Raw genomic sequence first — 57,671 nt, 5'->3', positions numbered from 1 at the left:
CGTCCTATTTTCCAATCTAATTCAGTCAACCAATTCACCTTTATATCAGGATTTCAGCATTAATTCATCTCCTTTTTTATATGTAAACCTATTTAAGAACATCATTTAAAGGGAAAATCATGAGATTTTAATGAGGATTTCTACTTTTGTAGAAAAGTGAAAATATGAACATTATCCCTTCGCTGTCGATTGATTGCGTGATCTTTGGTTTCCACGAGAAGAAATTGAAAGTGTTATTGCTGGAATATGACAAGGAACAACTTGATGCACCAGTCAAGAATCCTGATGCCTTTGCACCATATACCGAAACAGAGCCTGACGGAAAGTTCCCTTACGAAAAACCAATCGGTTTGCCTGGCGGCCATGTTCCGGTTGATCGTTCCATTAACGATTATGCCAGAGACATACTGGAAACAGCAACAGGGATAAAAGATATCTATTTGAAACAGTTGGGTGCGTTTGGTGAAACCGAGCGTGTTTCCTTTCTCCGGGTTGTGTCGGTTGTTTATTACGCTTTGATTAATCCCGAACATTATAGCATTCGCGGTTCCAGCCTGCTGAAATCGCTGGAATGGTACGATATCGACAAAGTTCCTGAATTGATTTTCGACCACAATGCCATGATTGAAAAAGCACTCAAGCGCCTGCGCGAGGAAGTGCAAATCAGGCCGGTTGGATTCCATTTGCTTCCTGAAATGTTTACACTGACGCAACTCCAGCAGTTGTACGAAACTGTTTTGGGAATCGAACTTGACACCAGGAACTTTCGTAAAAAAATTCAAAAAATGCATCTGGTCGTCGATACCGGGAAAATGCAAACAGGTGTAGCGCATCGTGCAGCCCGGCTTTTCAGGTTCGATAAGAAGGTTTATGAGATGCTGGCAGAACAAAGTTTCTCATTCCGGGTATAACAATCGGTTAAACCTTTACCTTTATTCACAGTCTCATTCTTTGATTGAACAAGAAGGGAATTCTGCATCTGCATGCACATCGACGAAAAAGAATTAATAAACGACCTGAAGGACGAAACCAGGCGAGCCATGGCCTTTCACATTCTGGTAAAATCATATCAGGAGCGATTATATTGGCATATCCGCAAGATTGTGGTGAATCATGATGATACTGATGATGTATTGCAGAATGTCTTCTTGAAAGTCTGGAAAAGTGTTGAGAATTTTCGGGCCGATTCCAGTCTTTTTACCTGGTTGTACCGCATAGCCACCAACGAAGCGTTAAGTTTTATCAACGAGCGCAAACGAAAATCCCACCATTTACTGGATGAAGGAAGTGAATTTCTTTTGTCGACACTGGAAGCCGACGAATATTTTGAAGGCGACCAGGCACAACTGAAATTACAGAAAGCCATCCTCACGTTACCCGATAAACAGCGGTTGGTTTTCAATATGAAATACTTTGATGAAATGAAATATCATGAGATGTCTGAAATTCTGGAAACATCGGTCGGAGCACTGAAAGCTTCCTACCATCATGCCGTAAAAAAGATTGAGGCATATATTGAAGACAATTAACTTTAGTGGATTAAACCTTTGATAGCGAATCTTGTCTAAATTTTTGAAAGTTAAAAAATCCAATGAAGGAGAAAAAAGAACATAAAGAGTCACCACTCTCCCATATTAAAAAGGAGAATCCGTTTGGTACCCCGGAGGCTTATTTTGATACCTTCTCCGAACGGTTGAACAGTCGCATTAAGGCAGAAGAACAACCTGCCCATAGGCTACAGTGGCTAAATATTCTCAAACCTGTTCTGGGACTGGCAGCCAGTTTTGCGTTGGTTTTTTTCCTGTTGTATGTTCCATTGGAAAATTTCCTTCCGGGAATATGGAATAATTACCTGGCTAAACATCCGGGTAATACGGTTCAGACAGATGCACCGGGAGACAATTATTTTGAAACATTAATGAACTACCAACTTTTTTCCAGCTCTGACGATCTTCAGATTTTGAGTACACTGAACGATGTAGACAACACAATGGCTACCGATACCTTGACGTCACAGCAAATAGAAGATTATATTGTTATGAATTACTCTGATTGGGAAATCCTTCGAAATTACAATCAATAAAATACCGGAATAATGAAAAAGCTGATACTTATCGCCATATTGTTCCTCTCCGGACCGTCGCTCTTTGCTCAACACCACTCAAAAAAAGATTTTCCCGGATGGGATGCCATCAAAAACCAGAAAATTGCCTTCCTGACAGAACAACTGTCGTTGACTCCGGAAGAAGCACAAAACTTCTGGCCAGTATATAACATGCTGGAAAGCGAACGTGCAAAGATATGGCACGAGAAAAAGGATCTGGAAGATGCGTTTCACAAAGATTCAACCAATATGACCGATGCCCAATTTCGTCAAATGGCAGAAAAATATGCCGACATTCATCTCCGTGAAGGGCAAATGATGAAAGAATACAACGAGAAATTGCTCAAAGTGCTTCCGGCCAACAAGGTTGTGACACTCTATTTTGCTGAACGAAAATTTATGGGTTACCTAATGAAAGAGTATCGAAGAAAACACGATAAAGACTAAAAGAAAAGCCGGAGCAATTTACTCCGGCTTTTTTTATTTTATCAGGCAAATCTGCCTTTGTCCAAAAAGTCGATGGTTTGGTTGATACCTTCGTACATCAAGGTATCTTCTTCTACAAAATCAACACGAGTTCGGTATTGCTTCAGGAAATCCTCCAGGTAAGGTGAGGTCTTCATCGGCCGGCGGAACTCCAGTGCTTGTGATGCATTATAAAGCTCAATAGAAAGAATCTTCAACGTATTGTCTGCGACCTTCAGCACCTTGGTTGCCGCATTGCCACCCATACTCACATGGTCCTCTTGTTCATTCGACGATGGAATGGAATCGACTGATGCCGGTGTACACAATTGTTTACTTTGACTCACAATCGAAGCGGCCGCGTATTGCGGAATCATAAAACCGGAATTCAATCCCGGATTAGCTACAAGAAATTCGGGCAAATCGCGTTCACCGGAAATCAACCGGTAGGTACGTCTTTCAGAGATGCTACCAAGCTCCGATATGGCGATAGACAAAAAGTCCAACGAAAGCGCCAACGGCTCACCGTGGAAATTACCTCCCGAAACAATCATGTCGTCTTCCGGAAAAATGGTTGGATTATCGGTGACCGAGTTCATCTCCACTTCAATAACATTAGCCACATAATCAATCGCATCCTTCACGGCACCATGAACCTGCGGAATACAACGAAATGAATAAGGATCCTGCACATGCTTTTTCGGTCGTTCTATCAGCTCACTTCCGGACAAAATGGAGCGAAAGTTACGTGCCGTTTCAATTTGACCGTGATGCGGACGAATTCGCTGAATACGCTCCTCGAATGGTCCGATAAGTCCATTGAAAGCGTCGAGCGACAATGCTCCGATGATATCGGCGTATTTAGCAATCCGGAAAGCCTTCAGCAGCGTGAAGATACCGTGAGCCAGCATAAATTGTGTACCATTCAGCAAGGCCAATCCTTCTTTCGCCTCCAGACGAATCGGTTCCCAACCTAATGATTCAAGCACATAGGAAGCTTCCATGCGTTCGCCGCGATAGTAAACCTCTCCTCTCCCCAAAAGAGGCAGGAATAACATAGCCAACGGAGCCAAGTCACCAGATGCGCCAAGCGAGCCTTGTTCACATACCACTGGTATAACATCGTGGTTAAACATGTCGATAATACGCTGTACGGTTTTTACTTGCACACCCGATTTTCCGTAAGATAAGGCATGTGCTTTCAAAAACAGCATCAGTTTTATTACCGCGTGGGGAAGCTCTGGACCAATATTACAGGCATGCGATAAAACAAGGTTTTCCTGAAGTTTGCTCAAATCGTCTTTCGATATTTCCCGATCACACAGCGCTCCGAATCCGGTATTGATACCATAAATCGGTTCTTCGCTGCCAGCCAGCTTCTTATCAAGCCAGTTTTTACAATCGCTTATCAGCTTTTCTGATTCCTCCGAAAGGGCGAGGGTCTTATGTTTTTCCAGCAAATCCTCAACATCTTCAAATGTTAGTTTTGCCGGAGAGATGTAGTGAATATTTTCAGACATAAAAATTCCGGATAAATAGTTAAACATAAATCTTACGTATTCCATTAACCGGAATACGGTATTCTGCTAACATTTCATCCGGATTCACGGGAAGCGAATATCGCCTCCTGCCAGCTTGACCATTCGATATGATTTATTTTCCCGGCTCCTTTTCATGGTGCCGGAAAAATAAGAACCTTATCGGTAATAAAAAATCTATTTTGTCAGGGTTTCCAATAACTGACGGGAATCAAATTGTTGCTGCCCGCCGGTTTCCATATTTTTTAACGTAAATAAGCCATCGGCAATTTCATTTTCACCGGCCATAGCCACAAACGCAATTCCCTTCTTATTCGCGTAATTCATCTGCTTCTTCATTTTGGCAGCCTCCGGAAATATCTCGGCATTTACGCCGGCAGCACGCAACTTCGCCAACATCGGCAAGCAGTATTTTTCTTCTTCCGGACCAAAATTGACAAACATGAGACGCGTAGTAGTTACCTTATCTTTTGGGAAAAGATCGAGCTGTGTCATGACATCATAAATACGGTCGGCACCAAACGAAATACCCACACCGGATACATCAGGCAAACCGAAAATGCCGGTCAAATCATCGTAGCGGCCACCACCCGTAATGGAACCAATCTCCACATCTTTCGCTTTTACCTCGAATATTGCCCCCGTGTAGTAATTCAACCCACGAGCCAATGTCAAGTCCAATTCCACTTCGGTCCCCAAATCGAGTTGCTTCAGGTAATTGAAAATGGTACGAACTTCGTCAATACCTTTGCGTCCGGTTTCCGAACCACCGATTACCTGTTCAATCTGATCCAGCTTTTCCTCATTGGTTCCGCTCAATTTCAGAATAGGTTGCAGCTTCGCAATAGCATCAGTCGAAACACCTTTCTCTCCGAGCTCTGCATTTACTTTTTCCAATCCAATCTTATCGAGCTTATCAATCGCCACCGTGATATCGACAATCCGATCGATTTCACCAATTGTTTCTGCTATTCCCGAAAGAATTTTCCGGTTATTCAGCTTTAATACCACATTGATGTTCAGTCTCCTGAAGACCTCATCCACAATCTGAATCAATTCCACTTCATTCAGCAATGAATCGGAACCAATCACATCTACATCACACTGGAAGAATTCGCGATAACGGCCTTTCTGCGGGCGATCGGCACGCCAAACCGGCTGAATCTGGAAACGTTTAAACGGAAAAGTAATTTCGTTTCGGTGTTGCACCACGTAACGGGCAAAAGGCACTGTCAAGTCATAACGCAGTCCTTTTTCCGAAATCTGGTTGGTCAGTTTTATCGAGTCTTTCCCGGCCAGTTCGCTGTCGTTAACTTTCGACAGGAAATCGCCGGAATTCAGAATCTTAAAAAGAAGTTTATCCCCTTCTTCACCATATTTACCCATCAAAGTAGAAAGGTTCTCCATGGCCGGAGTTTCGATGGATTGAAAACCATACAAACGAAACACCTGTTTGATGGTATCGAATATGTAATTCCGTTTCACCATTTCTTCTGGTGAAAAATCGCGCGTTCCTTTGGGGATAGACGGTTTCTGTGCCATGAGTCGTATATGATTTTCTTTACGTTGCGTTATCGTTTATCTGAGAAACTGCAAAATTAAAGAAAATATTGAAACCGCTATGTTTCACGGTGGTTTACCATTTATTTATAAGGCAATATCCCCCACCAGTCTCCTTCCGTGAAATTCACCGGATGGCACCAGGCTTTTTACCTGCTCAAAATTCTCATTGGTTACTTTTCCGGCCACAATGATGTGCATATTTTTACCGGCAATTTCCATCATACGTTTCAGCATAACAGCACCTTCCATGGCTGTTGGTTTGCCTCCGGAAGAGAGTATCCGGTTTACTCCAAGTTCTTTTAACTGCCGGGTTGCTTCCGGAATATCAGTCGCTTCATCAATAGCTTTGTGAAATGTAATCTGCATTGGCCTGGCCAACTCAATCAATTCACGCGTTCGCGGAATATCGATTTGTCCTGATGTAGTCAGTAGTCCGAAAACAACTCCCGGGGCTTGCAACTCCTTACAAATCCTGATATCCTCCTTCATCAAGTCAAATTCATCATCAGTGTAAACAAAATCACCGCCTCTCGGTCGTATCATAACCATAAAGGGAACCGGCAAAGTCTCTTTGCTCTTTTTTATTGTCCCATACGATGGCGTAGTTCCTCCCACTGCCAAGTTTTCACACAGTTCAATTCGGCTAGCACCTGCATGAACTGCATTCAGTGCTTCGGCCAGACTTTCCACACATACTTCCTTCAGCACACTCATGATAAATAAACCTATTGAATAAAACGAATAGTAATCGGATACCGGAAGCTTCGACCTTCCGAATTCTTCACGGCAGCAACAATCACTACAGTAATCCAGAAAATAAGCAAGGCCGGTAAAATAATGATACCGATAATGACAAAAATCAATGGGATACAAATCAACAGGTAGATGGTCATCGTGATTTGGAAATTCAGCGACTCTTTTCCCTGCTCTTCCACAAACCGGTAAATATCCTTCTTCATCAGATAAACCAAAAGTGGTCCGAGGATATTCCCCAGCGGTACAACAAAACCAAGGAATGAGGCAAAATGGCACATCATACCCCAGGTTTTTTCGTCGTGATCAGTTACAATGAGTTCCATGGCAAAATGTTTTTATAAAAATACAGCAAAAAAACGGCACCCCAAATGCTTTTTGAATGCATTATAGTTAAGTACAAGTTAACCGTTTTTCGCCAAAATGAAGAAAGGATTAACTTCCTGTTTTTACATCCAGATGGCGGTTTTAAAATGAGACTCCCCCTGAAATAATTTCTACCTTTGGGCAAAATCACGATACATGGCACAAGAAACTGAACGGAAATTTCTCGTTACCAACGACGACTGGCGGATTATGGCACCGCCCGTACATTATATTCAAGGATACTTAACCACCGATCCGGAAAGAACGATAAGAATCCGGATCGCCGGAAATCGTGGTTACCTGACACTCAAAGGAAAGGTGGAGAGTTTTACTCGTCCTGAGTTTGAATATGAAATCCCCGTTAGTGATGCCCGGGAGCTGATGAATTTAAGTGTAACCCAAGCGGTTGAAAAGTTCAGAAGCAAAATTCCCTATGAAGGGAAAATATGGGAAGTTGATGAGTTTATTGGAGCCAACGAAGGACTGATTATAGCGGAAATTGAGCTTGAGTCGGAAGATGAGAATTTTGAACTTCCTCCGTGGATTGGAGAAGAAGTAACCGGTAATACGCATTATTTTAATTCCTATCTTGCCAGAAATCCATTTTCGAAATGGTAAAAGCATGTGAGTTTACCTGAATTTAATTGATTACTTTCGACACATATTCTGATGTATACCAAACGTTTTGCAATTTTTCTCCTCGGATTATTAAGTCCCATTCTGCTGCATGCACAGTCGCACGCTAACGGAAAAACCTATCGACCGAAACTGGTGGTGGGGATTGTGGTGGAAGATATTCGTCCCGATTACATCGATCGTTACTGGGATAAATTCCGGACTGACGGTTTCCGCCGATTGGTTAACCAGGGATTTGTTTGCCGAAACAATCATATCGACAACCTGATTCAACGTCCTTCAGTTGGAATGGCAACACTCTTTACCGGTGCTGCTCCTTCGTTCAACGGTATAGTGAATGATCAATGGATTGATCGCCTCAGGAAGAAAGTAATCGATTGCACTCACGACGATTATTATACAACAGTTGGTTCAAACAGCACGGAAGGTGACCGTTCGGCCATGAAACTGATGACACCAACCATTGGTGATGCACTAAAGATAATGACCAATGGAAAAGCAAAGGTATACAGCGTTGCACTAAATGCACCTGCAGCAGTTTTTTCTGCAGGCCACGCGGGGGATGGAGCATACTGGTTCGATCCGGAAAGTGGTAACATGATTTCCAGTTCCTATTATGTGGAAACCTTCCCCGATTGGGCTTTCAATTTCAACAACCAAAAACTTGCTGACGATTATATTCACCGCAAATGGGAAACACTATATCCCATTTCAAGTTACACCGAAAGTATTGCAGACGATTACATTCTCGAACCCGGCTATTACGATAAGTGGAATACTTTCCCGTACGAACTATCGAAGTTACAGAAGCGAACCGAAGACTACCGTGTACTGAAAACCACCCCGTACGGGAATCTAATGGTTTCGGACTTTGCCACATCGCTAATTGCCAATGAGGGGCTTGGCCAGGACAGCATTCCAGATATGTTGACCGTTACCTTCTCATCGATGGATTACGAACGGAATTCTTTTGGTCCGGCATCTGTTGAGATGGAAGATACTTACCTTCGGATGGACCAGAATATTGCTCATTTGCTGAATTACCTCGATCGTACCATCGGAAAAGACAATGTCGTTGTTTTTCTGACAGGCACTTCCAGCGAATCTTATCCTTCGTCCTATTTGAAGGAAGAATTTCACATGCAAGCTGGCACCTTCAATCCCGAAGGAGCCGTTGCGTTGCTGAAGGCGTACCTCAACATTAAATTCGGGCAAGGAAACTATGTGGAGAGCTACATGAACCAGCAAGTTTATTTTGACCGTGACCTCATTAGCGAACGAAAAATTGATTTGGCAACCATACAAAAAGAGGCTGCCAGTTTCTTAAACCAATTTGAGGGAGTTGCCAGTTGCCGCGCAGCATCCGAACTCGAGTCAGTCAATTTGCTGGGAAGCTCTTTTGCTCCTTTCCAGAATAGCTACAATCCCAAGCGCTCGGGAGACATCTTACTTCGATTTGAGGAAGGCTGGCAACCCAAAGAGAAATATCGACGCATTGATTACACCGAAAATAGCCAGGTTCCTTTAATTTTTTGGGGTGGACACGTAAAGCATGGCACTCTCAACCAGCGCACAAATATTATGGATGTGGTTCCCACACTGGCCGATTTTCTGGGAATTATGCCGCCCAATGCTGCTAAAGGAAGTATTATTAATGTAAGAAAGTAACATCTTACTTATAATAAATATGTTAAGCCGGAACATACAAGCCGGCTTATTTTTTACCCTATTCATTCTACATTCGTCTCATCGAACGTTAAGCATCTGTTAATCAAGACGCGGCCTCTTGACTCATATCCTAATATTCATTAAATTAGAAGGTTGTAAGCGTGGTAAAAGAGAAAACGAAAAAGGAATATTATCCATTGCCTGCAATCAGCAAACCAACAGCCAAACTTGTATCCTGTATTTTATTGCTTAATTCCTTGATTTATTAGGGATTTATGTGTGCAAAAACCTGTTTCAGGTAACCGTTACACATCCTGAAATGGAAACATTGTGGAATTGCTTTGCTGTCTACATTGGTGCCGAAATTGCTTATTTACGACTACTGGGAAATCCAATTATTAACTTAAAATTTTTACTTATGTCACATGCCGGAACCATATCGATACCGGATATCGATTTTGACTACAAAATCTGGAAAAACCGGATTGCCTTTTTACGGAATAGAATCCGCTTGTACCAAGCCCGGATTAAGGAGTTGAAAGCTGCATCACCTGAGTGGAAACACGAACAAAACTTGTTGGAATTGGAACTGGCGTTTCACAGTCTTCGCAACGATTTAATTGATGTACAAACAGAAATCAGAGTTCAGGAGGAACAAATACCGTCCCATGCCCCGGATTATCCAATTACTGAAACTCACCAGGATTTTGATTCTCACGAAACCATTAACCTGATGATGAAAGATGCTTCGATGAAGATGGATGAACTGGAAAGAGCTTTTCTTCCTTATCGTTTATGAGACAGATTTTCTCTTTATTAACAGATTTTCAGTCTCATTAACCAGAGAAACATGTATTTTTACAGCAATATTCTTAGAGATATTTAAAACGATTAGGGCTGTAAAAAAAGAGGATGATCAAATGATCATCCTCTTTTTTATTTATTCTCCGCTTTCCAGCGAATATTCCTTTAAATAGCTTTTGGGCGTTTTGCCGTAAGCTTTCTTAAATGCTTTGATAAACTGGCTGATATTGGAATAGCCAAGTGAATAACCCACTTCTTTCACCGAATATTCACGCGAAATCAATTGCAGGCGGGCAACTTCCATTCGTGCTTCCAACCGGTATTGATACACCGATTTTCCGAATACCTGCTTAAACGTTTTGTGCAATTTGCTTTCGCTCATTACGGCTATCGAAGCCAATTCCGGTATACCGGGATGGGCATTCAAATCCGACAAAATCTGTTCGCGTACTTGCAGTATCCGGGTAATATCGTCGGGCTTGGCCGTGAACTCGAACTTTCCCTGGTACTTCTCTTCCAGGGCGTCCAGCAACATACTGATAAATTCCAGAGACTTTCCGTGAAGAAATATTCCCCTTACGGAAGAATTCACGGAAGGAGAAATCAGCTTAGCCGTTATTTTCTGTAAGTCAGGTGTAATTGGATGTTGCATCAGGAACGGGCGTCCGGAATAGAAAACTCCTTCGAGGTATTCATTATCAATATCCGGAAAGAACTCCCGCACCGACGGAGAAGAGAACAGCAACGTAACTACCGAAGTGGTTTTACCAACCTCAAAGCCCAGCAAACGACTTTGCTCAGCCGAGCCGAAGAAAACACCATTGGCAGACACCAGATTGGGACCGAGACGATGATCGTTGTAAAACAGTGTTGACTGATCCTTTTGATTAAAGAGATGAATCTGAAAGTAACCTTCCATGAAAGATGGAACCTTCAATAAAATGGAAGGGACAGGTTCTTTTAGCTTCAACTCTGTGATGGCGGCATAGAACGATGGAGTAAATTCCACCAGTTCAAAAGAGCCTTCACCCATCGATTGAGGGATAATAACCTTGTTTCCTTTTATTTCACCACCGGTCTGCTTGGCAAAATCGCTTAGCCAGTCACTAAGTTTTGTCGATTGAATACGGAAGTTCATTATTCATCCATTTTTGATAGAAAACACTCATGAAACCTAAAAGGTTTATGACTTATGCAATATACTGTATATAATTAGAATAATATCTGCATATGTTTAATAACAAATCATCCTTGTTTTTCAATTTAGTGATTAATAGTGATTTCTGGTAATAATCTCATCAGCATTTTTTCGAAGCTTCTTTCGCACCAGTTTGTCTGTGTATCCTATCGTTATAATTAAAGGTATACGTTTACTATCCGGAACTCCCAGTGTATTACGGACTTTTGCCTCATTGAACCAGCCAATCATACAACTTCCCAATCCTTCGGCAGCAGCAGCTAAACAAATATGTTCTGCAACAATTCCGATATCCATCAATGGGAAATGCTTCTTTTTAATCCAGCCACCGGCCTTTGAGGTGAAGTTCGGCTTCTCCTCCACAATGACGATTTGAACAGGCGCTTCCCATGAAAAATGGTTCATCCCAAGTGCACGACTTGATGCTGCCTCCGCAATTTTGTGTCGCTTATCCTCGTCATCCACCACTATCAGGTGCCAGGGTTGAGCGTTGCAAGCCGACGGAGCCAACCGGGCACACTCCAGAATCCGTTCCAGTTTTTCCGGTTCAAGTGCCCTGTCGGTATAAGAACGGTCGCTTTGACGAATGGTAACTAGTTCAAGAAAATCCATAGTTAAATCATTCTGGTACAAACAAGAAAAGCAGCACCGAAATAACCGGTAACTGCTTTTCCATCAATTGTAAGATATATTACTTCAGTAAATCAAGCTTAACTAAGTCCTGTACATCAAGCATTCCAACCGGTTTGCCTTCCTTCACAACCACAAGGTTATCAACCTGACTTTCCTCAATCAAAGCTGCTGCTTCTTTCAGCATGGCTTTTGAATCGATGGAAAGTGGATTTGCCGTCATATGTTTTTCAATCTGCTCGTGCAGAATATCCTGTCCGTTATTACGCAGCTGACGTCGTAAATCACCGTCAGTAAAAATACCTTCCAGCTTACCGTCGCCATCAACAACTGATACCGCGCCCAGCCCCGATTCACTCATTTTAATCAAGGCGTCCATCACAATTGCTGATTTTTCAATCACCGGATTGTGATCGGAAATCACCTCTTTCACCTGCATGGTAATCATTCGTGTATCGGCAACAAACTGGTCAGTTCCCACTTTCGTGAAATTGTTATCAGCCAGTTTCTTCATTACCTTCCAGGGGATGGTAATGTTATGTGCTCCCAGCAACATCGCATTACGGATATGCTCGGCATGGCGCACTGATGAAAACATCAGTTTCGAATCATAACCATAATGATTAATGGTATCGACGATATCGCTAGCCAACTCCAACGCGTTGTGCCCCTGGTCCTGCATCCGGCCAACCAATACACAAACGTAGTTGGCACCGGCAGTAAGTGCCAGCAATGCCTGCTGTATATTGTAAACGAGGTGGATGTTCACCATGATATCTTCGTCGCGCAACATTTTACAGGCGCGAATTCCTTCCATCGATACCGGAATCTTGAAAACAGTTTTCTTTTTATCGAGCCCCAGGGCCAATTGCCTGTGAGCCTCCGCAACAATGTCCTCTGCTTTTTCACCAAGCGCTTCGATCATCAATACAGGAACCATTTTCGACAATTTCACAATGGCACCGTCAACATCGGTCAGGCCATTCAGGTGCATAAAAGTCGGGGTGGTCGTAACACCGTCGATGAATCCAAGCTTAAGCGCTTCTTCAATTTCTTCGAAGTTGGCTGAGTCAAGGAAAAATTCCATTCTTTGTGAGTTTATTTGTTTAATTAATCACGATATTTTACTTCCAGGTCATGAAATTCGATGAGTGGTTTCAAAAATGACTCCACATCATCGATGCACATTTGGCTGGCTGCATCACATAATGCCCTTGAAGGATCGGGATGAGTTTCCAGGAACAATCCATCGATACCTGCCGCCACTCCTGCCCGCGCCAATGTGGGAATAAATTCCCGTGAACCGCCGGCTGGATCCGCGCTCGGAATTCCATACTTCCGAATGGAGTGCGTTACATCAAAGATTACCGGGTAACCAGTTTGTCTTAAATGATAAAAACTCCGGGGATCGACAACCAAATCGTTGTACCCAAAAGTATATCCGCGTTCCGTTAGCAAAATCTGATCATTTCCCGCACTAATTGCTTTTTCAACCGGTTTGATCATATTCTCAGGAGCCAAAAATTGCCCATGTTTAATATTGATAACCTTCCCGGTTTTGGCTGCATCGACAACCAGCGTGCTTTGCATACACAGATAAGCCGGAATCTGAATGATATCGACTACATCGGCTGCCATTTTAATCTGATCAGGGTAATGAACATCAGTTATGATGGGAACCTGAAACTGTTCCTTAATCTTACGCAAAATCTCCAGGCCACGCTCCATCCCCGGCCCCGAATAATATTCGAGAGAACTCCGGTTATCCTTTTGGAAGGATGATTTGAAAATGAGCGGAATATTCAGTTTCTGAGAAAGATCGACCAAAAACTCGGCCGTGACCATCATGGTCTTCACGTCTTCTACCACACATGGACCCGCAATTAAGAATAACTTATCAGAGCCACAGGCAATATCACCAACGTTTACAATTTTCTTATCCATGATTCAAAATTACATTTTCATGTATAAATCCCTGAGCTTTTCACGGGTAATTACACTTTCCCACTCAGGTCCTGCCACATGTGCCCACATGAATGTCAATGTCAGAGCCACATCCACCATTTTTTCGATATCGTCGGAAGAATAATCTTTCAGAACACCTTTTGGCAAATCGACTTTATTAATCTCCATCATTTTGCGGAACTCTTTCACTTCGTCCGGATAAAACTCATCGAGCTGATTAAATACAATGCAGTTTCCAATACCATGATGAATTCCGGTTACGGTAGCCAAACCATATGAAATAGCGTGGCAAGCACCCACTTCAGAATAGGTCAGAGAGAGTCCGCCAAGATAAGACGCAACCATCAGCTTTTCATCGTTCTCAGGCGTCCGGCTATTTCCCGAAAGGAAAATCTCCTGGCACAAATGCAACGATTCGCGACCGAGTGAAGCTCCCATAACCGTTCTACGGTTTCCATTCAATGCCTCAACATTGTGAATGTAACAGTCCATTGCCGTATAGAAGTGTTGCGGATCGGGAACCGACTTGATTAAATCGGGATCAAGTACAACCTGATCAGCCGGAGTGTAATCTCCTTTGATTCCCAGTTTTTTCTCAGGACCGGTTAAAACGGTTGTCATCGAAACTTCGGCACCGGTTCCTGAAATGGTCGGTACAACCGTACAATGAACTCCCTTGTTCTTAATCAGATCTAATCCCTGGTAACGGGATGATGATCCGGGGTTGGTAAACATGAGTCGGACAGCCTTGGCATAGTCCATGACACTACCACCGCCAATTCCGACAACCGAAACCGGAGGCTTACCCATTTCACTCATTACTTCTTCCACCAGAGCATCAACTACTTTGGTTTTGGGCTCGTCAGTCACATCCATAAACCGGATCATATCCGCATCTTTCATCGGAATTCTGTCCACCAGTTCATTCCCTTCAAAATATTCATCCAAAAGAAAAAGAACATAGGAACCGGCGTCGACACGAAGCGGCTCGAAAATGTCATCTAACTGAGCCAATGCATTACGGCCGTAAAGTACACGGCCGACAGCTTTATAATTCCTAAACATCTATTATTTATTTAGTGCGCTTTTAAGTGCAGTTCTTACTTTCGATTGCAACTCTTTCAGTTTCTCATCACTCCAGTTTACCATAACCTGAATCATCACCAGTCGTTGCATAATCGCATCAGTAACAGGTAATGAAAGATTCTCGTAATCCGGAACATTGTCGACGGCAGTCAGCGGTAGCGGATAAATCGATCTCAGTTTTTTCAGATGTTCCCACTGCCGATGGAAGTGGAAGTTATTCTGATACCAATAAGCTGAACCAATACCCTGTTCCTGCAATGCATCAAACACTGCCTTTGCTTTTGTGGCTTCCGGCAGGAAGAAGCTCAGGAAAGTAGCTGAATCACCTTCCGGGTCCGGAACCTCCCTGAGTTGAATTTCGTCAAACTCACTGAGTACTTCTTTCAACGCAGCCTGATTTTTCCTTTGCTGCTCAATAATATGAGGCAATTTACGCAACTGTGCCAATGCAACTGCCGCATGCAACTCCGAACCACGGAAATTAAATCCGAGTATCGGGTGTTGCTCTGCTCCCCGGTTATTCCCAATGTGATCGTGTCCATGATCGGCATACATATGAGCCTTTTCATAAAGCTCATCGCTATTCATGGCAACAGCTCCACCTTCGCCGGCTGTGATGATCTTGTAGAAGTCAAATGAAAACGCAGAAACATCACCAAATGTTCCAAGCATTTTGCCTTTATAGCTTCCGCCTAACGCAGGAGCGGCATCTTCAATCAGTTTCAGGTTATTTTTTCGACACACCTCAACAATTTCGTCCATCCGTCCCATTGAGCCGAACACCTGTATCAGCAAAACAGCTTTGGTTCTCGGTGTAATAGCTTTCTCAATGGCTTCAGGACTCAAACACAAAGTTTCGTCGATATCAGCGAACACGGGTACACCGCCAGCCATCAGCACTGCTTCAATCGGTGCGATAAATGTATAGGGTGGAACAATTACTTCGTCTCCTACGCCAATACCGCTAACGGCAAGAGAAATGGCATCAGCCGCTGTTCCGCTGGAACAAAAATGGGCATGTTTACTACCAAGATATTGGGCAAACTCCTGTTCAAATGTTTTTGCTTTCCAGATATTTTCCCGTTGGTCATCGTGATTATAGCGAAAAAGAATGCCTGTCTCCAGCACATCCATTACCTCTTTTTTCTCTTCCGCACCGAAAAGTTCCGTTCCGGCCATAATAATTATGTTTTTTAGATTATTTTATTAAAAACTACTCTGAAAAATCAACAATAAAACAAAGCGAACGCCTTGTCTGTGAAGCAGAAATGAATGTAAATAATTGCATCATTAAATGTGGAATTTGGTCACGCTAAAATTAACTAACATATTCCTGATAGGAAAGTGGGCTTAATTTTTTTTTCTATCAGTACAAAAACGGCGGTTTTATTGCATAAGAAGGGAAATACCTGCTCGATATCTCCCTTTAATTTTGCTCAAAAGAATTACTGAAGAGGGTCAAAAACTCCATTTTAAACGGGCAAACCATGCTTTTCCGTAGTCACCAAACTCTGTTCCCGGATTCCCTTCAAACAGTTGCCCCATGAGGAAAAAATCCAGATTGTCGGTTATCGAGAGGGTTGCTCCAGGGCCAAGATAGAATGAACCGTCACCCGGATTAACTATCGAAGAAAAATCAACATTGATGAGCGGGGTGACCGGATAACTTACCTGCCCGAACAACGACCACTTAGCCAGCGACAGCATTTTAGCCGACAGGTTCGAATTCATCAGGTAATCCATCCCTCCCGCCAGGCCGTTAGTTCCATGGCTGTTATAGAGAACACTGCTGTGAATATACAGGCTGTTAGTAAAGGTATAGTCGGCCGAGACGGAAGCCACCGTCGATGCAAAAGAGACGTCTTTCTTATCGGGTAAAGGCTCAAAATGGGTGATCTCGCCGCGAAAACCAGCTCCTTGAATATCTCCCGACCATCCGGTTCCAACAACCCAGTCTGTCCCGACCCAGCCACCGATGACCTGAAAATCATAATTATTTACGTTAAAACGGTAACGCCCCGCCAGTGCCATTTGATCGCTGTTGCGACCTCCTTTGTAAACCAATTCTGCCGACGACATCACGCCGGTGTATCGGGTAATTTTCACCGCATCAGTTCCCGGACGTTCTTCGTAATCAAAATCAAAATAATCGAAGGCATTAAACACATCGTTGGGATTCCAAACCAGATTGATTCCCCAGTTGATACGTTGGCGGCCAACCCGAACATTCCATTTATTGAAATTCATATCGAAATAAACCCGGTCAATCGTGGTATTCACAAACCAGCCTTTTCCGGTTGCCCAGTTCCATGACAAATCCATCCATCCATTGTCCTTTTCAATCATACTGGCATATTCCGGAAAGTCGTTGATGAACTTACCGGAAAACAACCGGTTTCGAAATTCAAAAGTTGTGGTTAGCCACGAATTGGTGTACCATTTAAAATTCAACCTGTTGTGCAGCAAGTTGTAACTGATATTGTCGAATGTTTGACCGGGTCCAAGAACTATCGGTGTTTTCAGATTATAAAAAGTCTGCATGTCCTTCACATAACCATTGAAGGCAAGCTTACTTCCCTGAGCCGATACCGTCCAGGTTATCCCAATCATAGCCAATAAAACCAAGTATTTTTTGATCCTGCTTATCAACATCATACAAGCATTTTACGAATGTTCCTATTTACTCATTCGGGCCGTTCACTACTTCTTTCTTCCGGACCTCATCGGAAATCACCTTGCCATCTTCGAGAACAATCACACGATGTGCCTTTTTCACCACGCGGGCATCGTGAGTAGAAAATACGAAAGTGATGTTCTCCTTCCTGTTCAACTCCTCCATAATGTCCAGCAGATTCTCTGTAGAATGCGAATCGAGGTTGGCAGTTGGCTCATCAGCCAAAACGTAGCGGGGCTTCGACGCAAGTGCCCGGGCTACAGCCACACGTTGCTGCTGTCCGCCAGAAAGTTGTCCGGGACGACTGTTCAGGCGGTCGCCGAGCCCTACAGCTTCGAGCAGTTCTTTGGCTCGTGCATATCTTTCGGCACTCGGAATTCCCTGCAAGTGCATGATGAATTCCACGTTCTCCAGAGCCGTTAACACCGGAATCAGGTTATACGACTGGAATACAAAACCGATGTGGTGGAGCCGGAAATCAATCAACTCGGAATCTTTCAGTTGACTCAAATCAGTTCCGTTGATCATCACCTGGCCGGAAGTTGGTCGGTCGAGGCCACCAAGCATATTCATCAGGGTTGTTTTTCCTGAACCGGAAGGTCCAACCAAAGCAGAGAATTCGCCTTCTTCAATATTCAGGGTAACGCCATTTACAGCATGAACCTCAACCTGGGTTCCATCGTAAACTTTATGCAGATCTTTTATTGTTATAATTGACATGGCTTGACTTATTATATTGTGTTTTCGATATTATTCAGTTCGCAAGGCTTCCGCCGGATTCAGTTTCAACGCTTTGAGCGCCGGGTAAACAGCAGCCACAATTCCGGTCACAAAAACCAATACCATTACATTAATCGTAATGCCCCAGTCGATTATGGGATGGACAGTTGTTCCGTATCCAAGGGCTTCAAAACCGGTTTTGTAGCTATCGAAGCTAATACCGGTATGATTCGTCCAAATAGTGACCAACAGGCCGATGCCTACCCCGAGCGTGCCGCCGATAATGCTCATCATCACCGATTCCCACATAATCATCCGGAATATCCGGCCCTTTTTCATGCCAATTGCCATCAACATTCCCAACTCTTTCACCCGTTCCAGAACGGCCATCAAAATGGTGTTGACAATACCGAAGCCAAGCGCCAGCAAAATGATGATAATGAAAACATACAGGTAGTAATCATACACATCGTTGATGTAACCAAACTCCGGATTCAGCTTTTTCCATGTCAGCACTTCCAAATTAGGATACATGTCGCTCAATTTGTTTTTTACCTGGTTCAGATATTTCTGACTGGAAAGATGGACGGCAATTTCCTGGGCAGCTCCCTGAGGCAATGCAGCCAGTTGATCCAGGTCGTCGAAGCGAACATAAACGTGTGTTTCATCAAAGCTGGTATTTACGGTTTGATAAATCCCGGCGATCCTAAAGGCGCCGCTTGTTATGTTTCCCTCATCATCCTGGAAAGTGAGGACTATTTTTGAGCGGACATGTACACTCAGCTTGTCGGCCAGCTTCTGTCCGATAACCACCGGATTCCGTGAAATTCCTTCGAACCATTTCCCTTTTTTGATATAGGTATACAGGTTCGAAACCGTTTTTTCCCTGTCGGGATCGGTTCCAATCAATTTCACGCCGGAACCGGTTTCGGCGGAAGCAACCATGGCTTGAATGACAATTCGCGGACTCACGCCGTTCACACCTTCAATCTGTTCAATGTCCTTAATTTTCTGAAAGACATCCTTAATCTGATACTTCAGTTCATCGGCTTCGCGGAATTTGGGATGATGAATCTGAATGTGGCTCACCTCCGTTTCGATACCGCGATTGAGGCGTTCCTTCATCATTCCTTTAGCAAAACTGACCATGAAGATGCCGGCAAACATCCCAACCACCATCGCCAGAATAACGACCAGACTTCGTGTTGGATTCCGCCAGATATTTCTCCATGCTACATGTATAATCATGACAGTAATTTTTTCGGTTAATCAATCAGGCCCGTAAGGCTTTATTTTCCTTCAACATTAAAGCACTGGCAAATGGGTAAATCGAAATCACCATGATGATGATGAAAATGATTAACACCTGGAACGTGAACACTTTGGGGGCCAGCGAGAAATACATATAGGGTTCGAATCCCATATCGACCATCATCTGGCCGGCTTGTCCACCTAATTTAATCGGGTGGAAATACTGGTAATACAAAATAGGTAAAGCAGCCAGCGAACCGCTAAGAATTCCCAACAACCCGATGATAAATGTTTCGTAAATCAACATCCAGGCCAGGCGTATTTTCTGCATTCCCACCGATACCATGACACCAAACTCACGCCGCCGCTCGGCTACCATCATGATAATGGTTCCCAGTATACCGAATCCGATGACGAGAAACAGAATGACTTTCATGATGGCTCCACTATCACGGTCTCCGTTAATTTGCTGCACCAGTTCCGGCTGCATCTCATCCCAGCTCATAATGCGATATGGACTGTGAATCTTTGCTTTCAACTCGTTCACGATATACGGAACCTCGTCTGCTTCATTCACCAACATCGCCAGCGAAGTTAGCAGATGATCGGCTGAATAGAAATCCTGTGCCGTAGCTAAATCCATGTATATCAGCTGTCGGTCAAGAGTCGGCGAAGGATGTTTGAATATTCCCCTGATGGGGAAAAGTCCGGCTGCATTGATTCCGTGGTAACCTTGTCCAAGCAAAACCAGCGTATCACCCACATCAACCTGAAGATATTTGGCCAGCGTTTCGCCCATTAGAATTCCGTCGCTGCCTTTTTTCAGGTATTTGCCCCGAACCATCTTCTTGCTGATTTCCGTCAGATGATCTTCTTTTTCAGGATCAACGCCAAGAACCATCGCTCCCTTGGTTAGTTGCTTACTGGAAGCCAGAGCAAATGACTCCAGCCGGGGAACCACCAGTTGAATACCGGAAACCGAAGCAATTTTAGCTTTCATCGAATCGGTTTCTACGAAAGTATTATTGATGGTTTTGTTCTCCCAGAAATCCTCATTCTGCACCTGAATATGGCCGGAATAGAACCGAACGGCGTTCTCCACCATTTTTGCGTACGAGCCTTCCTGCATCGAGGTCATGTAAGTGGAGAGAATCACCCCAAAAAAAATCGATGCGATGGTGATGATGGTCCTCCGCTTATTGCGCCACAGATTGCGCCAGGCCAGTTTTAAATCTGTTTTCATGCGTTGGTATTTTTTACCTGATTAAGTAATTCCCCATGGTCTTCCTTAGTGAACTCGTTTCATATTCTGGATACTGAAAAAACTATCCTTGATGGGCATATCAAATTTCACATTGTTGAATTCCATCGTTGTTTTATGTCCCTTCTTGTCAACCGGAACCATCTCGAAATAAGTAGGCAAGGTACGGTCGCCCATCTTTTTAATTTTTGATAGTGTTTCCTCGTTGATCAGGTAGCCATCTTCGTCATAATATTCATTTTTCAACGTATAGTAGTGCTCTTTGCTAATCCATGTAATAATTTTTCCCCACACAACCGCAGCATCTTCCTTGGGGATCATCTCAATTTTGTAGCAATTGTATCCGTTAATTTTCTCCTCCCCGATAATTTTATGGTTGTAGTCTTCAACAATCGATGACTCCTTCACCAAGTCGTCATTTGTCAGGTCTGAGCCCATCCACGACTGCATCATCATGCTCGGCGGAATTTTGATCATTCGCTCAATGGAAGGCACCCAATTCCAAATTTCCTTCCCCCTTTTCAGGAAAACCTGCCCTTTTTCTTTTGCCGGAGCCAATACATAAATGAGGGAATACTCCGTTCCTTTCGACCAACTTTTAAACTGTAATGTACGCTCCCATTTGGGGCGAATAATCTTCATGGTCATCACCGATTCACTCGACTGTCCGCGAAGAAGATCGTTGGCTTTGTTCACAATTTCTTTAGCATCCTGTGCTTTGGCAGTTAAACTCCCAAATGCCATAACCAGAAGAAATACAAGTACCTGTTGTGTTTTCATGATTCAGTTTTTTTATTCTGACGGTGTATTCTGTTAAATACCTTACCGGGAAAAATACTTCACTGTTTGCAATCAGATTTTATGATCAACAGTAGTATTTTTTGCATATAGCTTTACAATTCGGTCCCGAACCGGGCTGATATCGAAATCTAACGGACTGAATAACAATTGAAGTGTAGCTCCTTTCAATGTCGATGAAAGGAAAAACAGCTCTCCGGCTGGATCTTCGAACCCTTCCTCTTTCAAATAATTCATTAGTATCTGAACGACAGGCACGAAACTCTCTCGCAACTGGGTCCCAACAAAATCAACCACATTGGGTTGCATCAGGATATGTGTATAAAAGAGCCAGAATTTTTTATTCTTATTGATGATCTCGATAAGCCGATCGATGAAGTAAACGAACTCCTCCTCAGTAAGAACACCATCGTGATTGATGTCCAGGTTCTCATAAACTTCCTGAAATCCGACTTGAGCAATCTCTTTCAGCAAATCATCCTTACTTTCGAAATAGTTGTACAGCAGACCTTTTGAGATATCGGCCTTCTCTGCAATTTTGGCAACCGATGTGGCGTGATACCCCTTGCTGGCAAACAACTCAAGGGCCACATCCATTATCTTGCGCCGCTTCTCCTGACGCATCTGTTCATATTGTTCGGGCGTACGTGGCATAGCTTTATTTTTTATGACTGAACGCACAGTCATTTTTTGACTAAACGATTGGTCAAAGTTAAAGACAAAAAAATATATTTGTCAAGTTTTTGGCAATAAAAGATTGAAAATTAGGAATGAAAACAGCGAAAAGGCCTAAAAAACCGAGTCGTCAGAGAGGAAAAAATTCCGCGAAAAAAAATTTGAATGAATCTAACGAATGAAGAAAACAGCGATACCACCAACGGTAACGAACGCCCCCAACACTTCACGCCAGGTAAGTTTTTCACCGAAAAAGAGAACGGATGGTAAAAGGATAAACACAGGAACGGTAGCCATCAGAGTAGAGGCAATTCCGGCTGAAGTATGTTGAAGGGCAACCATGCTCAAACCGACACCAATAAAAGGACCGAAAAAAGCTCCGATTAAAATCGGTTTCATGGCTTTAATATCCTTAACTGTTGAGAAAACACCTTTCCATTTGCGAGTTAAGGTAAAAATGAGCGAGAATCCTAATACACCGGCAATTACCCTGATTTGTGATGCAGAGAAAGCGTCGTAGCTTCCCATTCCAAATTTTGACAAAACAGCTCCTGAGCCTTGTCCAACTGCTCCCCCAAAAGCCAGCAATATTCCTTTTAAAGGATATTTGAATCGGCGATTACTTTCTGTTTTATCGCCGCGATTGAGAATCACCATCGCAATTCCCGACAACACCAGAAGTAATCCAACAGTATTTAACAGGGTAAAACGTTCGCCCAAAATAATGTATCCGAGTAAAGCAGCTACCGGAGGGGCTAACGACATCATCAACATGGAAATTCGTGCGCTGACAAAAGCATAGGATTGAAACAGAAAAAAATCTCCAAGTACAAAGCCGATAAGACCTGATATGCCCAGCCATTTCCATGCCTCAGGAGATGCATCGGTAGGCAGCCAGATACCGCGACTCATGCGCATGTACAGCATATAAAAAACAAACGCTAATACGAGGCGTATAATATTGACATTTAATGAGCCAACTCTACGTGTAGCCACCTGAAATGACATGGATGTTACCGTCCAAAACACAGCAGTAGCAATACCAGCTATTTCTCCGATATATTGCATTTATTTCCTCAATCCAATCAATAATACAATGCAAGCCATTTCCCTTACCTGCAAACTCATCTCAACGGTGTAAAAATGAAGGCCCGAAAATAAAAACAATCCGGTTATTTGTGGAGATCCTTCGCTCCTAAAATGGCATTGACCAACGACACCAGCAAACTGAAAATAATGGCCCAAAATAATCCAGAGACATAAAATCCGTCAACCAAAGCGCCGGCCAGCATCACGATTAATCCATTCAGTATCAACAGAAATATGCCTAACGTGACAATCGTGAGCGGAAGCGTTAAAATTATCAATACTGGTTTAACAAGCAGGTTCAGAAGAGCAAGAACAACTGCCACAACCAGGGCATCGAAAAAACTGCTGATTTCAATTCCCGGAAGGATATAACTTACCACAAGTACAGCTATGGTATTGATTACAATTTTCGCCAGTACATTCATAGCATATATTTTTCGGTTAATTTAATGCTTTCTGGTAAAACTCTTTATAAAAATCTTGTTTCTTCGGGTTTTGCAAATTTAATTAGCGTTTTTCCAATAATTGCACCTAATTTTGTTACCTGATTCAAGAAAAAATCTGTTATGAGACTAATCATTCAACCTGCACCTGATGATGTGGCACACTGGGCAGCCAATTACATTGTACGCAAGATCAATTTGGCTAATCCCACAAATGAAAAACCTTTTGTTCTGGGATTACCTACAGGAAGCACTCCACTGAATACGTATCGCGAACTGATACAATTACATCAGGAAGGAAAGGTTTCATTTAAGCATGTCATCACATTTAATATGGATGAATATGTCGGTCTGCCGGAAGAACATCCCGAAAGTTATCACTCCTTTATGTGGAATAACTTCTTCAATCACATTGACATACAAGAGAAAAATGTCAACATATTGAATGGGAATGCCGAGGATATAAAAGCCGAATGTGCACGCTACGAAGAAAAAATCAAATCGGTTGGCGGAATTGATTTGTTTATGGGAGGTGTTGGTGCTGACGGACATGTCGCATTTAACGAACCCGGTTCCAGTTTAGCTTCGCGAACCCGTGACAAGGAACTAAATTACGATACACTGGTCGCCAATTCCCGTTTTTTCGATAACAATATCGATAAAGTGCCCAAATCAGCATTGACAGTAGGTGTTGGGACCGTGATGGACTCAAAAGAAGTTTTAGTTTTGGTTACCGGACACAATAAGGCCCGCGCTCTGCACCAGGCAATTGAAGGAGGTGTTAATCACATGTGGACCATTACTGCATTGCAACTTCATCCGCGTGGCATCATTATTTGCGATGAAGATGCTACTGTTGAACTAAAGGTAGGGACCTACAAACACTTCAAAGACATTGAGAAAAACAATCTTTCTCCCGATGCAATCTGGGAAAAAGATGGCAACCTGGGGTGGTAAAAACACGGCATATCTGCTCGACAAGGAATGATTGTCCAACAAATTACCACTCCCAAAACTAAGCCATACAAATTGATAATGTGACAATTAAGTCAACAACGAATAATATTTTAGTTGAAAATCACGATAATTTTTCATTCAGTCGATGCATTGAACATCATAATTTCATATATTTATAGCAAGAAACAGGACATATAAAAAAAGAGAAAGGAAGAATTTTCGTTTGAAACAAATTCCTTAACTTTATGTTCTGTTAGTAAAAGTGACCTGTAATTATCCCTCCTCATATCTGTCTTGGTCTTTTATGAACAGTTGCCTGTCAATCCCCGACGGGCAACTTTCTTTTTTTATGGCTACTCAGTGATGTTTTAAAACACAGCAGAATGCCGAATTCGCATTTAAGCCGTTCAAGATTTATTGGTTACCTTTGATCCCCGGACAACAGAAAATATTAACTTCCAGATTTTGAATGAATTTATCAGTATGCAGATTATATTATTAATGAATAAATAAGTATCTGCTCCCCGAACTGATGTGAATTTCATTCAAACCAAGAACATAGTTTTGTGTTTAGATATATTTATCATTGAAAATAAAGATTAGTTTTGCAACAAATTCATCATAGTTAATTCGAATTAATATTCAACACTTTATGGCTAAGAATGTATACAAATTCGGTAATGGCCAGGCGGAGGGTCGTGCCGATATGCGTAATCTGTTAGGAGGTAAAGGAGCCAATCTGGCAGAAATGAACCTGATTGGAGTACCGGTTCCTCCGGGCTTCACCATTACCACTGATGTATGTACCGTTTACACCAAAGAAGGTCGTGATGCAGCACTCAAACTCATCAGTGATGAAGTAAAAGATGCTGTTGCTCATATTGAAGAACTGACCGGAACGAAATTCGGGGATAAAAATAATCCGTGTCTGGTTTCTGTCCGTTCAGGTGCCAGGGCCTCCATGCCAGGTATGATGGATACCATCCTCAACCTTGGTTTGAATGATATGGCAGTGGAAGGAATGTCGAAAAAAACCGGCAACAATCGTTTTGGATGGGATTCATACCGTCGTTTTATCCAGATGTATGGTGACGTGGTCATGGACCTGAAACCGAAAAACAAAGAAGATATCGATCCTTTCGAAGAAATCATCGAAGCGATGAAAGAAGAGAAAGGAATCGAACAGGATACCGAGTTTACCATTGACGATCTGAAAGTTCTGGTTCTTCGTTTTAAAGAAGCGATTAAAAAAGAGACCGGTAAAGAATTTCCAACGGATCCATGGGAGCAGCTTTGGGGAGCCATCACAGCTGTATTTGACAGCTGGATGAACGACCGTGCAATCTTGTATCGTCGCCTGAACAACATTCCTGAAGAATGGGGAACTGCCGTTAATGTTCAAGCCATGGTATTCGGTAACATGGGTGATAATTCAGCTACTGGTGTAGCCTTCACCCGCGATGCTGCTACCGGCGAAAACCTGTTTAACGGTGAGTATCTCATCAACGCGCAGGGTGAAGATGTTGTTGCCGGTACCCGTACTCCGCAGCAAATTACCAAAGAGGGTTCTCTCCGTTGGGCCAAACTTCAAGGCATTAGCGAAGAAGAACGCGCCAGCAAATATCCTTCACTGGAAGAATCAATGCCTGCAGCTTACAAAGAGCTGGACGAAACACAGCATAAACTGGAACAACACTACCATGACATGCAGGACCTGGAATTCACTATTCAGGAAGGCAAACTGTGGTTGCTTCAAACACGTAACGGGAAACGTACCGGTGCTGCTATGGTGACAATTGCCATGGATATGTTGAAAGCTGGAGAAATTGACGAAGAAACAGCCATTCTTCGCCTCGAGCCCAACAAACTCGATGAGCTTCTTCACCCGATTTTCGACACCAAAGCTCTCGAGCAGGCAACTGTTATTGCCAAAGGTCTTCCGGCATCTCCCGGCGCTGCTACCGGTCAGGTAGTATTCTTCGCCGACGAAGCTGAAAAATTTGAGAACTCCGTCCTCGTTCGTATCGAAACTTCTCCTGAGGATCTCGAAGGCATGAACGTTGCACGTGGAATTCTTACTGCACGCGGAGGTATGACTTCTCACGCAGCTGTAGTTGCACGTGGTATGGGGAAATGCTGTGTTTCCGGAACCGGAGGTATTAAAATTGACTACAAAACCCGTTCTTTCGTTGCTAACGGAAAAGTTTACAAAGAAGGCGACTGGATTTCACTCAATGGAACGACCGGAGAAGTTTATGACGGTAAAGTAGTTACCAAAACTCCCGATCTTAGCGGAGACTTTGGTTACATCATGGAACTGTCCGACAAATACACCCGCATGCATGTGCGCACCAATGCCGATACCCCAAAAGATGCTCAGGTTGCCCGCAACTTTGGTGCACAGGGAATCGGACTTTGTCGTACCGAGCACATGTTCTTCGAAGGCGAGCGTATCAAAGCCATGCGCGAAATGATTCTTGCTTCCGATGTAGAAGGACGCAAAAAAGGGTTGGACAAACTCCTCCCATACCAGCGTGAAGACTTTGAAGGTATTTTCGAAGCAATGGCCGGTTATGGCGTAACCGTTCGTCTGCTTGATCCGCCGCTTCACGAATTTGTTCCTCACCAGCAGGCAACTCAGAAAGAGCTGGCCAAGGAAATGGGTGTTGACATTGATGTTATTCGTTCGAAAGTAGCCGAACTGGAAGAGTTCAACCCAATGCTCGGACACCGCGGCTGCCGTCTGGGTAACACTTATCCGGAAATTACCGAAATGCAGGCTCGTGCCATTATTGAAGCAGCAATGAACCTGAAAGCTAAAGGTATTGATGCACGTCCGGAAATTATGGTTCCACTCGTAGGTACCCTGAAAGAACTGAAACTTCAGGCAGACCTCATTAATGAGACTGCTGAGAAGGTATTCCAGGAAAAAGGTGACCGCATCGATTACAAAGTTGGTACCATGATTGAAGTTCCGCGTGCAGCACTTACTGCTGCCGAGATTGCGGAAGTTGCTGAATTCTTCTCATTCGGAACCAATGACCTTACGCAGATGACCTTTGGTTATTCGCGTGATGATGCTGGTAAATTTCTACCGATTTACATCAAGAAAGGTATCCTGAAGCACGATCCGTTCCAGGTTCTCGATCAGGAAGGTGTCGGCCAATTGGTTGATATGGCCACTAAACGTGGTCGTGGAACCAACCCGAAACTGAAAGTTGGTATCTGTGGTGAGCATGGTGGTGAACCGAGTTCAGTTGAGTTCTGCAACAGTGTAGGTCTCGATTATGTAAGTTGTTCTCCTTACCGTGTTCCGATTGCACGTCTGGCAGCAGCACAAGCTAATCTGAAACAAGGGAAAGCATAATTATTTGCTTTTTCGTAAATAAATAAAAAGGGTGTCCAATGGACACCCTTACTTTTTGTTGCAAACTATTCTGATTGATTAATAACGGTCGATATATCCATACATTTCGGGATATGCTCTGTAATTGGAAACACGATATCCACCTGAGCCAAATTCAAAATACACATCTCCCAATCGGAACATCAAATGACCATCGACTCTTACCCTTACTGCGTTTCTTGGTAACGAGGTGAATACGATGTCACGAGGTAATTCAATCTGCACATATCCGTATCTTGGATAATAAGAATAAAAATTCCCTCCGAAGCAATAGACGTCTCCATACCGATGTCTGATAACTACCGGATGACGGTTTCCCCAGGGAGCTCTGGCATAAACCCGTACTCTTCCGTTGTAACGTGGAATTCGATAATGGCGGTGATTTACGTAAACCGGATGCTCTCTGTGCCAGCGCTGGTTATTCCAGTGTTTGTTCTTATTCCAGCTGCGGTGGCTATCATGGCGCTCATAACGGGGTGAGTGATATGTGTAATTTCTATCGCGAACGCGATCCCGATCATGATTGTTTTTTTTAAACCGGTCATCATTCCGTTGATTTCGGTTCGTCCTTTCCTTCTTTGATTGATGATCACGCTTATTGTAATTCCTTTTAGAATGCTCTCGCTTTTCGGGTTGATATTCCCGGGTGCGCCGTTGGGCAAATACAGGATTTACGGAAACAACTGCCAAAGCAGTCATCATAAATACAGCAGCGCTTATTTTATGTAATTGAGTCGTTTTCATAGCTTTCGGGTTTTTAAAGTTAAACTTCAAGATTTCCCGACGTCGTCAAAATTGGTATACCTTCATTCTTTGCCGTATCAAAATCAAAGCCCGTGCCAAAATCATGTCTTTTGTTAAGAAAAAATAAGAGCAACCATAAAGCACTACTACAAAACGCTTTAGCTCATATCATTTTTTACTCCTCCACTTCACTTTCATTATACAGAATCCCGGATTCATCTTCTGAAACGACAAATCACTATACCAAATCCCTTTATATTGAAATGAAAAAAAATCAAATAAACATGTATCTTTGCCCTCTGAAAATCAAAAAGAACATGGGAAGGATTCTGGCCCTTGATTACGGCAGAAAGCGAGTTGGAGTAGCAGTGACCGATCCACTACAGTTAATTGCCAGCAGGCTTACAACCATAGCTACACACGAAATCTGGGATTTTCTGAGTGAATATTTACAAAAGGAAGATGTTGAAACTCTTGTGATCGGTTATCCGGTGCAGTTAAACAACGAACCTTCTGAGTCCATTCGGTACATCAATCCGTTTCTGAAAAAATTCAGGAAACTCTATCCTGACATGCCCGTTAAACAAATAGATGAGCGCTTTACGTCCAAAATGGCATTTCAAAGTATGATTGATGCCGGCTTGCGAAAAAAATCGCGACAGGATAAAGCAATGGTGGATGCTGTAAGTGCCACAATCATTTTACAATCATATCTGGAAGAAAATAAATACAAAAAATAAGTAGCATGATTTTACCTGTAACCGTTTTCGGAGATCCCATTTTACGAAAGGTGACTCCGGATATTGACAAAGACTACGAGGGTCTGCAGGAGCTCATTGATAACATGTTTGAAACCATGTACAATGCAGAAGGTGTCGGACTGGCCGCGCCGCAGGTTGGCTTGTCTGTTCGTATTTTTGTTGTTGATGCCACGCCTATGGCCGAAGAAGAGCCTGCTCTAAAAGACTTTAAAAAAGCATTCATTAATCCCCACATCATCGAAAAAGATGGTGAAGAAGTTATCATGGAAGAAGGTTGCCTGAGCATTCCGTTTATCAGGGAAGAAGTAAAACGGAAAGACCGCATCCGCATGAAATATTTCGATGAGAACTGGGTAGAACATGATGAAGTATTCGAAGGGTATGCAGCGAGAGTTTTGCAACATGAATACGATCACCTGGACGGAGTGCTGTTTGTTGACTACGCTACTCCATTGAAAAAGCGTTTGCTGAAAAGTAAACTAACGGCTATCACGAAAGGAAAAGTACAGCCGTCGTACCGGATTAAGCTCCCAAAAGTCTGATTCGGGAAAATTACCAGCTGATATTCAAGGTATTTTAATGAGATTATCGTAATTTAAATAATGTGATTACGGTAATCTCATTTTTATGACCAACCTGACTGACCATCTTCGCCGTGTTCCCTTTTTCCGATTTATCCTTCCTTTCATTGCAGGAATCCTGGCCGGATATTTCACTCAGCCGTTCCCACTATTTGTCGGCCTCACTTCCCTCTTTATTCTTTTTGCCCTACTAGTCGTTTTTCGCCAATCGGGCTATCGAACAACACCGGTATTCGGTACTATTCTTTACTTTTTTCTGTTCATTTTCGGATGGTACTGGTACCAACAACGACAATACCGCCCCCAACCTGTTCCGGAGCAAACAACACACTTTGCCATAGTAAGCGGTTTCCCGGAAGAAAAAACGAACTCCTACAAAACCATTCTGCAAATCCTACCCGACAAACAAAACATACTAACATATCTGGAAAAAGACTCGATAGCTGCCGGTTTAACTCCCGGGCAGGTTATTGCCCTTCATCGTCCACCAACGGCCATTCAACCTCCCACAAACCCAGGCGAATTTAATTACCGGGAATACATGATAAGGCACAGTATTGCTTACCGGTTTTATCTTCGTACTGAAGATTACTTCGTTACCTCCGCAAAAGTCCGCTTGAACCTCCGTCAGCAAGCGCTGGTCATCCGCAAGCAGCTGCAAAATGTATTCGTCCGTTACGGCTATTCCGGCGACGAGATGAGCATACTGTCAGCATTGGTTTTGGGAGATCGGGAAAATATTGATCCGGAAATAAAAAAGGAGTTTGCCAATTCCGGTGCCATTCACATTCTGGCCGTATCAGGGCTGCATGTCGGAATTATCTACTTCGTATTCAGCTTTCTACTCAAATTCCTCAAAACATATCGGAAAGGTCGTTTAGTAAGACTTTTCATACTACTCTCAGTTGTTTGGATATACGCATTCGTCACCGGATTGTCTCCCTCGGTTCAACGTGCGGCCACCATGTTTTCGTTCATTGCCATTAGCGAAAACATCAACCGGCAGAACAACATCTACAATACATTGGCAGCATCGGCTTTTTTGCTGCTGCTTATCAATCCCATGTTGCTTTTTGAGGTGGGTTTCCAACTATCCTATGCCGCTGTTCTTTCCATCGTCTTTTTTCAGCCACTAATCTACCATACCATTTACATAAGCAACTGGTGGCTCGATAAACTTTGGGCACTCCTGACCGTTTCGCTGGCAGCTCAAATCGGCGTCTCCCCGCTTTCCATCTACTATTTCCACCAATTTCCGGTTTATTTCTGGCTGACCAACCTGTTTGCGATTCCCCTGACCACTCTCATTATTTACACTGCATTTCTACTTCTTTCACTCTCCTTTATTCCTGTTGTCGCGAAAGTCATAACACTTTTCCTCCACATTGTGGTAAAGGCCCTATTATACGCAGTGTCGACTGTTAACATGCTTCCAGGATCAATTATTTCCAATATTTCATTCACTCCCTTAATGCTGGTTACTTCGTTCCTGGTTATCATTTTTCTTACCCTGTTTATTGTTGGAAAACAAAGGATATATCTTCAGCTCATACTACTTTCACTCATCGTTTTATCGGGAATAACAACCCTCAACAAGTATCAACTTCTAACGCAACGGGAAATTGTATTTTTTAATATCCCCCGTAAAACGTTGATTGCTGCAGTCCAGAGAAAAGCCATCGTCTGGATTTCATCGGATGATTCGGTAACAACCAGGAAAAAGATGGCCATTTACATGGAACCTTTCGAACAAATGCATGGCACAAACGCCTCCGTAATAATTCCGTTATCGGGGAAAAGGTTCAGGCAATTTTCCTTTCTATGCAAGAAAAACGATATGATAAACTTCGCTGGCATGAGAATATGGGCCCAAAAAAAAGCAGAAATACCGGAGTTCATGCCACCCGCTGATCTGATTTACTTGCACAAAATCGACCCTGAGGATATTACGAAATTTAAAGTGGAAGAACATCCTGCTATGCAATTTGTTACGAACACCCCATCGTTTCCTGATAAAAGATCGAAAAAGCCAGAAAAAAGTAAAATGCTTCCGGAAAATGTATACTCTCTTCCTGACAAAGGAGCATTACGCGCAAACATCTTTATTTCAGACAAAAACAAAAAAAGTGGCATCAAAATTGGATATATAACTCATTAATAATTTACTTTGCGGTGCATTTAAAATTTGGCTGGGAGAATTATGAAAATTGTAATTGCCGGTGCCGGTGAGGTGGGAACACACCTCGCTAAAATGTTGTCAAAAGAAGATCACGATATTGTCTTGCTGGACGACAACGAGGAAAAATTGAATAATCTTTCCTCCATGCTCGATGTACTGACAGTGATTGGTTCTGCAATATCGATTAGCGATCTCAAGGAAACCAGCGTTCAGCATGCCGACTTGTTCATTGCAGTAACGCCTTATGAAGAGCGTAATATCGTGGCCTGTCAGTTAGCCAAACATCTTGGGGCCGGTAAAACAGTCGCCCGAATAGACAACCAGGAATTTCTGTTTCCACAAAACAGAGAATACTTTGCCAGTCTGGGTATCGACGAATTGATTTACCCGGAACACCTGGCTGCTAAAGAAATTGTTACTTACCTGAAACAGACCAGCACACGACTGATCCACGAGTTTTCGGGCGGTAAGCTTATTTTGTTTGGAGTAAAAATCCGCAGCAATAACAAAATTGTTGGCAAAACACTTCGCGAATTGGCTCAAGGGAAAGAAGAATTCCGAGCCGTAGCTATTACCCGCGAATCGGAAACACTGATTCCTCACGGAGATGACATGATCCTGGTCGGAGACATCGTTTTCTTTGTCTCGAGTCCTTCCACTGTTCCATCCATTCTTGAAAAAGCAGGGAAGAAAAAGTTTGAGGTAAAGAATGTGATGATTCTGGGTGGTAGCCGAATTGGAATGAAAACGGCCATGCGATTGGGTGAGCATTTCAATGTAAAACTAATCGAGCAGGATAAAGCCCGCAGCATGAAAGTTGCCGAGAAAGCCAATAAAGCTCTGGTCATTCATGGTGATGGTCGTGACATGGATCTACTAAAGACCGAAGGAATCGACCAAATGGACGCTTTTATTGCGGTAACAGGAAATTCCGAGACGAATATCCTTTCCTGTCAGCTAGCTAAAAAGGTAGGTGTTAAGCGCACGATTGCCGAAGTGGAAAACATCGATTACATTGACTTTGCCGAACGAATCGGTATTGGTGGTGTGATCAATAAGAAACTGTTGGCTGCATCGTATATTTATCGTTTTACGTTAAACGCCGAAGTATCGCATGTAAAGTGCCTGACTGCTTCAGATGCAGAGGTTCTCGAGTTCATCGTGAAAAAAGATTCACTCGTCACCAGGAAAGCCATCCATGAACTAAGTTTCCCGGAAAATGCAACGATTGGAGGCTATATCAGGCAGGATCAGGGGTATATTGCCAATGGTGACACAAAATTTATTGAAGGAGATAAGGTTGTTGTTTTCACCCTGCCCTCAGCGCTGAAGAAACTTTCTAAATTCTTTAAATAATTTCCAAACCAGCCAAAAGAGAAGAAATTCTGTGTTTAACTTCAAGGTCATCGTAAAAATAATGGGACTGCTTCTCGTGGTAGAAGCGGCGGCCATGATTCTGGCACTACTCGTGGCAATTGGATACGGTGGACCCGATGTAAATTCATTTCTCTACTCAATTGGAATTACAGCCGTATCCGGAGGTATTCTTTTTCTACTCGGAAGAAAAAGCTCAAATAATATCGCCAAGCGTGATGGCTATATCATCGTTACGTTAACCTGGATTGTATTTTCCCTGTTCGGAAGCCTGCCTTTCATGATGGGAGGTTTTATTCCCTCATTTACCAACGCTTTTTTTGAAACCATGTCGGGATTTACCACGACAGGGTCATCCATTCTGACGGATATTGAAGCACTTCCTCACGGGATATTGTTTTGGCGTAGTATGACGCAATGGTTAGGCGGTATGGGAATCATTGTTCTTTCGCTCGCAATTCTTCCGGCCTTAGGAATCGGAGGAATGCAGCTGTTTGTTGCTGAAGTTCCCGGCCCAACACCAGACAAGCTACATCCGCGAATCAAGCAGACAGCCAAGCGCCTGTGGGGCATCTACGTGCTCTTTACCGTTCTGGAAACCATTTTGCTCTACATCGGGAAAATGCCGCTATTCGATGCGGTTTGCCACTCCTTCACGACCATGGCAACGGGAGGTTACTCGACTAAGCAAGCCAGCATCGCATTCTTCACATCGCCATACATTCAATATGTTATAACCATATTTATGTTTCTGGCAGGTACTAACTTTACACTGTCATATCTTGCCCTTAACGGGAAACTGAAAAAGGCATGGGCAAATGAAGAATTCAGGTGGTACGGATTCTTTGTTTTATTCTTCACGGCAATCATCACGCTGGGATTGATGCGAAATACCAATACCGGTTTTGAACTTTCATTCAGGGAATCACTCTTTCAGGTAGTATCCATCATCACAACGACAGGTTATGCTACTGCCGATTACCTGAAATGGCCGGCGATCATGACGGTGTTTCTTTTTTCACTTTTCTTCTTCGGAGGTTCGGCCGGATCGACGGGAGGTAGTATCAAAATTGTACGAATTGTACTCCTTCTGAAAAACAGCTGGTACGAACTGCGCCGATTGATTCACCCAAATGCCGTTATTCCTGTTCGATTCAATCAACGAACGGTTTCCGATCAGATTATGCTGAACGTTCTGGCTTTCTTTATGATTTACGTATTGGTCTTTTTCGGAAGTGTAGTCGTTTACACATTCATCGAACCCGATTTAAGTTCGGCTATTGGCGCTGTAGCAACCAGTTTGGGTAATATCGGCCCCGGCTTGGGTAATGTGGGACCGGCGGAAAATTTCTATCACGTGCCAGCTTTCGGCAAATGGTTTCTTTCGTTCCTGATGCTACTCGGACGTTTGGAGCTCTTCACCATTCTGATTCTGTTCACTCCTTCATTCTGGAGAAATTAAGCCAAAAGAATTACTCGAGTAGTTCGCCTTTCCCCTGCCGAATAATTTGTGGAACATCGCCGGTACAATCCACGACCGTCGAGGGAACATTATCACCATATCCACCGTCGATAACCAAATCAATCAAATCGCCGAACTTCTCTTCAATCAATTCGGGGTCTGTGGTATACTCCAGAATTTCATCCTCATCACGCACCGAAGTCGACATAACCGGATTTCCCAATTCACGAACGATTTCGCGAATGATATTATTATCAGGGACCCTTACGCCAACGCTCTTCTTCCGGTTCTTAAACATTTTCGGTACCTGGCTATTGGCCTGAATAATAAAGGTAAACGGACCCGGAAGATTTTTTTTCATTAGCTTGAAAACCGGGTTGGGGATCGGCTTGCTAAAATCGGATATATGACTCAAATCATGACAAATAAATGAAAAATCAGCTTTTTCCGGTTTCATATTTTTTAGTCGAGCTACCCGCTCAACTGCCTTGGGTTGTGTAATGTCGCAACCAATACCATAAATTGTATCGGTTGGATAAACAATGACCCCACCGTTTCGCAACACATCAACCACGGTCAGAATATCTTTCTGATTCGGATTCTCATCATAAATGCGTATCAACATAGCTTACCTGCTTTATGTCGGAGCAATATCCGGCAAGATTGCCTAAAATTAATTTTTTCAAACTAAATTCGCCCGCGATTAATATTAAAAGATTTACAGCTTTGAAGCAGTCAACTGATCTGACATACGGACATATACCACAACAGATAATTAAGCTATCAGTTCCCATTATGGGCACATCTTTCATTCAGATGGCCTACAGCATGATCGATATGATTTGGTTGGGACGCGTAGGTAGTGATGCGGTAGCCGCTGTCGGCGCAGCTACGTTCTTCACCTGGCTCGGTATTTCGCTGATGCTGATAACCCGAACAGGAGCTGAAGTAGGTGTTTCGCAATCACTCGGGTCCGGAGACAATAAAAGGGCTATCTCATTTGCCCAACAATCGCTTACCGGAGCGTTAGTACTGGCAATTTTGTATGGGATTTTAACCTATATTTTTGCCCCCGGACTAATCGGTTTTTTTAAGTTGACGAACACAGATGTCAATCATAACGCTGTTTCTTATCTCCGAATTATTTCGGCCGGCTCCCTCCTCTATTACAGCAATCCGACTTTTTCCGGCGTATTCAACGGGGCTGGCAATTCCAAACTACCATTCCGGATTAACTCCATTGGGTTAATGCTGAATATTGTTGCCGATCCGCTCCTTATTTTTGGCGTTGGCCCCATTCCGCAAATGGGTTCTGATGGCGCAGCCTATGCAACCGTTGCCTCACAGGGGCTGGTGTTGTTATTGTTTATCATTCGAATAAAAAGAGGAAAGTCGCCATTAAAAAAGGCCAGCATTCTTTCCCGCTTGGATCTTCCGTACATGCGGAAAATTTTCAAACTGGGTTTGCCGGTCGCTATGCAAAGCATTCTGTTCGCCATTTTCGCCATGATTCTGGCCCGCATTGTTGGACGTTGGGGAGCACTTCCTATTGCCGTACAGAGTGTTGGCGCGCAAATTGAGGCACTAAGCTGGATGACTGCCAGTGGATTTGCCACGGCTCTGGGCGCTTTTGTCGGGCAAAATTTTGGTGCAGCAAAATGGGAACGCATTTACAAAGGATTCCTCATTACGGTTGGACTTAGCAGTGTCGTTGGCTTTATTGTCGGCATTCTTTTTGTCGGTTTCGGCCAACAGGTATTTGGCATCTTCATCCCCGAACCCGACGCCATCCAAATGGGAGGTAAGTATCTTGAGATTCTGGGCTACTCACAAATATTCATGTGTATGGAAATTGCCACATCCGGAGCATTTAACGGAATCGGACGTACCATGCCCCCTTCGATTATTGGAATTACGTTAACCGGAATGCGAATTCCCCTCGCCTTAGTGCTGGCACTCGGCACATCACTAGGATTGTTGGGTGTATGGTGGAGTCTGTCTTTAACGTCCATCTTAAAGGGTATCATTCTTTTTGTCTGGTTCTACCGGCTGGCTACCAAGCATCCCGATAATTTAGCCATGCAAGGACGACCGTTGCAGTTTATTCGCCTGATTCCAAACCGCATCAGACAACAATTTCTTGGAATAAAAACCAAATAATCAATGAGACGGCAAATATTGAAAACGGAAGACGGTTCGCATACCCTGTATGTTCCCGCAATAGATGAGCATTACCACTCCATTCACGGAGCCAGGCAGGAATCGATGCACGTTTTTATTGAAGCCGGATTAAATGCCCATCCCGGGAAAGAACTGACCATTTTTGAAGTAGGTTTTGGTACCGGACTGAATGCTTTTCTTACTGCCCTGGAAAGTAAGCGTCAACAAAAAAAGATCGCCTACTATGCCATCGAAAAATTTCCCCTACGGGAAGAAGAATGGAAAAGCCTGAATACTGAAAAGGATACATATAATCAAGAAAGCCAGCTTTTTACCCAACTCCATAATTATCAATGGGAAAAGCTTACCAATATTGATGACAAATTTCAGCTACAGAAAATAGAAGGCGATTTAACCGACTTCAGTTTCCAGGCACTTCCTCCAATTGATTTGGTCTATTTCGACGCCTTTGCGCCCGACAAGCAACCACAACTTTGGTCCCCCGAAATATTTGTTGCCATTTTCAATCATATGGCTCACGGCGGAATACTTGTTACCTACAGTGCCAAAGGCGCAGTCAGGCGAACCATGCAATCAGCAGGTTTTCAGATGGAAAGAATTCCCGGACCTCCGGGAAAAAGAGAAATGCTCAGGGGAAGAAAGCCCTGATTATCTTTTGCTTTTTTTAACAGCTAGCCAAAGGACTCCTCATCGAAAAAGTATATCTTCGCAAGACATAAAAAGCTCAATATTATTATGTCAAAAAAGGAGTTAAACTCACAAGTAGAAAAATTTAGTTATTCCATTGGTTTAAGTGTTGCAAGCAATCTAATCGGGTCGGGAATCAAAACGATTGATGCCGAAGCTTTTAATATGGCTATTGAAGATGCATATGAAGGACAGATGCCGAAAATAAGTGCTGACGAAGCCAATCAGATAATCCAGGAATATATCAGCCGGGTTCAGGATAAAGAGAAAGACGAAAACCTGAACGCAGGAAAAACATATTTAGAAGAAAATAAAAAGAAGCAGCACGTCGAAGAACTTCCCAGCGGGATGCAGTTTGAGGTGATGGTTCAGGGAGACGGCGAGTTGCCTTCCGCTTCTGATAACGTAAAATGTCACTATCACGGAACATTAATTGACGGTACCGTGTTCGATAGTTCCGTTCAGCGGGGCGAACCGGCTCAGTTTCCGGTAAACGGCGTCATCCAGGGATGGCAGGAAGCTCTTCAGCTCATGCCGGTAGGTTCGAAGTGGAAACTGTTTATTCCGCCGCACCTTGCTTATGGTGAAAATGGTGCAGGTGGTGTAATTGGTCCCAATGCAACCTTAATTTTTGAAGTAGAATTACTGGAGATTGTAAAATAATCAAAAGCTTAATTATAAAGTCTTTGCACTAAAATTCTTAACATTTTAACAACTATGAAAATTTTCAAAATTGCACTTATCCTTGTTGCCGCAGTATTGGTGATGGCATCATGCAATCAGCAGGCAAGCCGCAATGTTACGCTTAAAACGGCTGCTGACTCTGCCAGTTACGCCATTGGTGTCGACCTGGGAAACAACATCAAAAACAATCTGAAAAATACTCCGGGTGGTGTAAAGCTTGATTCAAGTGTTATGCTGGCTGGATTTGAAGATATGCTGATGGAAAATGACCTGAAAATACCCGCAGAAAAAGGACGGACTATCATTCAGGCTTTCTTCACCAAAATTCAGGATCAGGTAGCTCAGCAAAACCTGGAAAAAGGACAGAAATTTCTGGAAGAAAACGCGAAGAACGACAGCGTAAAAACAACTGACAGCGGACTGCAGTACAAAGTCATCAAGCAAGGTAACGGTGCGGTTCCGAAAGCAGGACAAAAAGTAAAAGTAGACTACACCGGAAAAACGATTGACGGAAAAGTATTCGACAGCTCTATCGAGCGCGGCAAACCGGTTACTTTCCAGGTTGACCGTGTCATTAAAGGATGGACAGAAGCTTTAGAGATGATGCCTGTTGGTTCTGAGTGGATGCTTTATATCCCTGCTGATTTGGCTTACGGTAAGCGCGGTGCAGGTAAAGATATCGGTCCTAATTCGACCCTGATTTTTGAAGTTCACCTTTTAGGAATTGAAAAATAATCCCAATTGATGGGCTGATATTGGCCCTGAAAAAGGAACACAATCAGGACTCGGAACGGCAGACGCTCTTCCGGGTCTTGCTTTTTTCAACCGATAAACAAACGTTACTTAAAAGAAACCAGATTATGAGTTTTAAAGTGAAGGGACAGATTGAGCAGTTGCTTCCGGTTGTGACAGGTACCAGTAACAGAGGAGAATGGCGGAAACAGGAATTTGTCATTCAGACCGATGAGCAATACCCCAAAAAGATTTGCTTTACCTTATTCAACGACAAAATTAATTTGTTGGAAGGCTTCAATGCCAACATGGAAGTGGAAGTGTCGTTTAGTGTGGAGTCAAGAGAATATAATGGAAGATGGTTCCATAATGTGAATGCCTATCGTATCGATAAGGCGAATGCTGAACCGGAAGGATTCAATCCGCCACCGTTTAACGAGAATGATATCCCTCCGGAAGCGGAGGATGATGGTGGCGATTTACCATTCTAAAAAAAACTCCCGGTTGATGAGCCGGGAGTTTTTTTTATTTTATTGGAATTTGCCTTTTAAATTCCTGCTCTAACGAGATAAAGGTCTCCGTTCGGGAAATTCCATCGATAGCCTGAAGATCGGTATCGATAATCTTTTTCAGGTGCTTATTCGTTTTGGTCTGTATCTTAATAAAAATTGCATACTGACCCGTCGTATGATGACACTCTACAATTTCTGAGATTTCGCGCAATTGCTTCACAACTTTTCTATCGTAGCTTGCTTTTTCGAGATATATCCCCATATAAGCACAAGTGTTGTATCCAAGCTTTTGCGGGCTCACAATAAATTCAGAACCGGTAACTACACCCAAATTCAACAGGCGCTGAACACGTTGGTGAATAGCAGCGCCGGAAACACCACACTCACGGGCCACTTCCAAAAATGGAATACGGGCATTGGTGGTGATGAGCTTCAATATTTTCCTATCCAAATCATCTATTTGGATGATCTGCTCCTGAAACTCCTCTTCATTTTCTGCATTATACTTTTTTACCATACTTTCAATTTGTCACAAAAATGGCTATTTTTTTTATATATTAAAAGAGTCAATGTTATAAAACATCAGCCAGTATCAAGCAATAAACCGACATTGAAAAATGTCCGGCAGTCAGCCCTGTATGCCGTTATTAATGAATCCAACACGAGGTCGTTAACATGCATTAAAAGGTTTTATAACGGACTGCAAACATACGAAATTCAGGCTTCATTATTGTTTACTTGCTTCAGATTGCGAAAATCTTCGCCGGAAGGATTCTGAAAAACCCGTAACCCGAATTCAGGCAGCACAGCCAGAATGTGATCGAAGATATCTGCCTGCAATTCTTCATAGTTCGCCCAGCGCTGATCTTTACTAAATACGTATATCTCAACAGGAATTCCTTTCTCAGTGGGCTGCAAATGGCGAACCAGGAATGTCATCTCATCATGCACCAATGGATGGTCATGTAAATAGGCTTCCAGATACTTGCGGAAAATTCCGAGATTGGTTTGTCTCCTACCGGAAACATAATCACGCTCATCAAGCTGCTTTGCTTTATTGTACTCGCGAACTTCTTCCTCTTTTTTTTCTACATATTCTCTGATAAGGGAAAATTTCCGAAGGTGCTCCAGCAATTCGGTATCAGCAAAACGCACCGTCGTCATATCGATATTAATCGAGCGCTTGATCCGCCGTCCACCAGATTCTTCCATGCCAATCCAGTTGGTCATCGATCCTGAAACGAGGGCATATGTGGGAATCGTCGTTATGGTCTTATCCCAGTTCTGCACTTTCACCGATGTGAGCGAAATATCTTCGACCGTTCCATCGGCGTTGTACGAAGGTAAGGAAATCCAGTCGCCAGGCTTCACCATTTTATTGGCAGCCAACTGAATACTGGCAATAAAACCAAGAATGGGATCTTTAAATACGAACAGCAACACAGCGGCCATAGCTCCCAGACCCGTAAACAACTTACCAGGATCTTTAGAGATGAGGACTGAAACAAGGAATATACCACCAACGAAGTACAGCAAAAGCTTCATCAGCTGAATGTACCCCTTTATTGGCCGGGCCTTGGAGAATGGATATGTTTGATAAATATCGAGTGATGAGTTCAGCAACCGGTTAAAGACGGAAATGAGGATAATAATCAAATAGACCTTGGCCAATCCGGAAAGCGCTTCAGCCATCCACGCAATATCGTCCCCGGCAAAGTGTGCCGCCCACCGGATAATTAAAACCGGAGCGACATGCGCCAGCACGTTAAAAACCCGGTTTTTAAACAAGATATCGTCCCACTCAAAACGAGTGCGTTTTACAATTTTGGAAAATATTCCCCGCAATGCAGACCTCAAAATCAGATGGGAAATACCAGAAACAGCTGCAATACTGAGGAGAACGACAACAGCTGCAAACAGGATTGCCATTTGCTCATTTTGAGAGAAGTCGAGAAAAAGATTCTTTATCCAGGTATAATATGTTGACATTTTTATGGTTTTAAATAAAAAAGGTTGATTAATTTTCCGTCCAAGAAAACAAAAATAAACAAAGATACCTTCATGAAAAACATCCTTGTAAACTTACTTTTCATATTACTGCCTTTTTCGGGTATTGCGTCTCCCCGGTTTGGTCAATATTTCACGGAAGGCGCTCTTCGCTTCGATTATTTACTGGCAGGCAACAACAAAACCGTTCATGTTTTTCCGGCTGCCACCAAAAGAGAAAAATTCTGGAGTGGTTCACACGATTACCTGGTCGACACACTAAACTTAGGAGCTTACCGCTACAGGGTATTCGACAAAAACAGCGGCAAATTGATTTTTAGCCGGGGATTTGCCCCGCTTTTCCAGGAATGGCAAACCACACCTGAAGCAAAAAAGCAAGAACGCTCATTTTACCAGGTGCTTCGCTTTCCGTTTCCTCAAAACGAGGTAAAACTTGAAATCGATCAACGGAACTGGGACGGTAAATTTGTTTCTGTTTTTCAAACCGATATCAATCCGAAAAATTATTTCATCATTAATGAAACGCCTCAAAAAGAGAAAGTAGTCGATGTTTTGAATTCGGGTAAACCGGAAAACCATGTAGATATTGCCATTCTGGCTGAAGGCTACACTGCTGACCAAATGGACAAGTTTGTGCGTGATGCCACCCGTCTGACTGATTATCTCTTCACTGTATCACCATTTTCGGAAAACAAGAACAAATTCAATGTGTATGCCGTGGAAACGCCATCGGTTGAATCGGGAACAGATATTCCCGGACAACATGTATACAAAAACACAGCTTTTAATACGACCTTTTACACTTTCGGTGTGCCCCGTTATTTAACTACGACGGATATGAAGTCGGTTAGTGATGCCGCGGCATGCGTCCCGTACGACCAGATAATTGTTCTGGTCAATTCTGTAAAATACGGTGGCGGCGGATTTTATAATTTCGTTAATGTTTGCACGGCCGACCACAACCTGTCAAACCTGGTTTTCGTCCACGAATTTGGACATGGATTTGCCGGGCTTGGAGACGAATATTACACATCGACGGTAGCTTACGAAGATTACTACAATCTGAAAGTGGAACCATGGGAACCCAACCTGACCACATTGGTTGATTTTGGGAAAAAATGGAAAGACATGGTAGCTCCCTCTACGCCAATTCCTACACCTCGTACTCCTGAATACAATAATAAAGTAGGTGCTTTCGAAGGTGGAGGCTACATGAGTAAAGGAGTGTACAGCCCCTACGAAGACTGCCGGATGAAATCCAACGAAGCATCAGGTTTTTGTCCTGTTTGCAAAAGAGCCATCATTCGGACCATTGATACGTATACGAAGTAACCTCTCAGCGAAGGAAATAAAAAAAGGGTTGCAGATTGCTGCAGCCCTTTTTCTTGTCCATCAACAGATTATGCCCACACTTATTCAGTCTTTTGTCGTTTCTTCTCAATCAAATGGACAATAATAAGTGACAAGCCGCCGAAAAGGAATATCATTGAAGGATACGAAACTCCTTCATCCAGAATATCAGCTGAAGCAAAAGCCGACCCGAGAATAATTCCGACTGCAATACCGACCATAAACATTCCCCACTTAAAAATATTGGAAATACGATCGGGATCTTGGAACAAAGAAGCATCTGCTCCCTTCTCAATCATCGCCAGACGCTCACGGTTACGTGTAGTGTAATACACGTAAAGAATTCCGAACAACATGACAAAAAAGCCAATCGGAACTAATATTGATACAACAAATGGTGCCATAATTTCTATTTTTTAGTTCAACTTTCTGTCCCTTTGACGCCAGATGATTACAACCGGTTACAAATCAAACTCATTTTTTCGCCATGAAGATTTTATTCTTACGACAGATACAACGCAACATCTTATACATTTTTGGAGTCTTTATTGTAAATTTATTCGTTAGCGTGTAACGAATCAACGTTGGCCATCGTCTAATAAGTCAGAAATGGTAACCAACAAAGACGAATATTACATCCGGGAAATTTTAAATGGCGACCCGGGTTCGTTTTCTCACCTGGTTGAAAAGTACAAAGATTTAGCTTTTCATGTATCTCTGAAGATACTGATCAACAGAGAAGAGGCAGAGGAAGCGGCACAGGACGCCTTTATAAAAGCCTATCGTGCTTTGCCCTCGTTTAAAGGTGGCGCTGCATTCAAAACGTGGTTTTACCGGATTGTATATAACACAGCCATTTCACGACTCCGTTCATCACAAAATAAAAGAGATGTTAGCCTGGAAGACGTGCGAATCACCGATCATGAGGTAGAACAAACAGAAACTGCATTCGGTCGTTTAAGTTCCGAAGAACGGCAACGTTACCTTCAGGAAGCGCTGAACAAAATGAATCCTGAAGACCGCAGTCTGCTGATGATGTTTTACTTTGATGAGCTTTCGGTAGTTGAAATAACCGAAATCACCAGTATGACCGAGTCGAATGTAAAGGTGAAACTTCACCGGGGACGTAAGAAGCTTTTCGAGTTATTAAAGGGTATATTGAAGGACGAGATAATTTCGATATTATGAGCGCAAACGACAAATTACAGGATTGGTTCCGCGAAATGCCGGATGAAAAGGCATCCGATGATTTCAGCCGGAAAGTGATGCAGGGAATTATGGCAGAGTGGTCAAAAAATCCTACAACGTACAAGCCAATCATCAGTCGAAAAGCCTGGTGGATTGTAGGAATATTTTTCGTCCTATTGACCATCGTGCTATTTATGCTGAAGAATGCAATGGGAGTTTCTGATTCCACTATTGCAACACAAAATGTTGCCGGGGTGAATCTGGAATATGTGTGGTCGTTTATTGCCAGCTTTTTTGAGAAATTAAATAACATTTCGCCTGCAGTAGGGGTCGGTGCGCTAAGTATTATTGCCTTATGGTTTTTTGATCAGCTCTATACACGCATGGCTCGTCACAATTAAACTTTTACCATCCATCATACAAGCAGAATCCTTCATTTCAAAATGAAGGATTTTTTGTTTCCTAATGTTAAACAGCGCCCCTGACATTTTAAATATCGATCGATAAATTAGCAAAAATGCCTATTTTGCTTTCAATTCGTAACAAAAAATTGAATTGTTTCGATTTCCATCAAGAGAAAAGTCTGTTATTCCATATTTGTAATACATGTTCATATATTGATTTATTGGATATTACAGCAATATATCGCCATTTTCATGCTGCACAACATATAACTTTCAATCTGTTACCCAAAAGAACAAATTGAAATGTAACCGAAATTAAAAATCCATCGAATACTTCCAAGAAATCAAAAACCTGAACTACCTAATTTAAAAGATAAAGTAGACACATTTTCGTAATGCACACAGACCGAATTTTACCTTTCAAAAAGCAATGACGGAATGCAAAAAAAGTAGTTGATTTGTATCGTTAATTACAATTTAAAACTAGTTAAACAGATAAAAAAAATTCGAGGTCATGAAAAACTTGAAACAATATTTCGCAATTACAATCATGGCATTGGTTATATCACTCTTCAGCAGTACAACATTTGCCATTGGTAATGAAAACAGCAACGATTTAAATGATTTTAAAATCACAGCTGTTGAAAATATGGGAACCAGCCATACCGACGTATGGAACCTGGAGTATTCCAATTCAGCCAACAGTATTAAAATTGTAAAATCGGTTGAGAAAGGTGTAACTCAGTACATTGTTCGCGGTAAATTCCTCGAAGTACGTTATGTATCTTCAAAGAAGGGTTTTGGTGCGCGCCTGATTAAAAATTCTGAAGCTCACGTACCCAGTGCCATTCGCGACAACGTTATTAACCTGGATGCAGTGAAACAACAACGCATCATTAGCTCTGAACCTGTAAACGACCAAACAGCGCTCAGTCTCATTGCAGCATACCTGCCTGAGTTGGTTAACAACAATTATAAGCACATTTTACAGTAAGTATCCACACAAGGTTAAACGATGTAAAGCCTTCCGGTTTCGGGAGGCTTTTTTTATGTGCCGAAGGAATACACAATTGTAAGAAAGGTTATAATTTTGCTGAAAATAAAATGTCTATGATTGACCTTCTCTACCACCGTCGCAGCACGAGAAAATTTCTCGACAAACCGGTTGAAGTTGACAAAGTTAAACAACTCATAACCGCCGGCTTACTGGCCCCTTCTTCCAAGAATAATCGTCCTTGGGAGTTTTTAATTGTTGATGAGCCGGAGAAACTCAAAGTATTGTCATATTCCAGACACTATGGCTCTTCTTTTCTGGCCAATACCCCATTAGCCATTATTGTTTTAGGTTCTCCGGAAAAGAGCGATGTATGGGTGGAAGATTGCTCCCTTGCCTCGCTGCTCATTCAACTGGAAGCTGAATCCATGGGACTGGGTTCTTGCTGGGTTCAGATTAGAAGCCGTTCGCATGATGAAGAACTTAGTGCATCTGAATACCTGAGGCGTCATTTCGATATTCCGGCCGACAAGGAAGTTCTCTCAATTATTGGAGTTGGCTACAAAGAACAAGAACGAAGGCCACGAACCGAGCAAGATTTGGTATGGGACAAAGTGAGAAGGAATAGTTACGATTCGAAAATGAAATTCTGAAAAAAGAATTCCGGAAATAGAAAAGAGAAGCCCACACGGACTTCTCTTTTTTATTTCGAACCAATTAATTTACTGATAAAGGCGCAATATTTCTTCGTCGTTATCACCCGTTGTGATTGTCTTGTTCTTCAACTCGCCATTTTTTCCCTTATACTCGAACTGGTAACTTGTTGCTTTCTTCAGACGAAAAGGCAAAAGGCGGTTCAAATCATCCGTAGGTGACGGAGAAAATCCAAAATCAACCTTCTCGCCATTTTGGGTAACAGTCACCTTCTCGTGTACCCGGCTATTGCTATCGTCCGCTGCAGCTGATGAATCTTTCAGAACGACCACCTTCACCCACAATTCGTTGTCGCCCAATTGTTCATCGGTAAGTTGTTTCCTATACAGGTCAATATAACGCTGAGTTACATCAACTCCGTGTACATAATTGGCCTGTTCATCCCAAACCAGCGGATATTTCTTCCCGGTAGGTTTATAAGATGTAGCATAGATGCAATGTTCGGGCTTTTCAGGATCAGCTTTTCCGGCATCGGCCAAAAACCAGCTCTTATTCAGCGCATCCATATAATATTCGGTAAAGTACCATTTCCCATCGATCCAAACTTCCACCCAGGTATGATTTCCCCGCATATTGGTCCACATGGGCGTACCGGCAATGCGTGCAGGAATTCCAACCGACCGAAAAGCATCGACAAGCAGAATCGATAGACCAGTACAGGTTGCCATACCCTGTTGAATGGATTCATAAGGCGCCTGATCGACTTTCTTGCGCTTGGTGTTGTATTCCACCTTTAGGATATCCTTTACATGGCGATTTACGCTGTCAACGGCAGCCCGCATATTGGGGGCTTCTTTAACCAACGGAGTAAACCATTTGAAAAAATCGGCCCGCCAACATTCTCTCTTTTCGGAAAGAACGGCATAGGGTAAAACTTCATTATAAAAAATAGAATCGGGTAACGCAGCACACCATTTAAATTTATCGCGTGCCTCAAAAGCTTTATCCACATCTTCTATCAAAAACTCGGCTGAAAGGCTTTTTAGATCACGTTCGGGCATGTACCCGATTAAAAAAGCCATCGCTGGCTTTTCGTCATGACTGGCATCTTCCAGTGCAATCTTCAGTTCTTTTCGGTTATCGTCCGCCTTCCGTAACGCTTTACGGACAAGCTGCGTCTCCTGTCGGCTCAGGTCACGATGCCACGAATCATGGCAGGAAGTAATAAAACCGGCAATTAATAGGATGGTTAGTATTCGATACATCGATATGTTTAACTAAATAATATTTACACGAATTAAGATATTTTTACTTGCCTCGCAAAATATTTGATAAAGCAATAATATTCTGGTTATCAGAAGAGCTTAATTCATATTGAATCCAAATTTACACAACAACTTTCCCCTCAAGGTAATTATTTTCGTAACCGGAAAGAACCAGAAATAAATGTTGCCCTCGCTACCACTGTCTTTCAACCGAAATTAAATACCGCCTTTTACTGACAAAAAGTTAAGAATTGTTACAAATGGAGATAAAGATGAATTGTTTATTGAAGATTTATAAACATTTATCTTATTTTTGGAAAAGGAAAAATTTGCGACCATGACACATAAACACCATCTCGACGAAATCGATCTGAAAATTCTGGATATCATCAGTCAGAATGCCCGTATACCCTTTAAAGATGTTGCTTCGGAGTGCGGAATTTCGCGTGCTGCGGTGCATCAACGAGTCAACCGGATGATTGAGATGAAGGTCATCACCGGTTCAGGATACAACATCGATCCGAAAAAAGTGGATTACCATACCTGCACCTACATTGGAATTTTTCTGGACAAAGGTGAACTGTATCACAAGGTTGCCCGGGAATTGATGTCAATTCGTGAAATTGTTGAATGCCATTATACTACAGGACAATACGCGATTTTTGCCAAGGTTTATGCCAAAAATAATGAGCATTTAAAAGAAATTCTGAACGACCAGATTCAGCGAATTTCAGGAATCTCGAGTACAGAAACCTTTATTTCGTTAGAAGAGACGTTCAACCGGCAGGTTCCCATTTATAAAAATCAGGAATGAGCCTGTATGCGTTGACGAACGGCTTCGAAAATTAATACCGAAGCGGCCACTGAAACGTTCAGCGACGCAATCTGTCCAAATTGCGGAATTTTCACCCACTCATTAGCTAATTTCAGTAATTCGGACTCAATTCCTTTATCCTCGGCCCCCATCACAATGGCGGTAGGTTCCCGCATGGAAGTTTCGAAGTAATTTTTCTCTCCTTTTTCAGTTGCCGCCAGAACATGCAAACCGCTCTCCCTTAGAAAAATAATAGTATCTGAAAGACTCTTCACCCGGCAAACCGGAATAATATTCAAGGCACCGGCAGAAGTTTTCAGTGCATCAGCATTAATCTGGGCTGCTCCTTTTTCAGGAATAACAATGGCGTGCGCACCGGCAACTTCAGCCGAACGGGCTATCGCACCAAAATTCCGCACATCGGAAATTTTATCGAGCACCAGCACCAAAGGAACTTCACCCTTCTCATAAATTCCGGGAATCACATTTTCAATCTTCTGATAGGTGATTGGAGAAAGAAATGCCACAACACCCTGATGATTCTTCCGCGTAATCCGGTCGATGCGCTCTATCGGAACATTCTGAACAGGAATATCCATCTGGCGGACCAACGTGAAAAGCTCACGTGACAATTCATTGGAAAGGCCTTTCCTTACCAGGATTTTCTCTATTTCCTTACCGGCCTTAATCGCCTCAATGACAGATCGTGTTCCAAATACGAAGCTGCTTTTATCAATCGGGGCGCGATGCCTTACCACGTTTTTTTTGCGTTCCATTCTTCCAGTTCCTCCGTTGTTTCTCCCCATTCCTCCATCTTCTTATCCAACTCTTTCTTTTTCAGGGAATATTTTTCGAGCAATTGCTCCATATCTTCACTATCAGGATTGGCTAATCGCCCGTCCATTTCTTCAATTTCTGTTTCCAGTGAGGTAATTTTCGCCTCTGTTTCGTTCAGATGTTTTTCCAGTCGGGAGATGGTTCGATTAACCTCTTTGCGCTCCTCGTAGTTGAGCTCGGGCCCGTCGTTTTGTTTTTCTTCCTTTTCAACGACTTGCTCAACCGGCTGGTTATTTTTCCGCTCCAACTCTTTCAAAGAATCCATCTTTTTCCGGCGAAGGAACTCATAAATACCACCCAAATGTTGTTTTGCTTTCTTATCACGAAATTCGTAAACCACATCAACCAATCCATCCAAAAATTCACGGTCGTGCGAAACCAGCAACAGCGTCCCGTCATAATCCTGAAGCGCTTGCTTCAAAATATCCTTCGAATGCATATCCAGGTGGTTGGTCGGCTCATCGAGTACCAGGAAATTAACTGGTTCAAGCAGCAAGCGAATCATCGCCAAACGGGACCGCTCTCCACCGGAAAGCACTTTTACTTTTTTATCTACATCTTCGCCGCTAAACATGAATGCTCCGAGAATATCACGGATTTTGGTCCGAACATCGCCGACAGCAATCCGGTCGATGGTATCGAACGCCGTAGCACTCTCATCCAACAACGAAGCTTGGTTCTGTGCAAAGTACCCGATTTTTACATTGTGACCTAATTTAGCGTAACCATCAAATTCGAGCTCCTGCATGATGATTCGCGCCAACGTGGTCTTTCCTTCGCCGTTCTTCCCAACGAAAGCAACACGATTGCCTCGCTCGATGGTCAAATCAATATCATTCAGCACCAGGTTATCACCATAGCTTTTGCTCATCTGTTTCGCTTCAAAAACTACATTTCCGGAACGAGGAGATGGTGGAAACTTGATATTCAACGAACGGACATCTTCTTCGTCAATTTCAATGCGATCAACCTTTTCCAGTTGTTTGATCCGCGACTGAACCTGAACCGCTTTCGTTGCCTTGTAGCGAAAACGTTCGATGAATTCTTCCGTATCCTGAATCATTTTTTGTTGATTGCGGTAAGCAGCCATCTGCTGTTCACGGCGTTCTTTGCGCAATTCAACATATTTCGAGTAACTAACTTTGTAATCGTATACCTGACCAAGTGAAATTTCGACCGTCCGGTTAGTTACATTATCGAGAAATGCCCGGTCGTGCGAAACCAACACAACTGCTCCGGCGTAATCTTTCAGGAAATTCTCCAGCCACTGAATCGATTCGATATCCAGGTGGTTGGTCGGCTCATCGAGCAGGAAAACATCCGGCTTAGCCAATAGAATTTTAGCCAGCTCGATACGCATTCGCCAACCTCCGGAAAACTCGGTTGTCTGTCGATTGAAATCAGAACGTTTGAATCCAAGACCAACCAGGGTTTGCTCAATATCGGCATGAAAATTACCACCACCCAACAACTGAAAACGGTCATTGGCTTCGGTAACCTCATCAATTATTTTGTGATAAGCCTCCGATTCATAATCTTCGCGGGTAGCCAGTTGATGATTCAGATACTCGATTCGCTTTTCCAGTGCTACAATTTCGTCAAAAGCAGCAACAGCCTCTTCCATCACTGTTCGACCATCGGCGGTAATCATGTGCTGTGGTAAATAACCAACGCGTACATCACGAGGTGAAACTACCCGGCCCGAACTTGGTTGCAACTGTCCGGAAAAGATTTTCAGCAGGGTCGATTTACCTGCACCATTTCGTCCGACAAGACCAATGCGGTCACGCGGATTCACGATGAAACTTATCTGCTTGAATAATTCAAATCCACCAAACTCGAGGTGTAAATCTTCAACTGAAATCATAAAACACTACTCCTTCTAAAATTGGGACAAAGATAACAGAAATTACAGGGGGAGACCACTGGTTTCATCCGATTATCAGCGTTGGTTCTCATTCTTTTCCAGCACCGAATTACAGACTTTCAATCAATCAATTCCGCCAGCCAAAACCAACGTTTTCCGTACAAGATGAATTTATATCTTTGGGGAAATTAAAAACAGAAGATTTTGGGCAGAAGAAAAAAACCGCTTCCCCTATTCGAAAGGGTAACCATTGCGGATGTAGGAGCTGAAGGAAAGGCCGTTGCCAAGGTAGATGATGTTGTTATTTTCACCACGCATGTGGTTCCCGGCGACATAGTTGATTTGCAAGTATTCCGGAAAAAGCGCCGGTTTATGGAGGCAAGGGTTGTGAACATTCATAAATATTCTTCCGAACGAACCGATGCATTTTGCCAGCATTTTGGCACCTGCGGCGGTTGTAAATGGCAATATTTACCCTATGACAAACAACTTTTCTACAAAGAAAAACAGGTAACAGAACAGCTGCGACGTATCGGGCATTTGGAGCTGCCTGAAATTACGCCCATCAAGGGTTCGGACAAAACGACCTTTTACCGGAACAAACTGGAGTTTACCTTTTCGAATAAACGCTGGCTTACGCAGGACGAAATTGATACAGAAAAGACCTTCGAGAACATGAATGCGCTGGGATTTCACATTCCCGGAATGTTCGACAAGGTGCTCGACATTGAAAAATGCTGGCTTCAGACTGAATCTTCGAACGACATACGGAACGAAATCAGAGCGTATGCATTGAAAAATAATCTTTCATTCTTCGATATCCGAAATCAGGAAGGCTTTCTGCGCAACCTGATTATCCGAACCGCCAGCACAGGTGAACTCATGGTTATTGTTTCCTTCTTCCACGAAAGTGAAGAGGAACGAATTAGTTTGCTGGAACATGTAAAAACGAAATTCCCGGAAATCACATCGCTGATGTATGTGATTAACGAGAAAGCCAACGACACCATCACCGACCAGGAAATCATCTGTTTTTCCGGACGCGACCACATCTTCGAAGAAATGGAAGGGCTACAGTTCAAAATCGGTCCCAAGTCGTTCTACCAAACCAACTCAGAGCAGGCTTACGAACTATACAAAATTGCACGTGAATATGCTTCCCTCACGGGAGATGAAGTGGTTTATGACCTCTACACCGGAACCGGAACCATCGCCAATTTTGTAGCCGGGAAAGCAAAAAAAGTGGTAGGAATCGAATATGTACCCGAAGCCATCGAGGATGCGAAAGTCAATTCGGAATTGAATGATATTAAGAATACGTCCTTTTTTGCTGGCGACATGAAAGCCATTCTTACGCCGGAGTTCGTCGAAGAAAACGGACAACCGGATGTCATCATCACCGACCCGCCGCGTGCAGGAATGCACGATGATGTGGTGAAAGTGATGCTCCAGGCGGCACCAAAGAAGATTGTTTACGTAAGTTGCAATCCAGCCACGCAAGCGCGTGATTTAACCCTACTCGATGAAGGCTACCGGATAGTGAAAGTTCAGCCGGTTGATATGTTCCCCCACACGCATCATGTGGAAAACGTTGTATTACTGGAAAGAAGGGAAAACTAAGCAGATAATTTCCGCTTTGCGAAATAAAATAAAAAACGCCGGTTGGAAGCACGAACTTCCCGACCGGCGTTTTTTCGTATATCGCTAAATTATTACGATTGGTCTTTCAAAATCACATCGTGCGCTCCACCTTCCACAATACTGGTCGATGAAACCAATGTCACTTTACCATTTTCCTGCAACTCTTTAACGGATAAAACACCGCAGCTGCACATGGTCGACTTAATCTTTCCGAGCGTAATGTCCAGGTTATCCTTCAGTTTTCCGGCATACGGCACGTAGCTGTCAACACCTTCCTCGAACTTCAGGTTTTCGCTGCCGCCCATGTCGTAGCGTTGCCAGTTCCGGGCACGGTTTGAACCTTCGCCCCAATACTCCTTCACATAGTTGTTACCAACTTTCAGTTTCCGGGTCGGACTTTCGTCGAAACGAGCGAAGTAGCGTCCCATCATCAGGAAGTCAGCTCCCATCGCTAACGCTAGTACCATATGATAATCGTGCACAATACCACCGTCGCTGCTAATCGGAATATAAATACCGGTTTCCCTGAAATACTCATCGCGGGCTTCGGCCACCTCAATCAGAGCTGTAGCCTGTCCACGTCCAATACCTTTTGTCTCGCGGGTAATGCAAATAGAACCACCGCCGATTCCAACTTTTACAAAATCAGCACCGGCTTCCACCAGGTAACGGAAACCTTCTTTATCGACCACGTTTCCAGCACCCACTTTTACATCCTCGCCGTAAGTCTTTTTGATGTACTGAAGCGTTTCGCCCTGCCATTCCGAAAAACCGTCGGATGAATCGATACAGAGCACATCGGCACCAGCTTCAATCAATGCAGGAACCCTTTCTTTGAAATCGCGGGTGTTGATACCTGCACCGACCATCAACTTTTTGTTGATATCTGACAATTCGTTGGGATTCTCTTTGTGATCGTCATAATCCTTCCGGAAAACAAAGTATTGTAGTTTCCGGTTTTCGTCGATAATCGGGAGACTATTCAGTTTATTGTCCCAAATAATATCATTTGCTTCGTTTAGTGTAATCCCCAATTTCCCGACAACCAAATTGGTAAAAGGAGTCATAAAATCTTTTACCGGTTTATCGAGACTGTCTCTCGATATTCGGTAATCGCGTCCAGTCACAACCCCCATCAGCACACCGTTCGATGTGCCATCGTCGGTAATACCTACCGTAGAATGACCGGTTTTTCTCTTCAGTGCAATAATGTCAGCCAGGGTATGCTCCGGTGTGAGATTCGAATCGCTTACCACGAAACCAGACTTGAACTTCTTCACTCTCCGCACCATGTCAACCTGCGAATCGATGGGCTGAGAACCAAAAATGAAGGACAAACCACCATTTCGCGCCAGTTCAATGGCCAAATTATGGTCTGAAACCGATTGCATAATGGCTGAAACAAAGGGAACATTCAGTTCAAGAGATGGAGTTTCTCCTTTCCGGTACTTAACCAGTGGAGCTTTCAGGGAGACATTGTTGGGAGTACATTCTTTCGTCGTGAGTCCGGGAATCAGAAGGTACTCATTAAATGTCCGGGATACTTCATTAAAATACTGGGCCATATCGATTGGATTGTTGTTATTAGCACACCTTTTGCTTAAAAAATTTCGCAAAGGTAACCAGCCCAATTATAAAATACAAAATATCGGGAAGTTTTCGATAACGCCAAAGCGGACAATTTATTTTCAATATAAAATGCTAAGTCAACTACAAGGAAGTGGAACTGTCAGTTCGCTTAATCTCAATGTAAAAGGTCGAGCCTTTTCCAGGCTTACTTTCCAGCCATATTTTCCCGCCACTTTTTTCCACGAAGTTCCGGCAAAGTTTAAGTCCGAGTCCATTTCCACGCTCACCCCGAACGCCATTAGTCGTGAAATATTTTTCCTCGCTGAAGATTTTTGATTGATCCTCCGGTTTTATTCCAACTCCCGTATCGATCACATATAGAATAACATGCCCGTTAGTTTTCGAAACTCCCATTTCGATATACCCACCTGAAGGGGTAAATTTCAGAGCATTGGAAAACAGGTTACGAATGACCATCTTGAGCATTTGATAGTCGCTATATACAGTAGTTTCCGGTGAACAGGCATTCACCAGATTGATATTCATTTCGCGGGCATCCGGCTGGAAGAAAGTAATAATCTCATTCCCCAGATCATATACATTGATAGTGGTGTAATTGACTGTTGTCGTGTTCAGCTGTTGCCGGGTCCACGATAAGAGATCTTCCACCATATTCAAGGCACGGTCCGTCAACTGCATGTTGTCCCTGATAAGTTCGCGCTTTTCCTGTTCCGATAATTCATCCACTGAAAGTAATTCCAGAATATTATAAAGCGACATCATCGGACTTTTAATGTCGTGCGAAATAATGGAGATCAGTTTATTCTTAAAGGCATTTTCCTTTTCCAGTAAATTATTTTGCTCAGTTATCTCGTTGTTATTTATAATCAAAGCTTCGTTCAGACGCGATTTCAATCGGGAACGGTAATACAACAAAATAGCGATCAACAGAATACTAATAATTGTAATAATTGAAAATATGATTAATATTCGCTGTTGTTCAAGTTCCAAACTAACATTGGTCAATACCTGCTTATCCAATTGCTGCTGCTGCACCAGGAGCTTATTCGCCGTTTCCTTTTTCTGTAATTCATAAAGGAAAGCAAAATTACGTGTTGTCTTATTATTGATGGTATCCTGATACTGCGTGTTGTATTTACTGTATAAATCGTAAAACTTTAATGCCTGAGAAGCATTTCCTGCGTTACGATAATTATCGGCCAGTAACTTGGTTGCTTCAGGCAAAAGATTCAACATATTGTTTTCGGTAGCAAGTTGGAATGCCTCATTAGCAAACCTGGCGGCTAGATGAAATTTCTGATGAGCTTCATAATACTTTGCCATTTGCATTGTCCCTTCAGCCAACACATCATAAATATGAAACTTACGCGCCAGGGCAATGGATTTAGTCAGCTCTTTCAACGAACTCTCAGTCTTCCCCAGATTTCGCTGAATGAGGCCTAAATTCAGGTAGATAATGGAATGTAAATACGATTCACATTGTCCTGCAAGCAAAGCTTTTGCCTCGTTGGTATATTTTAATGCCTTCTCATTCTGATTATTTTCATAGTTCAAATTCCCAATATTAATCAAGGCCGCAGCCTGCATATTCCGGTAATTAAGGGAATCTGATAATTTTCTCACCTTCTGATAATACTCCATGGCAAGAGCATCGTTACCTAAATAAAGATAGATATTGGCCAGGTTGTTTAGTGGTTCCAGGTAGTATTCCCGGCTCTTCATCTTCTCTAGCGTATCAATAGCAGAGCGATAATACTGCAGCGCTATCGAATAACTCCCGCGGATATCATATGCTTTCCCCAGGTTATTGTACAAAACAGCCATGAATTTTTTATTATTCCTTTTCGTGGCAATCTCGAGAGCCTCTTTGAGATAATTAATACCTGTTTCAGAGTTATGCCGATCAATCATCGCATTTCCCAGGTTAATCATCGCCGGTAATGCTGCTACGGAATCATGGCGTAATTGTGCCAGATGCAAAGACTTGCTGTAGTAATAAAAGGCAGAATCGCGCCGTCCTTTTATTTGCATAATCTTGCCTTTGGCATTCAAAACAACCGCAAGTAATGAAGAGTCATTTAGTTGAATGGCATATGTCTCTGCAAGATTTGACAAGCTGTCTGACAGATGAATATTCCCCTTACTCACTTCCCGTCCCGCAATATGGGCCAATACCGCTACAGCCGAATCGGGATTAACCGCACCTATCGAATCAAGCTTTTGCAGTAATTTCGGCAAAATAACACGGGAAGAATCGTAAGCAGTGGTCAAATACCTGTCGTATTTTTTGACAAGCAGATGTAACTCTCCTGACGACTGTACCAGCTGTTGCTCTTTATCAGCTTTGCTCTGACAACCAGAAACAAATAGAAAAAGAACAATAATCAGGAGTTCAGTTACTGATAATGAATATATTGACTTATAGTATTTTCTGTCCAATAGTATTTAAATGTTTGTCCTTAGAATGCACTTTACAACCAATGTCCTTTCGAAGATATAATTCAATTACCTCTGATTCATACGTAACCAGAATGAGATAAAAGGAAAACGATAGTTAGTATGGATTTATTTCACTAAATGCATAGAAAATCCGGCCTATTTATTTAGTTCACTAATCATAAAATAGTTAGAAGATAGTTTGTTTTCATTCTACACTGTGACAGTGTATTTATTTAACCCTCGCCCCCGGGAGTTTGTGCAAAAAAACAATACTGCCTGAAACAAAAAAAGGCAGCCAATTGGCTACCTTCACACACAACACTCGTATCATTTCCGGTCGAACCGGAACTCACTAATCAATCCCATCAAAGCGTACAATATTTCCTTAATCTCTTCGCTTTTATCTGGTGTCTGTCTCCTAATATCTTTATCACACAAAAAAGCCCGACTCCAATACAGGAACCGGGCTTTGTGTAAAATAAGCGGCGACCTACTCTCCCACATTTCTGCAGTACCATCGGCGCTGGCGGGCTTAACTTCTCTGTTCGGAATGGGAAGAGGTGGGGCCCCGTCGCTATAGCCACCTAAAGTTTTCAGCTTGCTTTTCAGCTATACAATATCTTGTTGTAAAACAGTGCCAAGTATCAGCTTTTTAGTGTTTAGAAACTATTCTT

54 protein-coding genes and 1 rRNA gene are annotated in these 57,671 nt (G+C 42.9%); 26 read left to right on the top strand and 29 right to left on the bottom strand.

Going from position 1 to position 57,671, the window contains the following annotated elements; translation table 11 throughout:
* The first annotated feature begins 164 nt into the window (after positions 1–164).
* The 4 genes from T426_RS0103405 to T426_RS0103390 all read left to right on the top strand — a co-directional run bounded on the left by T426_RS0103405 (position 165) and on the right by T426_RS0103390 (position 2,551).
* Complete coding sequence (locus T426_RS0103405; protein ID WP_025864119.1) at positions 165–911, top strand: NUDIX hydrolase; 747 nt, start codon at positions 165–167, stop codon at positions 909–911.
* A gap of 72 nt (positions 912–983) precedes the next feature.
* Positions 984–1,529 (top strand): RNA polymerase sigma factor, encoded by a 546-nt coding sequence (locus T426_RS0103400; RefSeq protein ID WP_025864118.1) that lies wholly within the window; start codon positions 984–986, stop codon positions 1,527–1,529.
* 62 nt (positions 1,530–1,591) lie between these two features.
* On the top strand, positions 1,592–2,083 hold the full coding sequence (locus T426_RS0103395; RefSeq protein WP_025864117.1) for a hypothetical protein: 492 nt from the start codon (positions 1,592–1,594) through the stop codon (positions 2,081–2,083).
* A gap of 12 nt (positions 2,084–2,095) precedes the next feature.
* Positions 2,096–2,551: a hypothetical protein gene (locus T426_RS0103390; RefSeq protein WP_025864116.1), complete on the top strand. Its 456-nt coding sequence runs from the start codon at positions 2,096–2,098 to the stop codon at positions 2,549–2,551.
* 41 nt (positions 2,552–2,592) lie between these two features.
* Here T426_RS0103390 and hutH read toward each other — a convergent pair whose 3' ends face one another.
* The 4 genes from hutH to T426_RS0103370 all read right to left on the bottom strand — a co-directional run bounded on the left by hutH (position 2,593) and on the right by T426_RS0103370 (position 6,749).
* Positions 2,593–4,089 (bottom strand): histidine ammonia-lyase, encoded by a 1,497-nt coding sequence (gene hutH / locus T426_RS0103385; RefSeq protein ID WP_025864115.1) that lies wholly within the window; start codon positions 4,087–4,089, stop codon positions 2,593–2,595.
* A gap of 195 nt (positions 4,090–4,284) precedes the next feature.
* Positions 4,285–5,649: a histidine--tRNA ligase gene (gene hisS / locus T426_RS0103380; protein ID WP_025864114.1), complete on the bottom strand. Its 1,365-nt coding sequence runs from the start codon at positions 5,647–5,649 to the stop codon at positions 4,285–4,287.
* Between the two features lie 105 nt (positions 5,650–5,754).
* Positions 5,755–6,384: a copper homeostasis protein CutC gene (locus T426_RS0103375; protein WP_199898521.1), complete on the bottom strand. Its 630-nt coding sequence runs from the start codon at positions 6,382–6,384 to the stop codon at positions 5,755–5,757.
* An 11-nt stretch (positions 6,385–6,395) separates the two neighbouring features.
* On the bottom strand, positions 6,396–6,749 hold the full coding sequence (locus tag T426_RS0103370; protein ID WP_025864112.1) for a DUF4870 domain-containing protein: 354 nt from the start codon (positions 6,747–6,749) through the stop codon (positions 6,396–6,398).
* A 196-nt stretch (positions 6,750–6,945) separates the two neighbouring features.
* Between T426_RS0103370 and T426_RS0103365 the strand changes: the two genes are divergently transcribed.
* The 3 genes from T426_RS0103365 to T426_RS0103355 all read left to right on the top strand — a co-directional run bounded on the left by T426_RS0103365 (position 6,946) and on the right by T426_RS0103355 (position 9,892).
* A complete protein-coding gene (locus tag T426_RS0103365) occupies positions 6,946–7,407 on the top strand; it encodes a CYTH domain-containing protein (RefSeq protein ID WP_025864111.1) in 462 nt (153 codons plus the stop codon).
* A gap of 51 nt (positions 7,408–7,458) precedes the next feature.
* The gene (locus T426_RS0103360; RefSeq protein WP_025864110.1) at positions 7,459–9,093 is read left to right on the top strand and encodes an alkaline phosphatase family protein; all 1,635 of its coding nucleotides are present in this window, start codon (positions 7,459–7,461) and stop codon (positions 9,091–9,093) included.
* Between the two features lie 418 nt (positions 9,094–9,511).
* On the top strand, positions 9,512–9,892 hold the full coding sequence (locus T426_RS0103355) for a hypothetical protein (RefSeq protein WP_148303718.1): 381 nt from the start codon (positions 9,512–9,514) through the stop codon (positions 9,890–9,892).
* Between the two features lie 141 nt (positions 9,893–10,033).
* Here T426_RS0103355 and T426_RS24900 read toward each other — a convergent pair whose 3' ends face one another.
* From T426_RS24900 to T426_RS0103285, 14 genes are all read right to left on the bottom strand, one after another.
* The gene (locus T426_RS24900; RefSeq protein WP_025864108.1) at positions 10,034–11,035 is read right to left on the bottom strand and encodes a helix-turn-helix domain-containing protein; all 1,002 of its coding nucleotides are present in this window, start codon (positions 11,033–11,035) and stop codon (positions 10,034–10,036) included.
* A 132-nt stretch (positions 11,036–11,167) separates the two neighbouring features.
* On the bottom strand, positions 11,168–11,707 hold the full coding sequence (locus T426_RS0103345; protein WP_025864107.1) for a nitroreductase family protein: 540 nt from the start codon (positions 11,705–11,707) through the stop codon (positions 11,168–11,170).
* A gap of 79 nt (positions 11,708–11,786) precedes the next feature.
* The gene (locus T426_RS0103340; RefSeq protein WP_025864106.1) at positions 11,787–12,812 is read right to left on the bottom strand and encodes a transaldolase family protein; all 1,026 of its coding nucleotides are present in this window, start codon (positions 12,810–12,812) and stop codon (positions 11,787–11,789) included.
* 23 nt (positions 12,813–12,835) lie between these two features.
* The gene (kdsA, locus tag T426_RS0103335; protein WP_027585280.1) at positions 12,836–13,669 is read right to left on the bottom strand and encodes a 3-deoxy-8-phosphooctulonate synthase; all 834 of its coding nucleotides are present in this window, start codon (positions 13,667–13,669) and stop codon (positions 12,836–12,838) included.
* Positions 13,670–13,678: 9 nt separating this feature from the next.
* The gene (locus T426_RS0103330; protein ID WP_025864105.1) at positions 13,679–14,755 is read right to left on the bottom strand and encodes an iron-containing alcohol dehydrogenase family protein; all 1,077 of its coding nucleotides are present in this window, start codon (positions 14,753–14,755) and stop codon (positions 13,679–13,681) included.
* Between the two features lie 3 nt (positions 14,756–14,758).
* Positions 14,759–15,955, bottom strand: a complete 1,197-nt coding sequence (locus T426_RS0103325) for a DegT/DnrJ/EryC1/StrS family aminotransferase (protein ID WP_025864104.1) — start codon at positions 15,953–15,955, stop codon at positions 14,759–14,761.
* A 279-nt stretch (positions 15,956–16,234) separates the two neighbouring features.
* Positions 16,235–17,431, bottom strand: coding sequence for a hypothetical protein (locus T426_RS0103320; RefSeq protein WP_025864103.1), 1,197 nt, complete (start codon positions 17,429–17,431; stop codon positions 16,235–16,237).
* Between the two features lie 25 nt (positions 17,432–17,456).
* Positions 17,457–18,170 (bottom strand): ABC transporter ATP-binding protein, encoded by a 714-nt coding sequence (locus T426_RS0103315; protein ID WP_025864102.1) that lies wholly within the window; start codon positions 18,168–18,170, stop codon positions 17,457–17,459.
* A 30-nt stretch (positions 18,171–18,200) separates the two neighbouring features.
* Entirely contained in the window at positions 18,201–19,418 is a 1,218-nt protein-coding gene (locus T426_RS0103310) for an ABC transporter permease (RefSeq protein WP_027585279.1), read from the bottom strand.
* Between the two features lie 25 nt (positions 19,419–19,443).
* Positions 19,444–20,664, bottom strand: coding sequence for an ABC transporter permease (locus T426_RS0103305; protein WP_025864100.1), 1,221 nt, complete (start codon positions 20,662–20,664; stop codon positions 19,444–19,446).
* A 45-nt stretch (positions 20,665–20,709) separates the two neighbouring features.
* Positions 20,710–21,462 (bottom strand): outer membrane lipoprotein-sorting protein, encoded by a 753-nt coding sequence (locus T426_RS0103300; RefSeq protein ID WP_025864099.1) that lies wholly within the window; start codon positions 21,460–21,462, stop codon positions 20,710–20,712.
* Between the two features lie 72 nt (positions 21,463–21,534).
* Positions 21,535–22,134: a TetR/AcrR family transcriptional regulator gene (locus tag T426_RS24895; RefSeq protein ID WP_051568926.1), complete on the bottom strand. Its 600-nt coding sequence runs from the start codon at positions 22,132–22,134 to the stop codon at positions 21,535–21,537.
* Positions 22,135–22,326: 192 nt separating this feature from the next.
* The gene (locus T426_RS0103290) at positions 22,327–23,223 is read right to left on the bottom strand and encodes a DMT family transporter (protein WP_025864097.1); all 897 of its coding nucleotides are present in this window, start codon (positions 23,221–23,223) and stop codon (positions 22,327–22,329) included.
* Between the two features lie 104 nt (positions 23,224–23,327).
* Complete coding sequence (locus tag T426_RS0103285) at positions 23,328–23,669, bottom strand: phage holin family protein (RefSeq protein WP_025864096.1); 342 nt, start codon at positions 23,667–23,669, stop codon at positions 23,328–23,330.
* 141 nt (positions 23,670–23,810) lie between these two features.
* Between T426_RS0103285 and nagB the strand changes: the two genes are divergently transcribed.
* On the top strand, positions 23,811–24,644 hold the full coding sequence (gene nagB / locus T426_RS0103280) for a glucosamine-6-phosphate deaminase (RefSeq protein WP_025864095.1): 834 nt from the start codon (positions 23,811–23,813) through the stop codon (positions 24,642–24,644).
* Positions 24,645–25,296: 652 nt separating this feature from the next.
* Entirely contained in the window at positions 25,297–28,011 is a 2,715-nt protein-coding gene (ppdK, locus tag T426_RS0103275; RefSeq protein ID WP_025864094.1) for a pyruvate, phosphate dikinase, read from the top strand.
* 78 nt (positions 28,012–28,089) lie between these two features.
* On the opposite strand, the gene T426_RS0103270 is transcribed toward ppdK, so the two are convergent.
* On the bottom strand, positions 28,090–28,794 hold the full coding sequence (locus T426_RS0103270) for a hypothetical protein (RefSeq protein WP_036984426.1): 705 nt from the start codon (positions 28,792–28,794) through the stop codon (positions 28,090–28,092).
* Between the two features lie 317 nt (positions 28,795–29,111).
* Between T426_RS0103270 and ruvX the strand changes: the two genes are divergently transcribed.
* The 5 genes from ruvX to T426_RS0103245 all read left to right on the top strand — a co-directional run bounded on the left by ruvX (position 29,112) and on the right by T426_RS0103245 (position 35,151).
* A complete protein-coding gene (gene ruvX / locus T426_RS0103265; protein ID WP_025864092.1) occupies positions 29,112–29,534 on the top strand; it encodes a Holliday junction resolvase RuvX in 423 nt (140 codons plus the stop codon).
* A 5-nt stretch (positions 29,535–29,539) separates the two neighbouring features.
* A complete protein-coding gene (def, locus tag T426_RS0103260; protein ID WP_025864091.1) occupies positions 29,540–30,097 on the top strand; it encodes a peptide deformylase in 558 nt (185 codons plus the stop codon).
* Positions 30,098–30,182: 85 nt separating this feature from the next.
* Entirely contained in the window at positions 30,183–32,294 is a 2,112-nt protein-coding gene (locus T426_RS0103255; protein WP_025864090.1) for a ComEC/Rec2 family competence protein, read from the top strand.
* A 42-nt stretch (positions 32,295–32,336) separates the two neighbouring features.
* Positions 32,337–33,671 carry a Trk system potassium transporter TrkA gene (trkA, locus tag T426_RS0103250; RefSeq protein ID WP_025864089.1) on the top strand — a complete coding sequence of 445 codons (1,335 nt, stop codon included), beginning with the start codon at positions 32,337–32,339 and terminating at the stop codon, positions 33,669–33,671.
* Between the two features lie 61 nt (positions 33,672–33,732).
* A complete protein-coding gene (locus T426_RS0103245) occupies positions 33,733–35,151 on the top strand; it encodes a TrkH family potassium uptake protein (protein ID WP_036985355.1) in 1,419 nt (472 codons plus the stop codon).
* 10 nt (positions 35,152–35,161) lie between these two features.
* Here the strand turns inward: T426_RS0103245 and T426_RS0103240 are convergent, their stop codons facing one another.
* Complete coding sequence (locus T426_RS0103240) at positions 35,162–35,776, bottom strand: L-threonylcarbamoyladenylate synthase (RefSeq protein WP_025864088.1); 615 nt, start codon at positions 35,774–35,776, stop codon at positions 35,162–35,164.
* 101 nt (positions 35,777–35,877) lie between these two features.
* On the opposite strand from T426_RS0103240, the gene T426_RS22595 reads away from it, so the two are divergent.
* The 5 genes from T426_RS22595 to T426_RS0103215 all read left to right on the top strand — a co-directional run bounded on the left by T426_RS22595 (position 35,878) and on the right by T426_RS0103215 (position 39,926).
* Positions 35,878–37,311: an MATE family efflux transporter gene (locus T426_RS22595; protein WP_211253551.1), complete on the top strand. Its 1,434-nt coding sequence runs from the start codon at positions 35,878–35,880 to the stop codon at positions 37,309–37,311.
* A 3-nt stretch (positions 37,312–37,314) separates the two neighbouring features.
* Entirely contained in the window at positions 37,315–37,980 is a 666-nt protein-coding gene (mnmC2, locus tag T426_RS0103230) for a tRNA (5-methylaminomethyl-2-thiouridine)(34)-methyltransferase MnmC2 (RefSeq protein WP_027585274.1), read from the top strand.
* 87 nt (positions 37,981–38,067) lie between these two features.
* Positions 38,068–38,682 carry a BamJ family beta-barrel-assembly machinery protein gene (bamJ, locus tag T426_RS0103225; protein WP_025864087.1) on the top strand — a complete coding sequence of 205 codons (615 nt, stop codon included), beginning with the start codon at positions 38,068–38,070 and terminating at the stop codon, positions 38,680–38,682.
* Between the two features lie 54 nt (positions 38,683–38,736).
* Positions 38,737–39,438 carry a BamJ family beta-barrel-assembly machinery protein gene (bamJ, locus tag T426_RS0103220; protein ID WP_036984424.1) on the top strand — a complete coding sequence of 234 codons (702 nt, stop codon included), beginning with the start codon at positions 38,737–38,739 and terminating at the stop codon, positions 39,436–39,438.
* A gap of 125 nt (positions 39,439–39,563) precedes the next feature.
* Positions 39,564–39,926 (top strand): DUF3127 domain-containing protein, encoded by a 363-nt coding sequence (locus T426_RS0103215; RefSeq protein WP_025864085.1) that lies wholly within the window; start codon positions 39,564–39,566, stop codon positions 39,924–39,926.
* Between the two features lie 34 nt (positions 39,927–39,960).
* Here T426_RS0103215 and T426_RS0103210 read toward each other — a convergent pair whose 3' ends face one another.
* Both T426_RS0103210 and T426_RS0103205 read right to left on the bottom strand, forming a co-directional pair.
* Positions 39,961–40,464: an Lrp/AsnC ligand binding domain-containing protein gene (locus T426_RS0103210; protein WP_025864084.1), complete on the bottom strand. Its 504-nt coding sequence runs from the start codon at positions 40,462–40,464 to the stop codon at positions 39,961–39,963.
* 200 nt (positions 40,465–40,664) lie between these two features.
* A complete protein-coding gene (locus T426_RS0103205; RefSeq protein ID WP_025864083.1) occupies positions 40,665–41,936 on the bottom strand; it encodes a mechanosensitive ion channel family protein in 1,272 nt (423 codons plus the stop codon).
* 72 nt (positions 41,937–42,008) lie between these two features.
* Here T426_RS0103205 and T426_RS0103200 point away from each other — a divergent pair, with 72 nt between their 5' ends.
* Positions 42,009–43,286, top strand: a complete 1,278-nt coding sequence (locus T426_RS0103200) for a M64 family metallopeptidase (protein ID WP_025864082.1) — start codon at positions 42,009–42,011, stop codon at positions 43,284–43,286.
* Between the two features lie 80 nt (positions 43,287–43,366).
* Here the strand turns inward: T426_RS0103200 and T426_RS0103195 are convergent, their stop codons facing one another.
* Positions 43,367–43,708 (bottom strand): DUF6249 domain-containing protein, encoded by a 342-nt coding sequence (locus T426_RS0103195; RefSeq protein WP_025864081.1) that lies wholly within the window; start codon positions 43,706–43,708, stop codon positions 43,367–43,369.
* A gap of 205 nt (positions 43,709–43,913) precedes the next feature.
* Here T426_RS0103195 and T426_RS0103190 point away from each other — a divergent pair, with 205 nt between their 5' ends.
* The 4 genes from T426_RS0103190 to T426_RS0103175 all read left to right on the top strand — a co-directional run bounded on the left by T426_RS0103190 (position 43,914) and on the right by T426_RS0103175 (position 46,543).
* A complete protein-coding gene (locus T426_RS0103190) occupies positions 43,914–44,492 on the top strand; it encodes an RNA polymerase sigma factor (RefSeq protein WP_025864080.1) in 579 nt (192 codons plus the stop codon).
* Positions 44,489–44,893: a hypothetical protein gene (locus T426_RS0103185; RefSeq protein ID WP_025864079.1), complete on the top strand. Its 405-nt coding sequence runs from the start codon at positions 44,489–44,491 to the stop codon at positions 44,891–44,893. The genes T426_RS0103190 and T426_RS0103185 overlap by 4 nt, the downstream gene beginning before the upstream one ends.
* Positions 44,894–45,410: 517 nt before the next feature.
* Positions 45,411–45,890, top strand: a complete 480-nt coding sequence (locus T426_RS0103180; protein ID WP_025864078.1) for a hypothetical protein — start codon at positions 45,411–45,413, stop codon at positions 45,888–45,890.
* A gap of 116 nt (positions 45,891–46,006) precedes the next feature.
* Entirely contained in the window at positions 46,007–46,543 is a 537-nt protein-coding gene (locus T426_RS0103175) for a nitroreductase family protein (protein WP_025864077.1), read from the top strand.
* A gap of 69 nt (positions 46,544–46,612) precedes the next feature.
* Here T426_RS0103175 and T426_RS0103170 read toward each other — a convergent pair whose 3' ends face one another.
* Positions 46,613–47,809 (bottom strand): transglutaminase-like domain-containing protein, encoded by a 1,197-nt coding sequence (locus T426_RS0103170; RefSeq protein WP_025864076.1) that lies wholly within the window; start codon positions 47,807–47,809, stop codon positions 46,613–46,615.
* A gap of 337 nt (positions 47,810–48,146) precedes the next feature.
* Here T426_RS0103170 and T426_RS0103165 point away from each other — a divergent pair, with 337 nt between their 5' ends.
* Positions 48,147–48,623 (top strand): Lrp/AsnC family transcriptional regulator, encoded by a 477-nt coding sequence (locus T426_RS0103165; protein WP_027585270.1) that lies wholly within the window; start codon positions 48,147–48,149, stop codon positions 48,621–48,623.
* On the opposite strand, the gene rlmB is transcribed toward T426_RS0103165, so the two are convergent.
* Together rlmB and T426_RS0103155 are read right to left on the bottom strand one after the other, a co-directional pair.
* The gene (gene rlmB / locus T426_RS0103160) at positions 48,614–49,399 is read right to left on the bottom strand and encodes a 23S rRNA (guanosine(2251)-2'-O)-methyltransferase RlmB (protein ID WP_051568925.1); all 786 of its coding nucleotides are present in this window, start codon (positions 49,397–49,399) and stop codon (positions 48,614–48,616) included. The two genes, T426_RS0103165 and rlmB, sit on opposite strands and share 10 nt — an antisense overlap.
* Positions 49,375–51,327 carry an ABC-F family ATP-binding cassette domain-containing protein gene (locus T426_RS0103155; RefSeq protein WP_025864074.1) on the bottom strand — a complete coding sequence of 651 codons (1,953 nt, stop codon included), beginning with the start codon at positions 51,325–51,327 and terminating at the stop codon, positions 49,375–49,377. The genes rlmB and T426_RS0103155 overlap by 25 nt, the downstream gene beginning before the upstream one ends.
* 204 nt (positions 51,328–51,531) lie before the next feature.
* Between T426_RS0103155 and rlmD the strand changes: the two genes are divergently transcribed.
* A complete protein-coding gene (rlmD, locus tag T426_RS0103150; RefSeq protein ID WP_027585268.1) occupies positions 51,532–52,947 on the top strand; it encodes a 23S rRNA (uracil(1939)-C(5))-methyltransferase RlmD in 1,416 nt (471 codons plus the stop codon).
* 92 nt (positions 52,948–53,039) lie between these two features.
* Here rlmD and T426_RS0103145 read toward each other — a convergent pair whose 3' ends face one another.
* From T426_RS0103145 to rrf, 3 genes are all read right to left on the bottom strand, one after another.
* Positions 53,040–54,533, bottom strand: coding sequence for an IMP dehydrogenase (locus T426_RS0103145; protein ID WP_027585267.1), 1,494 nt, complete (start codon positions 54,531–54,533; stop codon positions 53,040–53,042).
* Positions 54,534–54,678: 145 nt separating this feature from the next.
* Positions 54,679–56,997 carry a tetratricopeptide repeat-containing sensor histidine kinase gene (locus tag T426_RS0103140; protein ID WP_025864073.1) on the bottom strand — a complete coding sequence of 773 codons (2,319 nt, stop codon included), beginning with the start codon at positions 56,995–56,997 and terminating at the stop codon, positions 54,679–54,681.
* A 477-nt stretch (positions 56,998–57,474) separates the two neighbouring features.
* Positions 57,475–57,585, bottom strand: a 5S ribosomal RNA gene (gene rrf, locus T426_RS0103135).
* Positions 57,586–57,671: the final 86 nt, after the last annotated feature.

Source organism: Prolixibacter bellariivorans ATCC BAA-1284 (assembly GCF_000621705.1).
GTDB classification, from domain to species: Bacteria; Bacteroidota; Bacteroidia; order Bacteroidales; family Prolixibacteraceae; genus Prolixibacter; species Prolixibacter bellariivorans.
The sequence above is the reverse complement of the archived record's forward strand: the minus strand, read 5'-3'. Positions and strand labels throughout refer to the sequence as shown.

Coding starts and splice junctions, on each gene's coding strand:
- hisS (WP_025864114.1), bottom strand. CDS start 5,649: ATGGCACAGAAACCGTCTATCCCCAAAGGAACGCGCGATTTTTCACCA.
- def (WP_025864091.1), top strand. CDS start 29,540: ATGATTTTACCTGTAACCGTTTTCGGAGATCCCATTTTACGAAAGGTG.
- rlmB (WP_051568925.1), bottom strand. CDS start 49,399: ATGGAACGCAAAAAAAACGTGGTAAGGCATCGCGCCCCGATTGATAAA.
- ppdK (WP_025864094.1), top strand. CDS start 25,297: ATGGCTAAGAATGTATACAAATTCGGTAATGGCCAGGCGGAGGGTCGT.
- T426_RS0103215 (WP_025864085.1), top strand. CDS start 39,564: ATGAGTTTTAAAGTGAAGGGACAGATTGAGCAGTTGCTTCCGGTTGTG.
- T426_RS0103330 (WP_025864105.1), bottom strand. CDS start 14,755: ATGTTTAGGAATTATAAAGCTGTCGGCCGTGTACTTTACGGCCGTAAT.
- T426_RS0103395 (WP_025864117.1), top strand. CDS start 1,592: ATGAAGGAGAAAAAAGAACATAAAGAGTCACCACTCTCCCATATTAAA.
- T426_RS0103145 (WP_027585267.1), bottom strand. CDS start 54,533: ATGGCCCAGTATTTTAATGAAGTATCCCGGACATTTAATGAGTACCTT.
- T426_RS0103405 (WP_025864119.1), top strand. CDS start 165: ATGAACATTATCCCTTCGCTGTCGATTGATTGCGTGATCTTTGGTTTC.
- T426_RS0103240 (WP_025864088.1), bottom strand. CDS start 35,776: ATGTTGATACGCATTTATGATGAGAATCCGAATCAGAAAGATATTCTG.
- T426_RS24900 (WP_025864108.1), bottom strand. CDS start 11,035: ATGAACTTCCGTATTCAATCGACAAAACTTAGTGACTGGCTAAGCGAT.
- T426_RS0103300 (WP_025864099.1), bottom strand. CDS start 21,462: ATGAAAACACAACAGGTACTTGTATTTCTTCTGGTTATGGCATTTGGG.
- T426_RS0103185 (WP_025864079.1), top strand. CDS start 44,489: ATGAGCGCAAACGACAAATTACAGGATTGGTTCCGCGAAATGCCGGAT.
- T426_RS0103210 (WP_025864084.1), bottom strand. CDS start 40,464: ATGGTAAAAAAGTATAATGCAGAAAATGAAGAGGAGTTTCAGGAGCAG.
- mnmC2 (WP_027585274.1), top strand. CDS start 37,315: ATGAGACGGCAAATATTGAAAACGGAAGACGGTTCGCATACCCTGTAT.
- T426_RS0103255 (WP_025864090.1), top strand. CDS start 30,183: ATGACCAACCTGACTGACCATCTTCGCCGTGTTCCCTTTTTCCGATTT.
- T426_RS0103370 (WP_025864112.1), bottom strand. CDS start 6,749: ATGGAACTCATTGTAACTGATCACGACGAAAAAACCTGGGGTATGATG.
- hutH (WP_025864115.1), bottom strand. CDS start 4,089: ATGTCTGAAAATATTCACTACATCTCTCCGGCAAAACTAACATTTGAA.
- T426_RS0103375 (WP_199898521.1), bottom strand. CDS start 6,384: ATGAGTGTGCTGAAGGAAGTATGTGTGGAAAGTCTGGCCGAAGCACTG.
- T426_RS0103355 (WP_148303718.1), top strand. CDS start 9,512: ATGTCACATGCCGGAACCATATCGATACCGGATATCGATTTTGACTAC.
- ruvX (WP_025864092.1), top strand. CDS start 29,112: ATGGGAAGGATTCTGGCCCTTGATTACGGCAGAAAGCGAGTTGGAGTA.
- trkA (WP_025864089.1), top strand. CDS start 32,337: ATGAAAATTGTAATTGCCGGTGCCGGTGAGGTGGGAACACACCTCGCT.
- T426_RS0103345 (WP_025864107.1), bottom strand. CDS start 11,707: ATGGATTTTCTTGAACTAGTTACCATTCGTCAAAGCGACCGTTCTTAT.
- T426_RS0103325 (WP_025864104.1), bottom strand. CDS start 15,955: ATGGCCGGAACGGAACTTTTCGGTGCGGAAGAGAAAAAAGAGGTAATG.
- bamJ (WP_025864087.1), top strand. CDS start 38,068: ATGTCAAAAAAGGAGTTAAACTCACAAGTAGAAAAATTTAGTTATTCC.
- T426_RS24895 (WP_051568926.1), bottom strand. CDS start 22,134: ATGCCACGTACGCCCGAACAATATGAACAGATGCGTCAGGAGAAGCGG.
- T426_RS0103175 (WP_025864077.1), top strand. CDS start 46,007: ATGATTGACCTTCTCTACCACCGTCGCAGCACGAGAAAATTTCTCGAC.
- T426_RS0103195 (WP_025864081.1), bottom strand. CDS start 43,708: ATGGCACCATTTGTTGTATCAATATTAGTTCCGATTGGCTTTTTTGTC.
- T426_RS0103390 (WP_025864116.1), top strand. CDS start 2,096: ATGAAAAAGCTGATACTTATCGCCATATTGTTCCTCTCCGGACCGTCG.
- T426_RS0103205 (WP_025864083.1), bottom strand. CDS start 41,936: ATGTCAACATATTATACCTGGATAAAGAATCTTTTTCTCGACTTCTCT.
- T426_RS0103165 (WP_027585270.1), top strand. CDS start 48,147: ATGACACATAAACACCATCTCGACGAAATCGATCTGAAAATTCTGGAT.
- T426_RS0103245 (WP_036985355.1), top strand. CDS start 33,733: ATGGGACTGCTTCTCGTGGTAGAAGCGGCGGCCATGATTCTGGCACTA.
- T426_RS0103290 (WP_025864097.1), bottom strand. CDS start 23,223: ATGCAATATATCGGAGAAATAGCTGGTATTGCTACTGCTGTGTTTTGG.
- T426_RS0103305 (WP_025864100.1), bottom strand. CDS start 20,664: ATGAAAACAGATTTAAAACTGGCCTGGCGCAATCTGTGGCGCAATAAG.
- T426_RS0103315 (WP_025864102.1), bottom strand. CDS start 18,170: ATGTCAATTATAACAATAAAAGATCTGCATAAAGTTTACGATGGAACC.
- T426_RS0103170 (WP_025864076.1), bottom strand. CDS start 47,809: ATGTATCGAATACTAACCATCCTATTAATTGCCGGTTTTATTACTTCC.
- kdsA (WP_027585280.1), bottom strand. CDS start 13,669: ATGGATAAGAAAATTGTAAACGTTGGTGATATTGCCTGTGGCTCTGAT.
- T426_RS0103200 (WP_025864082.1), top strand. CDS start 42,009: ATGAAAAACATCCTTGTAAACTTACTTTTCATATTACTGCCTTTTTCG.
- T426_RS0103155 (WP_025864074.1), bottom strand. CDS start 51,327: ATGATTTCAGTTGAAGATTTACACCTCGAGTTTGGTGGATTTGAATTA.
- bamJ (WP_036984424.1), top strand. CDS start 38,737: ATGAAAATTTTCAAAATTGCACTTATCCTTGTTGCCGCAGTATTGGTG.
- T426_RS0103360 (WP_025864110.1), top strand. CDS start 7,459: ATGTATACCAAACGTTTTGCAATTTTTCTCCTCGGATTATTAAGTCCC.
- T426_RS0103285 (WP_025864096.1), bottom strand. CDS start 23,669: ATGAATGTACTGGCGAAAATTGTAATCAATACCATAGCTGTACTTGTG.
- T426_RS0103180 (WP_025864078.1), top strand. CDS start 45,411: ATGAAAAACTTGAAACAATATTTCGCAATTACAATCATGGCATTGGTT.
- T426_RS0103310 (WP_027585279.1), bottom strand. CDS start 19,418: ATGATTATACATGTAGCATGGAGAAATATCTGGCGGAATCCAACACGA.
- T426_RS0103340 (WP_025864106.1), bottom strand. CDS start 12,812: ATGGAATTTTTCCTTGACTCAGCCAACTTCGAAGAAATTGAAGAAGCG.
- T426_RS0103365 (WP_025864111.1), top strand. CDS start 6,946: ATGGCACAAGAAACTGAACGGAAATTTCTCGTTACCAACGACGACTGG.
- T426_RS0103320 (WP_025864103.1), bottom strand. CDS start 17,431: ATGATGTTGATAAGCAGGATCAAAAAATACTTGGTTTTATTGGCTATG.
- T426_RS0103190 (WP_025864080.1), top strand. CDS start 43,914: ATGGTAACCAACAAAGACGAATATTACATCCGGGAAATTTTAAATGGC.
- T426_RS0103270 (WP_036984426.1), bottom strand. CDS start 28,794: ATGAAAACGACTCAATTACATAAAATAAGCGCTGCTGTATTTATGATG.
- T426_RS0103400 (WP_025864118.1), top strand. CDS start 984: ATGCACATCGACGAAAAAGAATTAATAAACGACCTGAAGGACGAAACC.
- nagB (WP_025864095.1), top strand. CDS start 23,811: ATGAGACTAATCATTCAACCTGCACCTGATGATGTGGCACACTGGGCA.